The organism is Kitasatospora sp. NPDC050463 (genome assembly GCF_040655255.1).
Taxonomy (GTDB): Bacteria; Actinomycetota; Actinomycetes; order Streptomycetales; family Streptomycetaceae; genus Kitasatospora.
The window spans coordinates 60068-115707 of record NZ_JBFAJO010000022.1 but is presented as its reverse complement, the minus strand read 5'-3'; the positions used below and the strand labels follow the sequence as shown (position 1 = coordinate 115707).

At 71.6% G+C, this 55640-nt stretch carries 51 protein-coding genes, 4 tRNA genes and 3 pseudogenes (1 of these 58 cut by a window edge); 22 read left to right on the top strand and 36 right to left on the bottom strand.

The annotated features are described in order from the left end of the window. On the top strand, positions 1-297 hold the 3' portion of the coding sequence (locus tag AB0J08_RS16755; protein WP_360633649.1) for a hypothetical protein. The gene continues 966 nt to the left of window position 1, outside the view; 297 of the gene's 1263 nt are visible here — the last part of the coding sequence; its start codon lies off the left edge, out of view; its stop codon occupies positions 295-297. Here AB0J08_RS16755 and AB0J08_RS16750 read toward each other — a convergent pair. From AB0J08_RS16750 to AB0J08_RS16730, 5 genes and pseudogenes are all read right to left on the bottom strand, one after another. Continuing rightward, positions 227-1072: a PE-PGRS family protein gene (locus AB0J08_RS16750; RefSeq protein ID WP_360633646.1), complete on the bottom strand. Its 846-nt coding sequence runs from the start codon at positions 1070-1072 to the stop codon at positions 227-229. The genes AB0J08_RS16755 and AB0J08_RS16750 overlap by 71 nt on opposite strands. 122 nt (positions 1073-1194) lie before the next feature. Next, positions 1195-1722 carry a hypothetical protein gene (locus tag AB0J08_RS16745; protein ID WP_360633644.1) on the bottom strand — a complete coding sequence of 176 codons (528 nt, stop codon included), beginning with the start codon at positions 1720-1722 and terminating at the stop codon, positions 1195-1197. Between the two features lie 343 nt (positions 1723-2065). Continuing rightward, entirely contained in the window at positions 2066-3022 is a 957-nt protein-coding gene (locus AB0J08_RS16740; RefSeq protein WP_360633641.1) for a pirin family protein, read from the bottom strand. 111 nt (positions 3023-3133) lie between these two features. Next, positions 3134-3343: pseudogene (locus tag AB0J08_RS16735) on the bottom strand (pirin family protein); the annotation flags it as partial. Positions 3344-3495: 152 nt separating this feature from the next. Next, positions 3496-3924, bottom strand: a complete 429-nt coding sequence (locus AB0J08_RS16730; RefSeq protein ID WP_360183278.1) for an SseB family protein — start codon at positions 3922-3924, stop codon at positions 3496-3498. Positions 3925-4217: 293 nt separating this feature from the next. On the opposite strand from AB0J08_RS16730, the gene AB0J08_RS16725 reads away from it, so the two are divergent. Next, on the top strand, positions 4218-6047 hold the full coding sequence (locus AB0J08_RS16725) for an acyl-CoA dehydrogenase (protein ID WP_360633638.1): 1830 nt from the start codon (positions 4218-4220) through the stop codon (positions 6045-6047). Positions 6048-6378: 331 nt separating this feature from the next. After that, positions 6379-7674 carry a M18 family aminopeptidase gene (locus AB0J08_RS16720; protein ID WP_360633635.1) on the top strand — a complete coding sequence of 432 codons (1296 nt, stop codon included), beginning with the start codon at positions 6379-6381 and terminating at the stop codon, positions 7672-7674. Positions 7675-7737: 63 nt separating this feature from the next. On the opposite strand, the gene AB0J08_RS16715 is transcribed toward AB0J08_RS16720, so the two are convergent. The 4 genes from AB0J08_RS16715 to AB0J08_RS16700 form a co-directional block, all read right to left on the bottom strand. Next, complete coding sequence (locus AB0J08_RS16715) at positions 7738-9552, bottom strand: NHL domain-containing thioredoxin family protein (RefSeq protein ID WP_360633632.1); 1815 nt, start codon at positions 9550-9552, stop codon at positions 7738-7740. A 66-nt stretch (positions 9553-9618) separates the two neighbouring features. Next, a complete protein-coding gene (locus AB0J08_RS16710; protein ID WP_360633629.1) occupies positions 9619-10650 on the bottom strand; it encodes a Fic family protein in 1032 nt (343 codons plus the stop codon). A 154-nt stretch (positions 10651-10804) separates the two neighbouring features. Beyond that, a complete protein-coding gene (locus tag AB0J08_RS16705; protein ID WP_360633626.1) occupies positions 10805-11953 on the bottom strand; it encodes an acyltransferase in 1149 nt (382 codons plus the stop codon). Positions 11954-12097: 144 nt separating this feature from the next. Then, positions 12098-12622, bottom strand: a complete 525-nt coding sequence (locus AB0J08_RS16700; RefSeq protein ID WP_360633623.1) for a GNAT family N-acetyltransferase — start codon at positions 12620-12622, stop codon at positions 12098-12100. Positions 12623-12711: 89 nt separating this feature from the next. On the opposite strand from AB0J08_RS16700, the gene AB0J08_RS16695 reads away from it, so the two are divergent. Next, positions 12712-13197: an LURP-one-related family protein gene (locus tag AB0J08_RS16695; protein ID WP_360633620.1), complete on the top strand. Its 486-nt coding sequence runs from the start codon at positions 12712-12714 to the stop codon at positions 13195-13197. A gap of 55 nt (positions 13198-13252) precedes the next feature. Here the strand turns inward: AB0J08_RS16695 and AB0J08_RS16690 are convergent, their stop codons facing one another. Both AB0J08_RS16690 and AB0J08_RS16685 read right to left on the bottom strand, forming a co-directional pair. After that, positions 13253-14482: a glutathionylspermidine synthase family protein gene (locus AB0J08_RS16690; RefSeq protein ID WP_360633617.1), complete on the bottom strand. Its 1230-nt coding sequence runs from the start codon at positions 14480-14482 to the stop codon at positions 13253-13255. Between the two features lie 5 nt (positions 14483-14487). Next, the gene (locus AB0J08_RS16685; protein ID WP_360633613.1) at positions 14488-14841 is read right to left on the bottom strand and encodes a hypothetical protein; all 354 of its coding nucleotides are present in this window, start codon (positions 14839-14841) and stop codon (positions 14488-14490) included. A gap of 161 nt (positions 14842-15002) precedes the next feature. Between AB0J08_RS16685 and AB0J08_RS16680 the strand changes: the two genes are divergently transcribed. Further along, entirely contained in the window at positions 15003-15425 is a 423-nt protein-coding gene (locus AB0J08_RS16680) for a DUF350 domain-containing protein (protein WP_360633610.1), read from the top strand. Between the two features lie 79 nt (positions 15426-15504). Here the strand turns inward: AB0J08_RS16680 and AB0J08_RS16675 are convergent, their stop codons facing one another. Further along, entirely contained in the window at positions 15505-15864 is a 360-nt protein-coding gene (locus AB0J08_RS16675) for a helix-turn-helix domain-containing protein (RefSeq protein ID WP_360633607.1), read from the bottom strand. Between the two features lie 98 nt (positions 15865-15962). Between AB0J08_RS16675 and AB0J08_RS16670 the strand changes: the two genes are divergently transcribed. After that, the gene (locus AB0J08_RS16670; protein ID WP_360633604.1) at positions 15963-16862 is read left to right on the top strand and encodes an NAD(P)-binding domain-containing protein; all 900 of its coding nucleotides are present in this window, start codon (positions 15963-15965) and stop codon (positions 16860-16862) included. A gap of 129 nt (positions 16863-16991) precedes the next feature. On the opposite strand, the gene AB0J08_RS16665 is transcribed toward AB0J08_RS16670, so the two are convergent. Continuing rightward, positions 16992-18047: an aldo/keto reductase gene (locus AB0J08_RS16665; protein WP_360633601.1), complete on the bottom strand. Its 1056-nt coding sequence runs from the start codon at positions 18045-18047 to the stop codon at positions 16992-16994. Positions 18048-18212: 165 nt separating this feature from the next. Between AB0J08_RS16665 and AB0J08_RS16660 the strand changes: the two genes are divergently transcribed. Together AB0J08_RS16660 and AB0J08_RS16655 are read left to right on the top strand one after the other, a co-directional pair. Beyond that, positions 18213-19271, top strand: a complete 1059-nt coding sequence (locus AB0J08_RS16660) for a hypothetical protein (protein WP_360633598.1) — start codon at positions 18213-18215, stop codon at positions 19269-19271. A gap of 286 nt (positions 19272-19557) precedes the next feature. Further along, positions 19558-20613, top strand: a complete 1056-nt coding sequence (locus AB0J08_RS16655) for a class I SAM-dependent methyltransferase (protein WP_360633595.1) — start codon at positions 19558-19560, stop codon at positions 20611-20613. A 165-nt stretch (positions 20614-20778) separates the two neighbouring features. Here AB0J08_RS16655 and AB0J08_RS16650 read toward each other — a convergent pair. The 3 genes and pseudogenes from AB0J08_RS16650 to AB0J08_RS16640 all read right to left on the bottom strand — a co-directional run. After that, a pseudogene (locus AB0J08_RS16650) lies at positions 20779-21207 on the bottom strand (DUF6087 family protein); the annotation flags it as partial. 33 nt (positions 21208-21240) lie between these two features. Further along, positions 21241-21561 (bottom strand): multidrug efflux SMR transporter, encoded by a 321-nt coding sequence (locus AB0J08_RS16645; protein WP_360633592.1) that lies wholly within the window; start codon positions 21559-21561, stop codon positions 21241-21243. 84 nt (positions 21562-21645) lie between these two features. Then, positions 21646-21990, bottom strand: coding sequence for a multidrug efflux SMR transporter (locus AB0J08_RS16640; RefSeq protein WP_360633589.1), 345 nt, complete (start codon positions 21988-21990; stop codon positions 21646-21648). 118 nt (positions 21991-22108) lie between these two features. Between AB0J08_RS16640 and AB0J08_RS16635 the strand changes: the two genes are divergently transcribed. Both AB0J08_RS16635 and cutA read left to right on the top strand, forming a co-directional pair. After that, the gene (locus tag AB0J08_RS16635) at positions 22109-22561 is read left to right on the top strand and encodes a MarR family transcriptional regulator (protein WP_360633586.1); all 453 of its coding nucleotides are present in this window, start codon (positions 22109-22111) and stop codon (positions 22559-22561) included. A gap of 126 nt (positions 22562-22687) precedes the next feature. Next, entirely contained in the window at positions 22688-23035 is a 348-nt protein-coding gene (gene cutA, locus AB0J08_RS16630) for a divalent-cation tolerance protein CutA (RefSeq protein WP_360633583.1), read from the top strand. A 157-nt stretch (positions 23036-23192) separates the two neighbouring features. On the opposite strand, the gene metG is transcribed toward cutA, so the two are convergent. From metG to AB0J08_RS16580, 10 genes and pseudogenes are all read right to left on the bottom strand, one after another. After that, complete coding sequence (metG, locus tag AB0J08_RS16625; protein WP_360633580.1) at positions 23193-24923, bottom strand: methionine--tRNA ligase; 1731 nt, start codon at positions 24921-24923, stop codon at positions 23193-23195. 219 nt (positions 24924-25142) lie between these two features. Further along, complete coding sequence (locus AB0J08_RS16620) at positions 25143-26315, bottom strand: damage-control phosphatase ARMT1 family protein (protein ID WP_360633577.1); 1173 nt, start codon at positions 26313-26315, stop codon at positions 25143-25145. A 24-nt stretch (positions 26316-26339) separates the two neighbouring features. Further along, complete coding sequence (locus AB0J08_RS16615; RefSeq protein WP_360633574.1) at positions 26340-26699, bottom strand: hypothetical protein; 360 nt, start codon at positions 26697-26699, stop codon at positions 26340-26342. Between the two features lie 397 nt (positions 26700-27096). Next, positions 27097-27915: pseudogene (locus AB0J08_RS16610) on the bottom strand (helix-turn-helix transcriptional regulator). Beyond that, a complete protein-coding gene (locus AB0J08_RS16605; RefSeq protein ID WP_360633571.1) occupies positions 27912-28439 on the bottom strand; it encodes a DUF6879 family protein in 528 nt (175 codons plus the stop codon). Before AB0J08_RS16605 ends, AB0J08_RS16610 begins: the two are co-directional and overlap by 4 nt. Further along, entirely contained in the window at positions 28423-28614 is a 192-nt protein-coding gene (locus AB0J08_RS16600; RefSeq protein ID WP_360633568.1) for a hypothetical protein, read from the bottom strand. The genes AB0J08_RS16605 and AB0J08_RS16600 overlap by 17 nt, the downstream gene beginning before the upstream one ends. 189 nt (positions 28615-28803) lie before the next feature. Continuing rightward, a complete protein-coding gene (locus tag AB0J08_RS16595; RefSeq protein ID WP_360633565.1) occupies positions 28804-28992 on the bottom strand; it encodes a DUF397 domain-containing protein in 189 nt (62 codons plus the stop codon). 75 nt (positions 28993-29067) lie between these two features. Beyond that, entirely contained in the window at positions 29068-29295 is a 228-nt protein-coding gene (locus tag AB0J08_RS16590; protein WP_360633562.1) for a DUF397 domain-containing protein, read from the bottom strand. Positions 29296-30038: 743 nt separating this feature from the next. Beyond that, a complete protein-coding gene (locus tag AB0J08_RS16585; RefSeq protein WP_360633559.1) occupies positions 30039-30641 on the bottom strand; it encodes a GNAT family protein in 603 nt (200 codons plus the stop codon). Positions 30642-30771: 130 nt separating this feature from the next. Next, the gene (locus AB0J08_RS16580; RefSeq protein WP_360633556.1) at positions 30772-32055 is read right to left on the bottom strand and encodes an adenylosuccinate synthase; all 1284 of its coding nucleotides are present in this window, start codon (positions 32053-32055) and stop codon (positions 30772-30774) included. Between the two features lie 126 nt (positions 32056-32181). On the opposite strand from AB0J08_RS16580, the gene AB0J08_RS16575 reads away from it, so the two are divergent. The 3 genes from AB0J08_RS16575 to purM all read left to right on the top strand — a co-directional run bounded on the left by AB0J08_RS16575 (position 32182) and on the right by purM (position 36107). Then, entirely contained in the window at positions 32182-33033 is an 852-nt protein-coding gene (locus AB0J08_RS16575; RefSeq protein WP_360633553.1) for a diacylglycerol kinase, read from the top strand. Between the two features lie 326 nt (positions 33034-33359). Continuing rightward, on the top strand, positions 33360-34943 hold the full coding sequence (gene purF, locus AB0J08_RS16570) for an amidophosphoribosyltransferase (protein ID WP_360633550.1): 1584 nt from the start codon (positions 33360-33362) through the stop codon (positions 34941-34943). 78 nt (positions 34944-35021) lie between these two features. After that, positions 35022-36107, top strand: a complete 1086-nt coding sequence (purM, locus tag AB0J08_RS16565; protein WP_360633547.1) for a phosphoribosylformylglycinamidine cyclo-ligase — start codon at positions 35022-35024, stop codon at positions 36105-36107. Between the two features lie 211 nt (positions 36108-36318). Here purM and AB0J08_RS16560 read toward each other — a convergent pair whose 3' ends face one another. Further along, positions 36319-36576 carry a DUF3073 domain-containing protein gene (locus AB0J08_RS16560; RefSeq protein ID WP_329489015.1) on the bottom strand — a complete coding sequence of 86 codons (258 nt, stop codon included), beginning with the start codon at positions 36574-36576 and terminating at the stop codon, positions 36319-36321. 474 nt (positions 36577-37050) lie between these two features. Beyond that, positions 37051-38169 carry a Glu/Leu/Phe/Val dehydrogenase dimerization domain-containing protein gene (locus AB0J08_RS16555; RefSeq protein ID WP_360633664.1) on the bottom strand — a complete coding sequence of 373 codons (1119 nt, stop codon included), beginning with the start codon at positions 38167-38169 and terminating at the stop codon, positions 37051-37053. Positions 38170-38421: 252 nt separating this feature from the next. Between AB0J08_RS16555 and AB0J08_RS16550 the strand changes: the two genes are divergently transcribed. After that, positions 38422-39378, top strand: coding sequence for a hypothetical protein (locus tag AB0J08_RS16550; protein WP_360633544.1), 957 nt, complete (start codon positions 38422-38424; stop codon positions 39376-39378). Between the two features lie 575 nt (positions 39379-39953). Continuing rightward, entirely contained in the window at positions 39954-40160 is a 207-nt protein-coding gene (gene bldC / locus AB0J08_RS16545; protein ID WP_014137253.1) for a developmental transcriptional regulator BldC, read from the top strand. 368 nt (positions 40161-40528) lie between these two features. Here bldC and AB0J08_RS16540 read toward each other — a convergent pair. The 3 genes from AB0J08_RS16540 to AB0J08_RS16530 all read right to left on the bottom strand — a co-directional run bounded on the left by AB0J08_RS16540 (position 40529) and on the right by AB0J08_RS16530 (position 45911). Continuing rightward, positions 40529-40602: transfer RNA gene (locus AB0J08_RS16540), tRNA-Asp, on the bottom strand. A 105-nt stretch (positions 40603-40707) separates the two neighbouring features. Then, the gene (gene hrpA, locus AB0J08_RS16535; protein WP_360633661.1) at positions 40708-44643 is read right to left on the bottom strand and encodes an ATP-dependent RNA helicase HrpA; all 3936 of its coding nucleotides are present in this window, start codon (positions 44641-44643) and stop codon (positions 40708-40710) included. 296 nt (positions 44644-44939) lie between these two features. Next, on the bottom strand, positions 44940-45911 hold the full coding sequence (locus tag AB0J08_RS16530; protein WP_360633541.1) for a LysR family transcriptional regulator: 972 nt from the start codon (positions 45909-45911) through the stop codon (positions 44940-44942). 316 nt (positions 45912-46227) lie between these two features. Between AB0J08_RS16530 and AB0J08_RS16525 the strand changes: the two genes are divergently transcribed. From AB0J08_RS16525 to AB0J08_RS16515, 3 genes are all read left to right on the top strand, one after another. Continuing rightward, positions 46228-47148 (top strand): zinc-binding dehydrogenase, encoded by a 921-nt coding sequence (locus AB0J08_RS16525; protein WP_360633538.1) that lies wholly within the window; start codon positions 46228-46230, stop codon positions 47146-47148. A gap of 117 nt (positions 47149-47265) precedes the next feature. Next, entirely contained in the window at positions 47266-48342 is a 1077-nt protein-coding gene (locus tag AB0J08_RS16520) for an alpha/beta fold hydrolase (protein ID WP_360633535.1), read from the top strand. 538 nt (positions 48343-48880) lie between these two features. Then, on the top strand, positions 48881-50179 hold the full coding sequence (locus AB0J08_RS16515) for a hypothetical protein (protein WP_360633532.1): 1299 nt from the start codon (positions 48881-48883) through the stop codon (positions 50177-50179). A gap of 217 nt (positions 50180-50396) precedes the next feature. Here AB0J08_RS16515 and AB0J08_RS16510 read toward each other — a convergent pair. The 4 genes from AB0J08_RS16510 to AB0J08_RS16495 form a co-directional block, all read right to left on the bottom strand. Beyond that, a tRNA-Phe gene (locus AB0J08_RS16510) sits at positions 50397-50470 on the bottom strand. Positions 50471-50497: 27 nt separating this feature from the next. Further along, positions 50498-50571, bottom strand: a tRNA-Asp gene (locus AB0J08_RS16505). A 65-nt stretch (positions 50572-50636) separates the two neighbouring features. Continuing rightward, positions 50637-50709: transfer RNA gene (locus AB0J08_RS16500), tRNA-Glu, on the bottom strand. A 113-nt stretch (positions 50710-50822) separates the two neighbouring features. Then, entirely contained in the window at positions 50823-51164 is a 342-nt protein-coding gene (locus AB0J08_RS16495) for a metallopeptidase family protein (protein WP_360633529.1), read from the bottom strand. Between the two features lie 70 nt (positions 51165-51234). On the opposite strand from AB0J08_RS16495, the gene crcB (AB0J08_RS16490) reads away from it, so the two are divergent. Genes crcB (AB0J08_RS16490) through crcB (AB0J08_RS16480) form a run of 3 tightly spaced genes read left to right on the top strand, consistent with a single transcriptional unit; the run spans position 51235 to position 52507 of the window. Next, on the top strand, positions 51235-51750 hold the full coding sequence (gene crcB / locus AB0J08_RS16490) for a fluoride efflux transporter CrcB (protein ID WP_360633526.1): 516 nt from the start codon (positions 51235-51237) through the stop codon (positions 51748-51750). Further along, positions 51747-52136 carry a DUF190 domain-containing protein gene (locus AB0J08_RS16485; protein WP_360633523.1) on the top strand — a complete coding sequence of 130 codons (390 nt, stop codon included), beginning with the start codon at positions 51747-51749 and terminating at the stop codon, positions 52134-52136. Before crcB (AB0J08_RS16490) ends, AB0J08_RS16485 begins: the two co-directional genes overlap by 4 nt. After that, the gene (crcB, locus tag AB0J08_RS16480; protein WP_360633520.1) at positions 52133-52507 is read left to right on the top strand and encodes a fluoride efflux transporter CrcB; all 375 of its coding nucleotides are present in this window, start codon (positions 52133-52135) and stop codon (positions 52505-52507) included. Before AB0J08_RS16485 ends, crcB (AB0J08_RS16480) begins: the two co-directional genes overlap by 4 nt. Positions 52508-52767: 260 nt before the next feature. Here the strand turns inward: crcB (AB0J08_RS16480) and AB0J08_RS16475 are convergent, their stop codons facing one another. Beyond that, on the bottom strand, positions 52768-53094 hold the full coding sequence (locus AB0J08_RS16475; protein ID WP_360633517.1) for a hypothetical protein: 327 nt from the start codon (positions 53092-53094) through the stop codon (positions 52768-52770). Positions 53095-53740: 646 nt separating this feature from the next. Between AB0J08_RS16475 and AB0J08_RS16470 the strand changes: the two genes are divergently transcribed. Continuing rightward, positions 53741-55640 (top strand): DEAD/DEAH box helicase (locus AB0J08_RS16470; protein WP_360633514.1); only part of this gene is annotated, 1900 nt, incomplete at its 3' end.

Here is a 55640-nt window from a genome sequence, read left to right as displayed (position 1 = left end):
GAGGCTGAGCGCCTGCGTCAGTGGGCCAAGTGGGGCGAGGAAGAGGCCGACAGGATCGACCCGACGTCGCCCGGCCGCGGGCTCGGCGTCGAGGACTTCGAGGCCGAACCCACTGACGAGGCTCTGCGCCCCTTCCTCAAGGGCTGGAGCCCGCACCGGCCCGTCAAGGAAACACCGCCGACCGAGCATGCCCAGCCACCCCGCCAGCCAGACCCCTGGCGCGACCTCAGCGCCTCACCTCGGGACCAAGGCTGGAAATACGGACCCCAAGGTCGCGCTCAATGGTGGAGGCGATGACGCCGTGCCCTCGCTCGCGCAACGCCTTCACGGCCCGCTCGATCAGGGTGTTCAGCCGCTCCACCTCTTCGCGGAGAGCGAGCAACTCGTCATAACGGTCCACCCGCTCCTGGCCACACCACTCGCGGATGGTCCGGAGGGCGTCGTCTTCGGCCTTCAGCTTCCCGTCGTCCCGGCGGCGCTCCCAGGAGTGCCATGACGGAACGGCCCGCTCGCGGTCCACGGACTCCTGCCGGCGGTCGACCTCCGGCAGGATCTCCTCAGCCAGCATTTCCGCCACGCGCCGGGCGATCCGCTCGACGACCGGCCAGCCCGCCAGGCACAGCCCGGAGTGGTTCTCGTAGACCATCGGATCGGCGCGTAGCTCGGCCGGATCGAGGCCCAGGCGCTGTGCTGTGGCATCCAGGTCTGCCAGCTCCAACACGCCAGCGTCAGCCACGCCTTTGCGCAGCCGGACCTGGCTCTTTGGGCGGACGAACCCCAGGATCGTCCGGACCGCCTCGAACTCGGGGCTCTTACGCACCTGCCGGGACGCCTCGGTCAGCCTCAGCTCCGCAGCATCGTCAGCACGGAAGACCTCAACGTCGGCCCACCGGGCGACCAGTGATGCCTGCGCCACCCACTCCTGCAGTCCGGCCTCCTCACCTTCAAGGAACCGGACGTGCACCTGGGTCGACCGACGCGGGTCTCCCACTCGGACGATCTCCACACGGCGGACAGCGCCACCGAGCAGCTTGGGCTGGGCACGATAGGCCCAGTTCTCGTTGATCTCCACGCACCCATTGAGCCAAAGCGGCGCCCTGCCGCGCTACCGCTTCCCAGGACCGTTACCGGCCGGAAACGGAACGGGGACCGCCGTGAGGTGGCGCAGCAGACCATGGTTCCATGCAGCTAACCTCAGGAACCCTGCGCGGTCTTGAGTCGCGCATTCTCGCCCTCCAAGGCCGCGATACGCTGTTCAAGCTGCGTGCGAGTGAGGCGATTACTTTTGGGGGCTTGGGTGGAGGGATTTCTGGGATTCGCCAGCTCCGCTACAAGCCCGAGTGGCTCGTAGGCCACGATGGCCGAGGGGTCCTTGCCACAGTCCGGGCACCGCATTGACGATGATCCGTGCATCCTGGGATTGACCATGGTGCAGTGGCGCTTCGTCTCCACGATGTGGCCGCAGTAGAGACGCACGCGCCAACGCATGATCTGGTGATCCGGGTTCTTGAACGCTCCCAGCATCTCAAGCGCCTTTTTGCGGTGAGCGTAGCGCTGCTCCCTAAGCTCCGGATCCGCCTCCTCCTCGGCTTGCCACTTTTCCGCCTGCTTGTTGACGGCGTCACGGATCTGATCTGAGGATTTCTGTGAAGCATGATCTCGCCGAGTCAATTCATACGCTTCGAGCGGGACTCCATGCCTCTCATGAGCAACATCGGCCATGTGCGAACCGTATCGACGGCTGGATCGGACTGCCCGGACTGGTCGATTAGTCTCCGGCAATCGGTCATGTGCCGAAATATTTAGTGAGGTATCGGATCGCAAGTGATCAGTCGATGATTGGATAGTGGCGAGCTGTCCGATGCGCTCGGACGTCGGCCCGACGCCGGGTGACTTCGCCATCCCAGCCTGCCCGCTGCCCTGTCGCCGTTAGGCGTGGTTGGGGCTTTGGCCGTCCGGGCAGGAGACCTCGGCTTGGGGGCTGGGCTCAAGGTTCTCGGTGCATGCATGGCGAGACCCCGGCCGCGGGGTGCGGTCGGGGCCTCGTCCGGCGTGGCGGTACGGGTCAGTTGGCGTCGGCTGGGATGGTGCCGAGGCGGCCGGCCTGGAAGTCCTCCATGGCCTGCTGGAGTTCGCGGTGGCTGTTCATGACGAACGGGCCGTAGTGGGCGACCGGCTCCCGGATCGGCTGACCACCGAGGAGGACGACCTCGAAGTTGGCGCTTCGGGAGTCCTGGGTGTCGTCCGCCCGGATGGTGAGGGAGTCGCCCTCGCCGAAGACCACGGACTGGCCCATGTGGAACGGCCGACGCTCGGCGCCTGCCGAGCCGCTGCCGGCGAGGCCGTACGCCAGGCCGTTGAAGTCGGCGCGCCAGGGCAGCGTGACCTCGGCGCCGGGGTTCACGGACACGTGGATCATCGTGATGGGCGTGTGCGTGGCACCAGGGCCTTGGTGGCCCGCGATGTCACCGGCGATGAGCCGGACGAGCGCGCCGCCGTCCGCCGAGGCGAGCAGCTTCACGTTCGTGCCGCGGATGTCCTGGTACTTGGGCGCAATCATCTTGTCCGAGGCGGGCAGGTTCACCCACAGCTGCAGACCGTGGAAGAGGCCGCCGGACATGACCAGCGACTCCGGCGGGGTCTCGATGTGCAGCAGGCCGGAGCCGGCCGTCATCCACTGGGTGTCGCCGTCGGTGATGGTGCCGCCGCCGCCGTGCGAGTCCTGGTGAATGAAGGTGCCGTCGATGATGTAGGTGACCGTCTCGAAGCCGCGGTGCGGATGCCAAGGGGTCCCCTTCGGCTCCCCAGCGGCATAGTCGACCTCGCCCATCTGGTCCATCATGATGAAGGGGTCCAGGTACTTCTGGTTGATCTTGGCGAAGGCGCGGCGAACCGGGAAGCCCTCGCCCTCGAAGCCCTCGGGGGCGGTCGAGACGGCCAGGACGGGGCGGGCGACGGAGCCCTCGGCGGTGGCCGCGATGCGCGGCAGGATCAGCGGGTTCTCAACGGTCACGGCAGGCATGTCGGCCTCCTCAGTTGGGTTGGATAGCGATGTTCGTCCTGCGTCTTCGCAGGTCAGGGCCCTCTTGCGACTAGTCCCCCAACTGGACTAGCTTTTCGGCTCCCCGGCCGCGTAGTCCACCTCGCCCATCTGGTCCATCATGATGAACGGGTCCAGGTACTTCTGGTTGATCTTGGCGAAGGCGCGGCGGACGGGGAAGCCCTCGCCCTCGAAGCCGCTGGGAGCGGTCGACACGGCCAGCACGGGACGCGGTCGGGACCCCCCGGCGGGGGTGGTGACACGCGGCAGGATCAACGGGTTCTCGACGGTCACGGCGGGCATGGTCGGCCTCCTTCGGGGGGTTCCTCTGGCCTACGTCCACGAGATTAGTTCAATTCTCAACAAGAAGCAAGTTGAACTTTGAACTACATGCCGACGGTGGGGCTCGGGACCGTCTCCGGGGTCCGTCGACCCCCGCGCGACCGCGCGGGGCGTCAGCCGTACATGCGGCGCATGGTGAAGTCGACCATCTGCTCGACCGCCTTGGCGTCGAACACCATCCGGTGCTCACCCTCCATGTCCAGGGCGAAGCCGTACCCGGTCGGCAGCAGGTCGAGCACCTCGGCGCCGGTGACCGTGAAGTGCTTCGAGTCCTTGCCGGCGTAGCGGCGCAGCTCCTTCAGCGAGCTGAACATCGGGATCACCGGCGTCGGCGTGTTGTGCAGCGCCAGGAAGCCCGGGCGGTCGCCGCGCGGGCAGTGCACCTTGGAGGTGATGAAGATGGCCTGGAAGTCCTCCACCGCCATCGAGCCGGTGGTGAAGGCCCGGACGGCGTCCGCCAGCGACGGCGGGGAGGGCTCCGGGTACAGGGACTGCTGCTGCGACGCCTGCGGCTGCTCGCCGTACGGGCCGGGGCCGGGCATGCCGTTCATGCCCGGCTGCGGTCCCGCCTGCTGCTGGTAGGGATCGCCCGGGTATGCGTTCTGGTCATAGCCGTACACACGGACAGGCTATCGGGAGCGCAGCCGCCTGTGCGGGCGTCGATCCTGACAAGGAGTGGTCGTCCCGGCTTGTGGGACGTGACCACGTTCATAGCGGATTCACCGCCAGGGGCTTGAAACAAGTTACCGCTGGGTAGCATCATGATGCCTACTGGTGGGTACGGGGCGCCCGAACGCGGCGGTCTCCCGGAAGCGACGAACCGGAGAAAACGGCGATGGGTCACTACAAGTCCAACCTGCGGGACGTGGAGTTCAACCTCTTCGAGGTGTTCGGCCGCGAGCAGGTCTACGGCACCGGACCGTTCGCGGACATGGACGTCGAGACCGCGAAGAACATCCTGAGCGAGATCGCGCGCCTTGCCGAGAACGACCTCGCCGCGTCCTTCGTCGACGCCGACCGCAACCCGCCGGTCTTCGACCCGGAGACCAACACCGCTCCGGTCCCGGCCTCGTTCAAGAAGAGCTACCAGGCCTTCATGGACGCCGAGTGGTGGCGCCTGGGCATCCCGGAGTCCATCGGCGGCCAGGTCACCCCGTCCTCGCTGATCTGGGGCTTCGCCGAGCAGATCCTCGGCTCGAACCCGGCCATCTGGATGTACTCCTCCGGCCCGGCCTTCGCCGGTGTCATCGCCGACGAGGGCACCGAGGAGCAGCTGGAGATCGCCAAGCGGATGACCGACCGCCTCTGGGGCTCCACCATGGTGCTCACCGAGCCGGACGCCGGCTCGGACGTGGGTGCCGGTCGCACCAAGGCGATCAAGCAGGAGGACGGCTCCTGGCACATCGAGGGCGTGAAGCGCTTCATCACCTCGGGCGAGCACGACATGTCCGAGAACATCATCCACATGGTGCTGGCCCGCCCCGAGGGCGGTAAGCCGGGCACCAAGGGCCTCGGCCTCTACATCGTGCCGAAGTACGACTTCGACTGGGAGACCGGCGAGCTCGGCGAGCGCAACGGCGTCTACGCGACCAACGTCGAGCACAAGATGGGCCTCAAGGCCTCCAACACCTGCGAGATGACCTTCGGCGCCAAGCACCCGGCCAAGGGCTGGCTGCTGGGCGAGAAGGTCGACGGCATCCGCCAGATGTTCAAGATCATCGAGTTCGCCCGGATGATGGTCGGCACGAAGGCCATCGCCACCCTCTCCACCGGCTACCTGAACGCGCTGGAGTACGCCAAGGAGCGCGTGCAGGGCGCCGACATCTCGCAGTTCCTGGACAAGACCGCGCCGCGCGTGACCATCACCCACCACCCGGACGTGCGCCGCTCGCTGATGACCCAGAAGGCGTACGCCGAGGGCATGCGCGCGCTGGTCCTGCTCACCGCCTCGACCCAGGACGACGTGCTGGCCGCCCGCCTGCGCGGCGAGACCGACGAGGCCGCCGAGCGCCTGAACGACCTGCTGCTGCCGATCGTCAAGGGCTACGGCTCGGAGAAGTCCTACGAGCAGCTCGCCCAGTCCCTGCAGACCTTCGGTGGCTCCGGCTACCTGCAGGAGTACCCGATCGAGCAGTACATCCGGGACGCCAAGATCGACACCCTCTACGAGGGCACCACCGCGATCCAGGGCCAGGACTTCTTCTTCCGCAAGATCGTCAAGGACGGCGGCCAGGCGCTCACCGCGCTGTCCGAGCAGATCCAGAAGTTCCTCGGCTCCGCCGCGGGCGGCGACGCCCTGGCCGCCGAGCGCGAGCTGCTCGCCAAGGCCGCCGGTGACCTGGAGGCCATCGTCGGCAAGCTGCTGGCCGACCTCTCCTCGGTCGAGCAGGACGTCAAGAACATGTACAAGGTGGGCCTCAACACCACCCGCCTGCTGATGGTCTCCGGCGACGTCGTGGTCGGCTGGCTGCTGCTGCGCCAGGCCGCGGTGGCCCTGGCCAAGCTGGAGGCCGGCGCCTCGGAGAAGGACGTCGCCTTCTACCAGGGCAAGGTCGCGGCGGCCCGCTTCTTCGCCAAGAACATCCTGCCGACCGTCGGCTCGCAGCGCCTGATCGCCGAGGGCATCGACAACGAGATCATGGAGCTGGCGGAGGAGGCGTTCTGACGCCCACCCGCCCACTGACCGCCTGACCCAACCCTCACACCGAAGGGCCCGGTTCCTCGACCGGGCCTTTCGGCGTTCCTCCGTCCCGTCCCGTCCGGCTCGCGGCTCCCCGGCTGCCCTTCGCGGCAGCCGGGACCGGGCCGGGCCATGACCGTCCGCGACCGGCCGCAACCACTGGGTGCGCGGGATCCGGCGCGGCGTCAGTTCACCTTCGGGTCCGCGTTCTGCATCCGTTGGGAGGTTCCGAGTGTCCTGTCCGTGTACGGGCATATGCTCAAGGTGCGAAGCCGACCCCCATCCGGTTTCAGCCCTCCCTCGACTCAGGAGCAGCATGTCGACCGCCGCCCGTCAGGCCTTCTTCGACCGGACGCACACCGATGATCTGATTGCCTTCCTCGGTACCTCACCGTCGCCCTACCACGCGGTCGCCAGCGCCGCCGAGCGGCTGGAGAAGGCGGGTTTCCGGCAGGTCGCCGAGACGGACGCCTGGGACGCCGTGGCCGGGGGCCACTACGTGATCCGGGGCGGCGCGCTGATCGCCTGGTACGTGCCGCAGGGCGCCGGTCCGCAGACGCCGTTCCGCGTCGTGGGCACCCACACCGACTCGCCGAACCTGCGGGTCAAGCCGGTGCCTGACACCGGCTCGGCGGGCTGGCGGCAGGTCGCGGTGGAGATCTACGGCGGCGTGCCGCTGAACACCTGGCTCGACCGCGACCTCGGCCTCTCCGGCCGCCTCGCGCTGCGGGACGGCAGCTCCCGGCTGGTGCAGCTGGACGAGCCGCTGCTGCGCGTGCCGCAGCTGGCGATCCACCTGGACCGTCAGGTCAACGAGGGGATGAAGCTCGACAAGCAGCGCCACCTGACCCCGATCTGGGGCCTCGGCCCGGTCGACGAGGGCTCGCTGATCGAGTACGTCGCGGAGCGCGCCGGGGTGGCCGCCGCGGACGTGGCCGGCTGGGACCTCATGACGCACGACGTGCAGCCCGCCAGCTACCTGGGCCGGGACCGCGAGCTGCTGGCCGGGCCGCGCCTGGACAACCTGCTCTCGGTGCACGCCGCCACCGCCGCGCTGGCCGCCGTGGCCGGCGCGGACCTGCCGTACATCCCGGTGCTGGCCGCCTTCGACCACGAGGAGACCGGCAGCGAGTCGGACACGGGCGCGCAGAGCCCGCTGCTCGGCAACGTGCTGGAGCGCAGCGTCTACGCGCGCGGCGGCAGCCCCGAGGACCGCGCCCGGGCGCTGGCCGGCACCGTCTGCCTCTCCTCCGACATGGGTCACGCCGTCCACCCGAACTACAGCGAGCGGCACGAGCCGGGGCACCACCCGATGCCGAACGGCGGGCCGATCCTGAAGGTCAACGTCAACAACCGGTACGCGACCGACGGCATCGGCCGGGCCGTCTTCGCGGCGGCCTGCGAGAAGGCCGGCGTGCCGTGGCAGACCTTCGTCTCCAACAACGCCATGCCCTGCGGGACGACGATCGGCCCGATCACCGCGGCGCGGCTCGGGATCAGCACGGTGGACTGCGGCATCGCGGCGCTCTCGATGCACTCGGCGCGCGAGCTGTGCGGCGCCGACGACCCGTACCTGCTGGCGAGCGCGGTCAAGGCCTTCCTGGAGGGCTGAGCCCGCACGGCACGAAGGGCCCGGCAGTCGCCGGGCCCTTCGTGCCGCCGGTGCCGGTCGCGGCTACTCCATTCCGGCGAGCACCAGCGGCAGCCGGCGCGCGCCGTCCGCGGCCAGCTTCACCGGCACGCCCCAGTCCTGCTGGTGGACGTGACAGGACGGGAACTCGATCTCCGGGTCGTCGTCGCAGGAGGCGGCCATCGCCGAGACGTGCAGCACGCCCTCCGCCACCTGGTCGGAGAGCACCAGCTCGCGGGAGAGCGCGGTGTCCGCCCCCGCCCCGGAGAGCAGCAGTTCGGGCGGGGTGGAGCTGACCAGCAGCCGGGTGGACGGACCGTAGCGCTCGTCCAGCTTCTGGCCGGTGGGCGCCGAGAAGACCACGTCCACCCGGAACGTGCCGGGGGCGACCTCGGTGGCGGCCCGCTGGGTGCGGTGCGCGACCGACTCGACCCGGACGGCCTCCTCGGGCAGCCGCAGCCTGGTGAGTCGGTGCCGGGCGGACTCGACCACCACGATGTCGCCGTCGACCAGCACCGCGCCGGAGGGCTCGCGCAGGTCGGTGGCGAGCGTGGTGACCTCGCCGCTCGCCGGGTCGAAGCGGCGCAGCGCGTGGTTGTAGGTGTCACTGACGGCCACCGAGCCGTCGGGCAGCACGGTGACGCCCAGCGGGTGCTGGAGCAGCGCCTGCTCGGCCGCGCCGTCGCGGTGGCCGAAGTCGAACAGGCCGGTGCCGACGGCGGTTCGGACCGTCTTCGTTTCACGTGAAACCGAGCGCAGCGACGAGGTCTCCGAGTCGGCCACCCAGAGCAGTTCGCCGTCGGCCGAGACGGCCAGGCCGGACGGCTGGGCGAACCAGGCCTCGGCGACGGGGCCGTCGACCAGGCCCTCGTTGGTGGTGCCGGCCGCGACACCGACGGTGCCGTCGGCCGGATCGTACGCCCAGAGCTGGTGGACGCCGGCCATGGCGATCCAGACCCTGCCGTCGAACCAGGCGACGTCCCACGGCGAGGAGAGGTCCACCTCGCGGGCCGGGCCCTCGGTCGCGGAGCCCTGCCACCACTGGCGACCGGTACCGGCCAGGGTCTCGACGCTGCCGTCGGCCAGCCGGACACCGCGCAGCGCGTGGTTGACGGTGTCGGCCACGATCACGTCGTACGCCGAGCCCTCCGGGAGCAGGGCGAGGCCCTGCGGCTCGCTGAACCGGGGGCTGGTGCCGTCGACCAGCCCGCGCACGCCGTCCCCGATCCGGCGGACGACGCTCTCGCCGTCCTCGGCCAGCTCGACCAGCGAGTGGTGGCCGGAGTCGGCGACCAGGAAGTGCCCGTTCGGCAGCCGGACGGCTTTGCCGGGGAACTTGAGGTCTCCCGCGGTGGGCTCGGGCGCCACGTAGGGGCCGTCGCCGCGGCGCAGGGTGCCCTTGGCCGCGTGCTCCGCCTCCAGCTCCTCGACCAGCCGGGCGATGGCGTGCGCGTGCCCCTCGCCGGCGTGCTGGGCGACCACGTAGCCCTCGGGGTCGATCACCACCAGCGTCGGCCAGGCCCGCACCGCGTACTGCTTCCAGGTGGCGAGCGCCGGGTCGTCCAGCACCGGGTGGTGCACCTCGTACCGGGCGACGGCGTCCACCACGGCCTGGTGGTCGGCCTCGTGGACGAACTTGGGGGAGTGCACGCCGACGATCACCACGGTGTCGCGGTGCTTCTCCTCCAGCTCACGGAGTTCGTCCAGGACGTGCAGACAGTTGATGCAGCAGAAGGTCCAGAAGTCCAGGACGGTGATCTTGCCCCGGAAGTCGGCGAGTGTGAGCTCCTTGCCGCCGGTGTTCAGCCAACCGCCTGCCCCGACCAGCTCGGGGGCGCGTACACGTGCACGAGATGCCATACCCCCATCAAACCGCACGAGGGGCGCTCCTCATTCCGGCGGGAAGCCGGTCCAGAATGGGGAGCCTCAAGCCGTGGAGCGTGGCCTGCGCTGGTGCTTGGCCGCCTTGTAGGCGTCGACGGACTTTCGTGAGGAGTGCCAGACTCCGTCCGAGCCCTGTACCGCGCTCAGACGCCCCCGCTGTGCCGCCTGCCGGAGCGCGGCCAGCGAGAGCTCCTCGTCGACGAGCGCAGCAAGCGGGACCATTCCGGCGGGGCCTGCCACGTTGGGGACGACGAAGCGATTGAGGTTGTCCTCCATCGCCCGGGCGATGAGCTCGCCGAGGGCGCCGAAGTCTCCTGCGTCCGCCCTGCGTAGTGCAGCCAGGTATGCGTCCCGCTGCCGCTTGAAGATGATGACCGGGGGATATCCGAGCCGTACCAGGACGAGGTTGATGACAAGTCGGCCGGTTCGGCCGTTGCCATCGAGGAACGGGTGGATTCGCTCGAACCGGTTGTGGACCTGGGCAAGCTCTTCCGGAAGCGGGCGTGCGAGATCTTCGTTCTTCTCGATCCGCTGGCCGAGGGCACATACGTCGCCGACCCACTGCTCGACCTGTGCCGGGACGAGCGGCCAAGGCGGCGGTGTCATCCCCTCGGCGAAGGAAGCGATGTCGTGTTCGCGGAAGTTGCCGGGCCCCTCGCGATCGCCGCTGTCGGGGTGGGGAGCGATGTTCCAGACCGGTGTCATCGCCACGTGGTGGATGTGACGGATCTCGGTGAGCGTGACGAGGCGACCGTCGTGCCATGCGTCGGGTTCCAGCGCCTGGCCGGAGGCCGAGCTGGCCGCATCCGCGTAGCCCTGGACCTCGTTGTACTCGCTCAGCGGCTTCGCACCGACCGCCCGCCCCTGGTCGAGCAGCGCCTGCACCTCGCGGAGTACCAGGGTGTTGCCTTCCAGGGCCGTCGAGTGGTGCGCTTCCTGGTGCCGGATGTCGTCCCAGATTTCCCGGGCCTCCCGGGGGTTGGGCAGTCCACCGAAGCGCTCGTTCAGCTCGGTCAGCGCTCCACCGAGGCGGCTGTAGACGGTGCTACGGCTGGGCCTGCCTCGTCCGGCCATCGTTGGCTCCCCCAGAGTTGATACATGCCAGGTGCAGCGAATTGAACTTATCAACTCTGCCGGCCCGGGGAGGCCGGGGGCGGGCACGTTCACTCGGTCGTGGAGAGATTCCCCTACGGAAGAGCCCGGAAGTCCGGGCGGTGGCGCTGCCCGGTCACTGCGGCCGGGACTGGCCGGCCAGGGCCGGGGTGGGTGGGGGCGTGGTCGGCGGTTCGGGGGTGGGGGTGGGTGCGGTGGGGCGGGGGCGGCGGGAGACGGTGTCGCACCAGGTGATCAGGCGGCGGCCGACCTCGATCATCGGCGTCTCCAGGCGGCGGTGCAGCAGGTCGGCGGCGGCCAGGGCGACCAGGCAGACGGCGGCCGCGAACAGCGGGGTGCCGCCGGGCAGCCACGGGGCCAGGGCGGCGGTGACGCTCACGGCCGAGGCCTGGAGCAGGTAGAGGCCGTAGGAGCGTTCGCCGACGAAGACCAGCGGGCGCAGTGAGAGGACCAGGCGGCCCGGGCCGGGGCCGAGCAGGGTGGGCAGCAGGAGCGCGACGCCGAGGCCGAAGAGGAAGATCGTGACCTGCTCGCCGCCGAAGTGGGCGGTCAGGTTCGGCAGGTTCGCGTGCAGGACGAGGAAGCCGGCACCGGCCACCGCGCCGACGACCGGGTGGGTCAGCGGGCTGAGCAGGGCGAAGCCGCGGCGGCTGTGCAGGACGACGGCGAGCAGGGCGCCGATCAGCAGCACCGAGTAGTGCAGGCCCATGCCCTTCCAGGTCTCGTTGTACGGCACCAGGACGAGGGCGATCGCGGCCACCGCCAGCGGGATGCGGAGCTTGTCGGAGATCAGGCCGACCAGGACCAGCGCGAGCGGCCAGACCAGGTAGAACTTCTGCTCGATGCCGATGGTCCAGGTGTGCAGGTACGGGGTGTCGCCGGCGAGGTGGTACTCGTTCATGAAGCCGAGGTAGTTCGGCAGATGGTCCATCAGCACCGCCCAGCCGTGGCCGGAACGGTAGACGGCGACCATGGTGATCGCCAGCCCCAGGTAGTACAGCGGCACGATCCGGAAGACCCGCCGGAGGTAGAAGTTCCGCAGTGATATGCGCCCGGTGCGGTCCCGTTCCCGGAGCATCAGGGTGGTGATGAGGAAGCCGGAGAGGACGAAGAAGGCGTGGACCCCGATCCAGCCGGAGAGGAACCGGGACTCCGGGCCGCCGTAGTGGAAGAAGACGACGATCACGGCGGCGAGCGCGCGCAGCCCGTCCAGTGCGTCGAACCGCCGCATCGCGAGGAATTCGGCGTGGGTGAGTCGGCGCATGGGGAGTCTCCGGGCGGACGGGGTGTCGTTGCCGGGGCGCCCGCGGGCACCCTCGATCAGGGCAGCGACATCATGGCCGACCGTGGCCGTTCTTGACCATCCGGTGGCGGACTGTGGCGGTTCCGTGCAGCCCGTGCGAACGGCTCAGCCCAGCTCCGCCGGGACCGAGGACCAGCGGACCTCGCCGTCCTGCTGCTCCTCGGTGGGGGTCAGACCGGCGGCGCGGGCGACGGCGGCGGAGGCGTGGTGGTCGGGGTGGATGTGGGCGAACACCTCGGTGACGCCGGCCGCCCGGAGGTGGGCGACCAGGGCGCCGGCGGCCTCGCAGGCGAGGCCGCGGCCCTGCCAGGGGGTGCCGAGGACCCAGGCGATCTCGGCGGCGTCCGCGCCGACGGTGGCCTGCACGTAGCCGGTCAGCCGGCCGTCGGCGCGCAGTCGCAGGGCCCAGTTGCCCCAGGCCACGGCGGGGTCGGGGGAGCCGGCGGCGAGCCGGGCGTAGCGGGCCCGCAGGGCGTCGGCGGTCGCCGGTTCGCCGCCGGTGAAGGTGTGCAGGGCCGGGTCGGCGAGGGCGGCGGCCAGCTCCTCGGCGTGCTCGGGCCCGATCGGGAGGAGGTCGAGGCGCTCGGTGTGCAGGGTGACGGCGGTGGCGGAGGCGTCGGCGGGGTTCACGGGGCCATTCAACTCCGGTGTGTGGCGGTGCTTCGCGCCGGGAGGCCGATCGGGTCGAATGGACGGTACGTCCATGCGGAGGAGGCGGTATGCGGTACCTGGTCAGGGAGAAGCTGTTCGCGATCGGTGACGACTACTGGATCGAGGACGACCGGGGGCATCGGGCGTTCCTGGTGGACGGCAAGGTGCTGCGGCTGCGCGACACCTTCGAGCTGAAGGACGCCGGCGGCCGGGTGGTGGCGGTGGTGAAGGAGAAGGCGTTCACCGTCCGGGACGCGATGAAGATCGAGAACGCCGACGGCGACGTGGTCGCGACCGTCCGGGAGAAGCTGTTCACGCCGTTCCGCGACAAGTACCTCGTGGAGCTCGCCGGTGGCGGCGAGCTGAAGATCCACGGGAACCTGATCGACAAGGAGTACCGGATCGAGAACGATCGCGGCGACGACCTCGCCCGGATCTCCCGCACGTGGTTCCGGGTCCGTGACACCTACGGCGTGGAGGTGGCCGACGGCGCCGACGCGGGGCTGCTGCTGGCCGTCGCGGCCTGTGTGGACCATCTGACCGAGGAGGACTGACTGACCGGAGGAGGACTGACCCCGGGCCGGGCCGGGCAGGTCAGGTCAGGTCAGGTCAGACGATGATGTGCGGCAGGAAGCGGGCACCCTGGTGGGTGATCGGGCTGTCGTCCGTCTCGCGGATGCCGAGGCCCGCCGCCTCGCCGTCGATCACCCAGGTGCCGAGCACCGGGCGGTTGCCGTCGAAGTCGGGCAGCGGGTGGTACTGCTGGTAGCAGTGGCCCTCGGCGCCGTAGCGGTCCGGGTCGCCGGCCCAGGCGGCGAGCCGGGTCACGCCGCCGTCCGGCCCGACGATCCGGACGCCGGCGCCCTCCCGGCCCAGCAGCGGCTTGGCCGCGTACCCGGGGCCGTCCGGGTCGGCGAGTTCGCGCGGGCCGTCCAGGTAGGCGGGCAGCAGGTTGGGGTGGCCCGGGTAGAGCTCCCAGAGCACCGCCAGCAATGCCTTGTTGGAGAGCAGCATCTTCCAGGCCGGCTCGATCCAGAGCGTGGAGCCGGTGCCGCCGCCGTGGTCGATGACGTCCAGCAGCTGCTCGCCGAACTCCTCCTCGGCCAGCCACTCCCACGGGTAGAGCTTGAACGCCGAGCGGATGAAGCGGTGTTCGAGGTCGACGAAGCGGCCGGAGAGGCCGTCCCAGCCGATGTCCTCCATGGCGATGCCGACCGTTTCGATGCCGGCCTGCTCGGCGCACTCCTGGAGGTAGAGGGTGGTCATCCAGTCCTCGCCCTCGGTGTCGCCGCGCGAGTGGGCGAAGTGCACCGGGCCGGGCGGCAGCAGGTGCTTCTGGCGGGCCCAGGAGGCGACCAGCCGCTCGTGCAGCGAGTTCCACTGGTCGGCGGCGGGGAAGCGCTCCTCCATCCAGAACCACTGCGGGCCGGCCGCCTCGATCAGCGAGGTCGGGGTGTCGGCGTTGTACTCGAACAGCTTGGCCGGGCCGGTGCCGTCGTACGCGAGGTCGAACCGCCCGTAGACGGCCGGCTGTTCGTCGCGCCGCCGCCAGGACTCGGCGACGGTCGCGGCGAGCCGGGGGTCGGTGATCCCGTAGTCGGCGAACCGGCCGGTCCGGACCACGTGGTCGGCGGCGGTCAGGCACATCCCGTGCAGTTCCTCGACCACCTCCTCCAGCGCCTCCACCTCGGGCACCGAGAACTCGTAGTACCCGCTCTCGTCCCAGTAGGCGTGCGGGCCGCCCTGGTTGCAGGGATCGGAACACATCGCGTAGATCAGGCCCTGGCCCTCGACGGTGGCCAGCCAGTCGGGACGCGGGGCAATGGTGCGGCGGCGCATCGCGGTCAGCCCCCGCCCGAGCCGCTGGAGCCGGACGGGCAGCCGAAGCCGCCGCGCTTGGTGGCGGCCTTGTCGAAGGTGCCGCCGAGCGCGGTGGTGCCGCCCGAGCCGCAGTAGTACCAGCGACCGGCGGCGGCGTTGGTGGTGGCGCCCGTGCACGCGTGGCTGTCGAGCACCTTGAGCGTCGACGGGTCGACGCAGCGGCTCGGCGGGTTGCCACCGCTGCCGGAGGAGCAGCCGGAGAGCGCCAGGGCGAGGGTGCCGACCATGCCGAGGGTGACGAAGCCCGAGCGGCGCCGGGCGTCCGGTCCCGTGCCGCCGGTCCGGATGGCTGTGGGGGGTGACTGGGACGGCGTCATGGCGCCCGATGGTACGCGTGGGCCGCGATGGTACGGGAGGGGCCCCGCATTCCTGTCCTGCCACGGGGTCGATGGGATATGTTTTGCCGATCCTTGACCGTCGGACCGGGCGGAGCCGGACCCGGCGGGATTCAGTGAGCGGACACGGGGGACGGACACCCATGAACGACATCCTGCACGGCCTCGGTGCGGCGGCCGCCTTCGGCGCCGTCGGCGTGGTGCTGCTGCTGCTCGGCGTCGGCCTGGTCGACGTGCTCACGCCGGGCAGGCTCGGTCACCAGATCTGGGTCGAGCGCAACCGCAACGCCGCCGTGGTGCTCAGCTCCGCGCTGCTGGGCATCGGCGGCATCGTCTTCACCGCGATCATGTACACCTACGAGGACTTCGGCAAGGGCCTGGTCTCCACGGCCTGCTTCGGCCTGCTCGGCCTGGTGCTGATGGCCGTCGCCTTCTGGGCGGTGGACATCCTGACGCCCGGCAAGCTCGGCGCCATCCTGGTCGACCCCGAGCCGCACCCGGCGGTCTGGGTCACCGCCAGCTGCAACGTCGCGGTGGCGGCGATCGTCGCGGCCGCGATCGCCTGACCCACCGGCGCCTGACCCGCGGGCGCCTGACCCGCCGCCGCCGGACCTGGCCCCGCGTGACGCCCGGTGCCCGGTCGGGTCACGCGGCTCCCTGGTCGGGGTGCGCGGCCCCGCCGAGGACGTGCTCGCGGCCCCAGGCCCCCAGCGGTGCCAGCGCCGCGTTGAGCCGCGCCCCGACCGCCGTCAGCGAGTACTCGACGCGCGGCGGCACCTCCTGGTACGACTCGCGGTGCACGATGCCGTCGGCCTCCAGCTCGCGCAGATGGGCGGCGAGCACCTTCTCGGTGATCCCCGGCACCTGGCGGCGCAGCTCGCCGAAGCGGCAGTACGGCCGCTCGTCCAGCGCCCAGAGGATCAGCACCTTCCACTTGCCGCCGATCACGTCCATCGCCGCGTCGATCCCGCAGACGTACCCACCCGGCCTCGGCACCGTCGCCATGCCCCACCCCTTCCGACCTCATCGCTCACCTCAGGGTAACCACCCACACCGAAGTGCGTACTTGTCCGCCGACTCCCCTGGCGACGAGCCTGATCGGCATGGCACAGAAGAACGTTGACCCCCTGTCGAAGACCGCCCCGACCTCCCTCACCCTGCTCGGACTCGGCGCGATGGGCGCCGCGCTGGCGCGGACCTGGCTCGCCGCCGGGCATTCGCTGACCGTCTGGAACCGCACCGCCGCCCGGGCCGAACCGCTCGCCGCCCAGGGCGCCACCGTCGCCGCCACCGCCGCCGAGGCGGTCGCGGCCAACCGGCTGGTGGTCGTCTGCCTCCTCGACGACGCCTCCGTCGAGGAGGCGCTGGACGGCGTCGACCTGGCCGGCCGGGACCTCGTCAACCTGGTCACCAGCACCCCCGGCCTGGCCCGCGCCCGCGCCGCCTGGGCCCGCGAGCGCGATGCCCGCTACCTGGACGGCGGGATCATGGCCGTCCCGCCGATGATCGGCGTCCCGGCGGCCGGTCCGTACGTCTTCTACAGCGGCTCGCAGGAGCTCTTCGAGGAGCACCGCGACACCCTGGCCGTCCCGGCCGCCACCCGGTTCGTCGGCGAGGACGCCGGCTTCGCCGCCCTGTACGACGTGGCGCTGCTGAGCGCCATGTACGGCATGTTCGCCGGGGTGGCGCACGCCTTCGCGCTGATCGGCAAGGAGTCCGTGGCCCCGAGCGACCTCGCCCCGCTGCTGACCTCCTGGCTCCAGGCGATGGCCGGCTCGGCGGCGCAGACCGCCGCACAGCTGGAGTCCGGCGACTACACCCTGGGGGTGGTCTCCAACCTCGCCATGCAGGTCGCCGGCACCCCCACCTTCCTGCGCACCGCCGAGGAGCAGGGCGTCAGCCCCGAGCTGCTCGCCCCGTACTTCGAGCTGATGGCACGTCGGCTCGCGGAGGGGTCCGGAGCGGAGGACCTGACCGGCGTGATCGACCTGCTGCGGCGCTAGGCGGGGCGAGGGGGCGTCCGGAACGCGTGCCGCCGCTGCGCCCGTCCGGGCCGGCGCTCCGGGTGGCGCCGTCAGTTGCCGGCCCCGGGGGTGATCCTCCCGGGGCCGGCAACTGACGGCGGGCAGGTGCTAGCCCGCCGCGCGGTCGGTGGCGGGGCGGCGACGCAGAGTCGGGTCGGTGAGGGCGGGCGGCTGCCAGACGCCGTCCGGGTGGTAGACGTTCGTACCGGGCGGGACGATGGCGTCGATCCGGTCGAGGGCGGCGTCGTCCAGGGTGAGGTCGGCGCCCTTGAGGGCCGCCGCCAACTGCTCCCCGGTGCGCGGGCCGATGATCACCGAGGTGACGGCCGGGTGCGCCAGCGGGAAGGCGACGGCCAGTTCGGGCAGGGTGCGGCCGAGGTCGTCGGCGAGCGCGGTCAGCTCCTCGACGGCGTCCAGCTTGGCCGCGTTGACCGGCAGCGCCGGGTCGAAGCGGGCCGGGGTGAGGGCGGCCCGGCCGGTGCCGAGGTCGATCGGGCGGCCCTTGCGGTAGCGGCCGGTGAGGAAGCCGGAGGCGAGCGGGCTCCAGGTCAGTGCGCCCATGCCGAGCCGTCGGACGGTCGGCAGCACCTCCCGCTCGACGCCCCGGGCGAGCAGCGAGTACGGCGGCTGCTCGGTGCGGAAGCGGGGCAGGCCGCGGCGCTCGGCGACGTGGTACGCCTCGACGATCTCCTCGGCGGGGAAGGTCGAGCAGCCGAAGGCGCGGATCTTGCCGGCCGTGACGAGGTCGCCGAGCGCGGAGAGGGTCTCCTCGATGTCGGTGGTGTGGTCGGGTCGGTGGACCTGGTAGAGGTCGATCCAGTCGGTGCGCAGCCGGCGCAGGCTCTCCTCCACCTCGCGGACGATCCAGCGCCGCGAGTTGCCGCTCCGGTTGCGGCCCTCACCCATCGGGAAGTGCACCTTGGTCGCGACGACGACGTCGTCGCGGCTGCCGCGGCTCTGCAGTGCCTTGCCGACGATCTCCTCGGACTCGCCCGCCGAGTACATGTCCGCGGTGTCGACGAAGTTGATGCCCTGGTCGAGGGCGGTGTGGATGATGCGGGCGCAGTCGTCGTGGTCGGGGTTGCCGACCGCGCCGAACATCATGGTGCCGAGGCAGTAGGCGCTCACCTCGATGCCGGTGCCGCCGAGGACGCGGTAGCGCATGGTTCAGTCTCCCTGGTCAGGATCCGTGCCGAGGTGTCAGACAGTAGGCCCTGGAGTGCACTCCAGGGCAAGGGCGGCCGGGGCCGACGGGCCCACCCGCGCGGGGGAGCGGGTTCCCCCGCGCGGGGGAGGTCCGGCCCGGGCGGCCGGTGTGACCGTGGGGTCATGACGACATCGGCGGGCGGGGCGGCGGTACGGGCGGCGGACGACGGGGGCCGGGCGGGGCGGGACGCGGTGGAGCGTGGTCCGGCGGAGCGTGGTCCGGCGGGGTGGGGCGCGGACGGTCGGGGGGTGGCCGCCTGGGGCGTCGCCTACGCGGGCTTCGGGCTCGGCTGCGCGCTGACCGGGGAGGCACTGTTCGGTGCGGTCCGGCCGGGTTGGGCGGTCGCCGCGGTGGGCGCCGTCGCGGCGGTGACCGGGGCGGCCGCGGCGCGGGGAGGACGGCGCCGCCCGGCGCGGCCGCGGGTCTTGCGACCGGTGCTGTGGACGCTCTGCGCCCTGACCGGAGCGGCGGCGTTCGGCCTGCTGATGGACGTCATCACGCTGGTCTTCAACCAGGACGTGGACAGTTGGCCGGGCGCGGTCCAGCACGCGCTCGCCGCGCTCGGCGCCGTCCTGCTGGCGGTCTCCGCCCGCACCGGCGGTCCGACCGTCCGGGCGGCCGGCACGGGCTCGCCCCCGGCTTCGTCGGCGGCCTCGGGCACGGTCCAACTGGCCGCTCTCGCGGGGACACTGGCGTTCGCGCCGTACGTCGTGATGAAGCTGACCTGGGCCCTCGGCGGTACGTTCGCCGGCCTGAGCGGGGCGCAGATGCGGGCCGTCGCCGTCCGCAACGGCGCCTCCGGGCTCTGGCTCACCCTGGAGTCCTGGGGCGTGGACGCGACGGCGCTGCTGGCGGTGCTCGGGGTGTTCCTGCTCTGGGGCCTGGTCCGCCCGTGGGGCCAGGTGTTTCCCCGGTGGACCTGGCTGCTGCGCGGTCGTCGCGTCCCCCGCTGGCTGCCGCTCGCCCCCGCCCTGCTCGGCGCCGCGACGCTCGCGCCGTACGGCGTCTTCGGCATCGGCTACCTGGCCCTCGCCACCACCGGCGTGGTGACCGTGTCGCCCGGGGACTTCCCCACCGAGGCGGACGTGCTTCTGGTCGCCTGGATCGGCCTCGGGGCCTTCGCCGTCTTCGGCACCGCCCTGGCCGTCGCCGCCCGCTCGTACTGGCACCGCACGCGGTGATGCGCTCGGCGCGCCCGTCCCTTTTGCGGAACCGGCAACATGGCTTGCCGGTGGAACGGGCCCTGTCGCAGCCTGGCGGCGGAGGTGATCGCCATGGTCGACGGCAGGCAGGCAGGCAGGCAGGCAGGCAGGACGGCAGGACGGCAACGGGGACGGCACGTCGGCGGCGTTCGCCGTCAATCGAGCACGACCTGGTGGGTGAGGAGACCGAACAGGCCCTCACGGCCGCGCAGGTCCGGAACCGGAACGCTGTGAACCCCCCCCGTCCGCTGGAACGGAGAACGTCATGAACCGATCGCACCGCCCCGCACCCGGCCCCGATCACGTCCACGCCCACGGTCAGGACCGCGGGCACACGCACCACGGGCACGGCCACGAGGCCACCGGTGACGTCGACTGGGACGCCCTCGCCACCCTCCTGGAGCGCGAGGCCGAGCTGCGCGCCCCGGCCATCACCGAGGCGGCCCACTGGTTGCGGGAGTTGCTGGACGGCAGCGATGCGAGCAACGGCAGCTCATCGAGCGACGGCAGCTCATCGAGCAACGGCAGTGGTACGCGCAACGGCAGCCCATCGAGCAGTGGCCGCAGGGCGAGCGAGGACAGCCGCGCGAGCAGCGGCGTCCGGCGCGTCCTGGACGTCGGCAGCGGGCCGGGTGTGATCGCGGGGCTGCTGGCCGAGGTCTTCCCGGACGCCGAGGTGGTCGCCGTGGACCAGTCCCCGGCCCTGCTGGAGCGGGCGCGGGTCCGTTCGGCCGACCGCCTCACCACTCAGCAGGCCGATCTGCCGGGCGACTTCTCGCTGCTCGGCGCCGCCGACCTGATCTGGTCCGCCAACGCGATCCACCACCTCGGCGACCAGCAGGCGGCGCTGACCGCGCTGGCCGGCTCGCTGCGCCCGGGCGGTCTGCTGGCAGTCGCCGAGCGCGGGCTCCCGCTGCGCTTCCTCCCCCGGGACATCGGCCTCGGCCGCCCCGGCCTCCAGGCCCGTCTGGATGCCGCCCTGGAGGACACCTTCGCCGAGATGCGCGCCGAAGTCCCGGACGCCGTCGACACGGTGGAGGACTGGCCCGCGCTGCTGGCCGCAGCCGGCCTCGTTCCCAGCGGCACGCGGACCTTCCTCACCGACCTGCCGGCGCCGCTCGACCGCACGGCCCGCGAGTACCTGCACACGTACCTGGCCCGCCAGCGCGGGCGACTCGGCGAGGGCCTCGACGCCACCGACCGCGCGACCCTGGACGCCCTGCTCGACCCCGAGGCCCCCGCCGGCATCCTCGCCCGGCCGGACGCCTTCTACCTCACCGCCACGACCGTCCACACGGCCCGGGCGGCCGGCCCGGAGTGAGGAGTTGACCGGTTCCCGGCCGGCCGCGGGCGCACCGGCCGCGGGCGCACCGGCCGTCGCCCCCGCCTCGCCGCCCTTGCCGCCCCCGCGTGCGGCGTCGGGCCGGGCCGGTCGGGAGCGTCCGGCGCTCACCGGTCCGGCTTCCGGTGCCGCCCGGTGCCGCCCGGTGCCCTTCCGGAGCAGCGCCACCGGGGCGTCCGCCCGCGGGAACGTCGCCCCCGGGGGCCCGGCCGTCCCGGCGGCCTCGGCCGTCGCCACCGCGTCGCCTGCCGCCGGTGCGGGCGCCCCGTCGGTCGGCCCGGAGCGGACGATCAGCGGGTACGCCTCCGCGTAGCTCTCCGCCACGGCGACCGGCTGCCACTCGAAGCCGTCCCACTCGACGACCAGGCGCGGCCCGTCCCGGAACACGTGCGCCCCGCGGCGCGGCCCGGGGGCCAGGGTGATCGCGTCACGCGTCCCGGGTGTCCGTCGGCGCCCTTCCCGCCTGGCGTACCACGCCTTCAGCGGCTCGTGCTCGGCGTCCGTCGCCGCCTCCCTCCGGTCGGGTCGGGAAGCGCCGGTCTTGCCGATGGCGCGAGGGCGGGGCGATTCCACGAACGGGTGAAACCCGGTGGTGGCGGCGCCGGTTCAGATCCCGGCGGCGAGCTTCAGGGTGATCGCCCCGGCGATGATCGAGGCGAACGAGAGCAGCTTGGGGAGAGTGATCCGCTCCTTGTAGATCAGGGCGCCGAAGACCACGGTGCCGATCGAGCCGAGCCCGGTCCAGATCGTGTACCCGACGCTGACGTCGAGGGTCTTGAGCGCCTGGCTCAGGGTGAAGACGCCGGCCGCGGCGGCGACCAGGGTGAAGACGGACGGCCAGAGCCTGGTGAAGCCCCGGGTGGCGTTGGTGCCGAGGGCGAAGGCGATTTCGAAGACGACGGCGATCGCGAGGAAGACCCAGGCCATGACGGACTGCTCCTGTGGGTGAGGGGGATCGGTTGGGGACTGCGGTGCGGTGCGGTGTCGGGAGCGGGGAGGAGCCGGTCCGGCTCAGGCCGAGGCCGGCGGCTGCGCGCCGAGCCGGTCGGCGAGCTTGAGGCCGAGTACTCCGCCGATGATCAGCACGAAGGCGACCGCCTTTCCGGCGTTCATCGACTCGTGGAAGATCACCGACCCGAGGAGGACGGTGCCGACCGAGCCGATCCCGGTCCACACGGTGTAGCCGACGCCGACGTCGAGGGTCTTCAGGGCCAGACTGAGGAAGAAGATCCCGCCGGCGGCGGCCGCGGCGCTGAGCAGCGACGGCCCCAGCACGGTGAAGCCGTGGGTCGCGTTGGTGGCGAGGGCGAAGACGACCTCGAAGACCGAGGCGACGAGCAGGTAGATCCAGGCCATGGGAGCCCCCCGGGTTCATGGTGGTTGCATGTATGTGCAAATTTATGTCGACTGGGCAAGAGCATGCATGTACAAGTAATCTGTGTCAACCCACCCCGCTCGGCCAGGGAGCAGCCCCGTGACCTCTCCACCCAGCCCCACCGGCGGCGATGCGGACGCCCGGATGTGGAGTCGGCTGACCGCTCTGCACACGCACGTCGAGAGCCGCCTGGCCGCCGCCCTCCAGCGTCGGCACGGCCTCGGGCTCTCCGAGTACCGGGCCCTCGGCCTTCTCGCCGAAGCGCCCAAGGGGGAGCTGCGGATGCAGGACCTCGCCGCCGGGCTCGGCCTCAACCAGAGCTCCGTCACCCGGCTGGTCGCCCGCCTGCACGCCGCCGACTTCACCTACCGGGACTCCTGCCCGGACGACAGGCGCGGCGTCTACACCGTCATCACCGCCACCGGCCGGGCCCGCCACGAGGAGGCCCGGACCACCTACCGGGAGACGCTCGCCGCGAGCCTCGACGAGGCCGCCGCCGACACCGCCGACATCGCCGCCGTTCTCACCGCGGCCCGCGACGCCCTCGCCTGAGCGCGACGCCCTCGCCTGAGCGCCGCGACCGCGACAGCGGCTCGGCTCGCCGTCACCCGTGCACGGGAAGTCGGCCGGTCCGACGTCCCGCTCCGCGCGTCGGTGCGTCGGCGGTACGGTCGCGCCATGGCAGCTTCCACCCCTGACGTCGTCGTGGTGACCACGACCCACGACGCCGAGGACAAGGCGCGCGCCCTGGCCGCCGCCGCCGTGCGCGAACGGCTGGCCGCGTGCGCGCAGATCCACCCCGTCCGGTCGCTCTACTGGTGGGACGGCGAGGTGCGGGAGAGCCCCGAGTGGCGCGTCGACCTCAAGACCCGCGCCGACCTCGTCACCCGCCTCGGTGCCTACCTCGCCGAGCACCACGACTACGAGACACCCGAGATCATCGCCGTCCCGGTGGTCGCCGGGAGCGCCGACTACCTGGCCTGGGTCGCCGCCGAGACCACCGGGACGGCGCCGGGCTCACCCTGACCGGGCAGCCCTGAGCGAGTAACCCTGAACGGGCGACCCTGACCGGCCCCCGCTGCCGGCCGGTGGCAACGGGGGCTGCGCCGAGCCGTAGCAGGGCGCGCCCGGTCCGGTGCGCCCTGCCGCGACTCGGCGCTGGACCTGCTGGACCTCGCCCGGCCTACTCGCCGCCGCCGAAGCGGGCGGTCCAGGAGGCCATGTCCTCCTCGGTGATCTTGGCGAAGAGCACCGGCGGGACGGTGAACGCGGTGCCGGCCGGCACGAAGTCCAGCGCGCGCGCCTCCTCCGGGCTCACCCAGGCGCGGGTACGGGCCGGGGCGTCGTCGGCGAGCGCGAACGCCTCGCGCATGGCCAGCGCCGCGGCCGGGATGAACGGCTCGGAGACCACCGCGTAGAGGTGGATCAGGTTCATCGCCGTCCGCAGGGTCAGCGCGGCTGCCTCGGGGTCGGTCTTCACCTGGAGCCAGGGCGCCTTCTCGTCCAGGTAGGCGTTTCCGGCACTCCACAGCGTGCGCAGGCTCTGCGCGGCCTTGCGGAAGTTCAGCGCCTCCAGCTGGGCCTCGTACTCGGCCAGCAGCTCGGCGATCTGCGCGCCCAGCCGCTCCTCCGCCTCGCCCGCCGCGTGCCCGGCGGGGACGTCGTCGCCGAACCGCTTGCGGCTGAAGGAGAGCACGCGGTTCACGAAGTTGCCGAGGGTGTCGGCGAGGTCCTTGTTGACGACGGAGGAGAAGAGGTCCCAGGAGAAGCTGGAGTCGTCCGACTCGGGCGCGTGCGCCATCAGGAAGTAGCGCCAGTAGTCGGCCGGCAGCAGCTCCAGCGCGACGTCGGTGAAGATGCCCCGCTTCTGACTGGTGGAGAACTTGCCGCCGTAGTACGTCAGCCAGTTGAAGGCCTTGACGTAGTCGACCTTCTTCCAGGGCTTGCGCGAGCCGAGGAGGGTGGCCGGGAACATCACCGTGTGGAACGGGACGTTGTCCTTGGCCATGAACTCCGTGTACCGGACGGTCTCGTCGGCCTCGTACCACCAGGACTTCCAGTCCCGGACCTCGCCGTCCGCCGCCGAGTCCGCCCACTCCTTGGTGGCGCCGATGTACTCGATCGGGGCGTCGAACCAGACGTAGAAGACCTTGCCCGCGGCCGCCAGCTCCGGCCACACATCGGCCGGCACCGGGACGCCCCATTCCAGGTCACGGGTGATGGCGCGGTCCTGCAGGCCCTCGGTCAGCCACTTGCGGGCGATCGAGGAGGCGAGGACGGGCCACTGGTCGCCGTGCGCGTCGACCCACTCCTCGACCTGCTCGGTCAGCTTCGACTGGAGCAGGAAGAGGTGCTTCGTCTCCCGCACCTCCAGGTCGGAGCTGCCGCTGATCGCCGAGCGCGGCTCCAGCAGGTCCGTCGGGTCGAGCACCCGGGTGCAGTTCTCGCACTGGTCGCCGCGCGCCTTGTCGTAGCCGCAGTGCGGGCAGGTGCCGACGATGTACCGGTCCGGCAGGAACCGCCCGTCGGTGACCGAGTACACCTGGCGGATCGCCCGCTCCTCGATGAACCCGTTGGCGTGCAGCTCGCGGGCGATCTCCTGGGTGATCTCCCGGTTCTGCGGCGAGGAGCTGCGCCCGAAGTGGTCGAACGACAGCCGGAACCCGTCATAGACGGCCTTCTGCTGGTCGTGCGCCTGCGCGCAGAACTCCGCGACCGGCAACCCGGCCTCCTGCGCGGCCAGCTCGGCCGGCGTCCCGTGCTCGTCGGTGGCGCAGATGTACAGCACCTCGTGGCCGCGCTGGCGCAGGTACCGGGAGTAGACGTCCGCCGGGAGCATGGACCCGACCATGTTGCCCAGGTGCTTGATCCCGTTGATGTACGGAAGGGCGCTGGTGATCAGGTGCCGAGCCATCCTCGGATGCTCCGATTTCTCCCGCACGCACCCCAGCCCGGAGTGCCGTGACAGGCGCAGGGTCTGGGGGCCGCAACGGAGTTCCGGCACGGACGCCGGACTCCGGGCTGCCACAGAGTGGCGTTCCACTGTGGGCGTCCGCAGTCTATCGAAGCCGGGGTGGCCACTCCTCGCCCTTTTCACGGGTCGGACCGGCCCACCTGGCCGCGCGGCCCGGACTCACCGCCCGGGTGGCCGCCGGTGGACCTGGACGACCGCGTGCCGACCACTGGTGCGCCACCGGGCCCCGGTGGCGTCGAGGCGGGCGAGGACGGCGGGTGCGAGGCCGACCACCACGTCCGACTTGAGCGTCCGCAGCGCCGCGACGGACGACGGGAAGTACGCGACCACGTCCGCGAACGGGGTGGTCGGCGGCCAGAGCCGATCGCCCACCAGGCGCCGGTAGTTGAGATCCCCCTTGAAGACCGTCAGCGCCGCACCGGCGAACTCCGCCCGGAGGTCGGCGGGCAGCTCGTGGAAGGTCAGCGGCGCACAGAAGAACGCATGCGTGCGGACGGCGAGTTCGCCCGTACCGAGCGCTCGCCACAGCCGCCGGCCGACCGCCGCCGCCCGGGGCGAGCGGGCCGCCCGCAGGCGCTCGACCGTGGCGAGCAGATCGGCCGTGGTCGCGTCCGACACGAAGTACGGCCGGGGCTTCACGTACAGCACCACCTCGGCCGCCAGGCCCTCGCCGAGCAGGTGGTCGATCAGCACCAGGTCGGGCAGCAGCTCCCGGCCGGCGTTGTCCGCGACGACGCAGACCCGCCCGCCCGGGGCCCGCTCCAGCTCGGTCCAGAACAGCGCACTGTCGTCGACGACCGGATCGGAGGCGGTGGTGTCGCCCGTCGCCGTCATCCCGAAGCTGAGATCCGCGCGGTTGCCCCACAGCGCGGACGCCAACAGGGCCGCCTCGCGCTGCCGTCGGGGAAGTTCACCCAGTGGCTCCAGCGCCGCCAGCTCGTCGTCCACCGCCGGGCCCGCCAACTCGGCCGCCTTGAACGGACCGAAGGGGTCGATGCCCCGCCACGCCCCGGGCCGGAACCAGCCGGTGGCGTCGATCAGGCGGTGGTAGAACCAGTTCTCCGCCCACAGGAACGGCGCCTCGCCCCAGGGCCGGCCCCAGAGGCCCTCGCCCCACGCCAGCCACTGCTCGCGGTCCTGGACGCTCCCGTCCGGCGGTTCCAGGACACCCGTGGTGCTCTCCACCAGCAGCCGCTCCACCGCCGCCCGCTGGGCGGGCCCGTACGGCAGCGCGTCGAGGACCTGCCGGACGAGCTCCGGGTGGCGCTCGTGGAACACGCTCCAGGGGAAGGAACCGGGGGCGTCACTGCGGATCACGGGCGCGGTCGCCACGTTCGGCTCGTCTCTGTCGGTCGGTCAGCGCCACCCGGTCCGGTGGGCGATCCAGCCCCGTCCGACCGCAGCCATCCGGGCCTGGTAGTCGCGCAGGTACGGCACGCCGGGCGGAGCCGGGAGGCGGGAGTTGCGCTCCCAGTATCCGGCCTGGGCCACCGCGAACGAGGTGATCGCCGCCGGCGGTGCGTCGCTCCACGAGGCGGCCCTCCCGATCAGGGCCTCCGCCAGGGCGGGGGTGTGGCCGGCCCGGATGCCGGGCAGGATGCCCCCGGCGCCGGTGACCGGCGTGAGGAAGCGGAACGCGAACGGGCTCGTCGGCCCGTGCTGCCCGTCCAGGGCGGGCAATCGCCGCTCGGTCAGGTCGAGAACTTCAGCGGACATGGGTTCTCCCTTTCACACAAACCCTGGGAATGACGGTGAGTTCGACCGCGCCCGCCTTGTCCGCGCGGCCTGCCAGGCGGAGAAGCCGCCCGGTCGGGCGGGATCAGATCGGCGACCCGGACGACCCGCTCCCGCCAACCGCCCAACGGCCTCACGTAGAGACAGAATCGCCGGACCTCCATCACCTGCACCGCAGCACCGGTCCCGCGCATGTACACCCGCTGCCCGGCCTTGGGCACCCACACCTCAGAGGCTTCGGCCATGTCGTGACTCCCCGCGGCTGTCGTTCTTCCGGACGAGCACCACGGTAGGCCGGAAACCACTAGGGTTTCTCCAGATTTCCAGTTTCAGAAATAATCTGTTCCGTGGCTCCTGGCCAGGGCTGCGGAGCCGCCCGCTACTCCTGCAAGTACTCGTCTCGAATTCGTTCAACCGCAATCCGCATCGAGTCGCCGGACACGGCAGACCCGGCGAATCTGCCGAACTGTTCAGATAGGAGGAGACATCCCGGGAGTCGGTCACGACGATCTCCGCGTGGGCTGTTTCCACCGTCACCACCCGGTCGTCTCTGATGGCGAACGAGTGTCCTGGGTGCATCCACCTGCTGTGCCGCGAGAGGTGCGAGTCGAATATCGACGTTCGGCAAGCGCGAAACGGAGATGATCCTGTCGAGCTGTCCGGCCATCATCGCGGGTGGAAGTAAGCGCCAGCGAAGAACCGGCTCGGTGATGACGAAGATCATGGTCTTGGAGGAGTCGTAGACCACTCCTTGCCGTTCGAGCCGAGCGCTGACTGTACGGCTGATGGATTCGGCACCCAGGTTCTTGCCGTCCAGGATGGATCGCACATATTCCGGTGTCTGCAAAAGGCCTGGCACCAATGACGGCTGGAACAGTTTCAGCGTAGTCATGGACTGGTCGAGTGCCATGATCTGCCGTTGCTTCCGGTGGTAGCCGAGGCGGCGGTACTCGCGCCACGCCACGCTCTCCGTGGCCGCTGCCCGGGCCGCCGCCAGATACTCGGTCTTGACCTCGTCCGAAACTCCTATGGCGGTGAGGATGCGGTCGACGTCCATGACCGATGGGGCCACCCGCCCGTTCTCGATCTTGCTCAGCTTGCTCGCAGACATGACGGCGCTGCGGGCGATGGCTTTGGCCTCCTTGCCGGATGCCTGCCGCAGTGCCCGCAGCGCTGTTCCCAGGTCAGTTCTGTTCACTCGCTGTGTTTTGCCCACCATTCGGCGAACGGTTCGGCGTGCGCCAGCGCGCTGTCTCGGTAGGCGGAGAATTCGCGCAGGCGCTCGCCAGTCGGGAAGTCCGCACCGAGGTATTTTCCGTGGTCGTCGTAGTTCATGACACCGATGGTCTGGTTGTCGAACATCCAGAAGTCCGGCGCAGCCGGGATCGGATTTTCCTGATCCGTGGTGTCGAGGGTGAAGAACTCCTCGCCGGCTTCGATGTTCCGCAGATATCCCCGCCCGAGATCAAATCGGAGGTACGGGGTGAGTGGACGGGAGAGGATGTGAACCCTGTACATGCGCTTGCCCGATTCGGTGGCATTTCGCACGGTGTCCAGCCACGCCGCCGACTTGAAAGACTCGGGCTGGGGTTCGCCGGCGAGAAAGGCCTGGTACGCGTCGATTCCGCCGGACCGGCTGTAGTCGTCAAGGGTCTCCAGTCGGAACGCCTCTGTCTCGAACTCGCCGAACCACTGGGCAAGTGTCCTAGATGAGGTTGTCACGGATGGCCTTTCGGATGAGTTCGGCCGGGATCTCTACCACCGTCTCGTGCCCGGGAAGTTCCAGGCCGTGGTCTGCCGGAATTTCGCCCTGGACGAGCAATGCCCCTCGATCGGTGGCGTACAGCGTCGGACATTCCCCGTCTTCACACGAGCTGACGAGCTTGCGGACCAGCAAGGTTCCCCCCGGCAAGGTTCCGATGTCAGCGTCGATCCTTCCGGGACTCAAACGGGGGGCGCAAGGGGGCAGAGTTTCCACTACTGGAGACCGTGACGATGTTGACCGTACGGGTAGCCCGTGTTCGTACGGGGGTTCGCCTGCTCGGTGGCCCCTTGCGTGGCGCAAGGGGCCACCGGAGCGATTCGCTCAGGCGACGAAGTGGTCGAACTCGCCGGCCTTCACGCCGAGCAGGAAGGCCTCCCACTTGCGGGGGGTGGTGCGGACGATGATGTCACCGGTGCCGGGGTCGCGGATCTCGACCATGTCGTCGACGGTGCGGACTTCGAGCGAATCGCCTGCCTCGCCGCCGAGGATGGCCTTCTGCCAGTCGTTCATGGTTGCCGGTCCTTCGAGTCGGTGTACGTGGACCCGGTGGCCCGCGCACGTGCGGGCGTCACCGGAGCGATTCCGCTAGGCGCCCAAGTGGTCGAACTCGCCGTGCTTGACCCCTTCGAGCCAGAGCACGAACCTCTTGGGCGTCGTGACGATGACCGAGTCTGGCGCATCGGACTCGCGGATCTCGATCGGGGCTTCGCCGTTCTTGGAGACCTCCACGGAGTTCCCTCCGTCTTGGGAGCTGCTGCTCGACTTCTGCCGGCTACTGATACCGGCCTCTCCTGGGGGTGGTGGCGCGGGCATCTGCCAGATGTGCCCTGTGCAGGAAGTCGGCTGGGCCGACTTCCTGCGCTACCTGCGGTGTCAGAAGATCATCGATGAAGGTGGCCGAGTCGACCGGGCTGAGTGCCGACCTGTCCATGGCATCCGGCGTCTCTCGGTAGTTCCCGAGCCGGTCCGAGTCGGTCAATGAAGATCGACCCGGGGACGGAGCCGAGTTGGATGGTGTCCAGTCTTGGGACGGCGCCTCCGGCGTAGAGGATCGGGTGCCCCGCGCCGGCGAATCCGGGGGCATCGAAGGTGATGACCCGGATGGTGATCTCCGTTGGATCGAGCCCGGTGGTTGATGCAGCGTCAGCGCTGGTCCTGCGGGCGGAGTCGCGCATCTTCCACGGCTCCAGGCCAACGCGCACCTGACGGGCGCTTGGTGTACTCCCCGGCGGCATGCGGGCAGTCTCCCGCGTCCGGGCAGGGCGGTCCACTTGGCTCGGTGGGTCGAGGCAGCCATGGGGGGCACAAGTTCCCAAAGTCGAACCGGTCCGCCGCCCCGATCGTCAGTCCAGCCCCCGACAGCGATCGAACGGACGGGCGGGGGCTTGACCTCGTGGGCGCGCTTGCCGATGAGTGGGGTGTGGAACTCATCGGGGCGTACGGCAAAGCGGTGTGGGCCGTAGTGGCGGTCGGCGGCTGATGGGTGTCTTCCTGCTGGCCGGGCTGCTGGTGTCGGTGCTCTTCGTCGGCATCGTCGCGCAGCTCATCGCGAGCCGTCAGCCGCGTGAAAGGCGCTCCACCAGGCGGGACTTGGCTGCCGGCCACTCGTCCGCCAGCATCGAGAAGTAGGCGCTGTCCCGCCAGCTGCCGTTGGCCCGCAGCTTTTCCCGGCGGTGAATGCCCTCGTACTGGGCTCCCAGGCGCAGGATCGCGTTTCGGGAGCGGTCGTTGAGCGCGTCCGTCTTCCAGAACACCCGGCCCATGCCCAGGTCCTCGAAGGCGTGGACGAGCAGCAGCAGCTTGGCCTCCGTGTTGATCGCCGTCCGCCAGGCCGACCTCGCGTACCAGGTGCCGCCGATCTCGACCAGCTCGTCCTCCGCACGGAAGTCGTAGTACCCGGTGATGCCGACGGCCCGGTCGCTCGCGAGGTCGATCACGGCGAACTTCACGGCGTTCCCGGCCTCGACCTCGGCCAGGCGGATGTCGAGGATCGCGCCCAGCTCCTCCTCCGTCGTCGGGGCGCCGAACGGGATCCAGCGCCAGACGTCCGGGTCGGGGCCGACGGTGGCCCAGAGGTCGGAGAGGTGGTCCCGGCTCAACGGCTCCAGACGGACGTGGCGGCCGGTCAGGGTGACGGGGGCAGGCAGCTTCGCGGTCATGATCCCGAAAGTAGCCAAACTCTGCACTAGATGCAAGATGTCATTGCACTAGTGCAGAGGGGGAAGGGCAAGAGGAAGGCCCTGCGGGACGCAGCGTCCCGCAGGGCCTCTCGGCCGCGAAGAGTCAGGCTCAGACGAACGAGTTGATCTGGATCGTCTCGTACCGGCCCGGGCCGACGCCGATGGCGGAGATCGGCGCGCCCGACATCTCCTCCAGCGCCTTCACGTAGGCCTGCGCGTTCTTCGGCAGGTCGGCGAAGGTCTGGGCCTTGCTGAGGTCCTCGGTCCAGCCCGGCAGCGTCTCGTAGATCGGCTTGGCGTGGTGGAAGTCGGACTGGTTGTACGGGAGCTCCTCGACGCGCTTGCCGTCGATCTCGTACGCGACGCAGACCGGGATCTGCTCCCAGCCGGTGAGGACGTCGAGCTTGGTGAGGAAGAAGTCGGTCAGGCCGTTGACCCGGGTCGCGTAGCGCGCGATCACGGCGTCGAACCAGCCGCAGCGCCGGTCACGGCCGGTGGTGACGCCGCGCTCGCCGCCGATGCGGCGCAGCGCCTCGCCGTCGGCGTCCAGCAGCTCGGTCGGGAACGGGCCCGAACCGACGCGGGTGGTGTACGCCTTCAGGATGCCGATGACCCGGTCGATCTTGGTCGGGCCGATGCCGGCGCCGGTGCAGGCCCCACCGGCGGTCGGGTTCGACGAGGTGACGAAGGGGTACGTGCCGTGGTCGACGTCCAGCAGGGTGCCCTGGCCGCCCTCCAGGAGGACGACCTTGTTCGCCTTGAGCGCCTCGTCGAGCACCAGGGTGGTGTCGGCCAGGAACGGCTTGATCTTCTCCGCGTAGCCGAGGTACTCCTCCAGCACCAGCTCGGCGGGGATGGCGCGGCGGTTGTACAGCTTGACCAGCAGCTGGTTCTTGTCGTGCAGCGCCGCTTCGATCTTCTGCCGAAGGATCGACTCGTCGAAGAGGTCCTGGACCCGGATGCCGACGCGGTTGATCTTGTCCGCGTAGGTCGGGCCGATGCCACGGCCGGTGGTGCCGATCCGGCGCTTGCCGAGGAAGCGCTCGGTGACCTTGTCCAGGGTGCGGTGGTACGGCGTGATCAGGTGGGCGTTGCCCGAGATCAGCAGCTTGGAGGTGTCGATGCCGCGCTCGTTCAGCCCGCTGAGCTCGGAGAGCAGCACACCCGGGTCGATAACGACGCCGTTGCCGATCACCGGAGTCACATTCGGGCTGAGGATGCCGGAAGGCAGCAGGTGCAGGGCATACTTCTGGTCGCCGATGACCACCGTGTGACCGGCGTTGTTGCCGCCCTGGTAGCGAACGACGTAGTCGACGGAGCCGCCGAGGAGGTCGGTCGCCTTCCCCTTGCCCTCGTCCCCCCACTGAGCGCCAACGAGCACGAGTGCCGGCACAGGCGTACACCCCTTCCGGTTGGGGCATCCTGCGAAAGCCGCAGTCTGCCCCGAGATAGACGAAGCCCCTGGCGCAATAGCGCAAGGGGCTCTTGCACCGAGAGATTACCTGAGGAAGGACCGGTCGTGTCGTCCCTGTCCACGCCCGCGAGCGGCGGCCCCGAACCGCTCCTCCTGCTCCTCGACCCGGCGGCCCGGCAGACCGACGGCGAGTCGGTGCGGATCGCGCGGGACGTCCTGTGCGGAGGGGCGGACGCCAAGGTGGCCTATCCGGAGAGCCCTTCCGAACTCGACCGGGTGCTTTCGCACCGGGGTCGGCGCCGACCCGTGGTGATCGGCTCCGACCTCGCGATGCAGCGGGTGCTCCAGGCCCTCCACCGCCAGCGTGAGCTGGGTGCGGACCCGGTGGGCATGGTTCCGGTGGGGCGCTCGGACGAGCTGCTGGCGGCCCGTGCGCTCGGCGTGCCGGGCGAGCCGGTGCGGGCCGCGCGGGCGGTGCTCGCGGGGGTGCCGCGCAAGCTGGACCTGCTGGTGGACGACGGCGGTGGAGTGGCGCTCGGCGGAGTGCGGATCTCGGGCGGCGGGGCGCGTCGGATGGTGAGCCGTTCGAGCGGCTGGCGTTCGCTATGGGCGAAACTGGCTGCGGCCGAGCAGGGGACCTCACTCACGATCGAGCCCGGCAAGGGCGAGCACAGCGCCCGCCTCCGGATCGAGGCGGACGGCCGACTGCTCGCGGACGTCCACCGGCCGGTCAAGGTGGTCGAGGTGAGCCTGCCGGGCGGGGAGGCGCTCGGCGCCGGGGTCATGGAGATCGTGGTCCGCACACCCGGCGCACTCGTGCGCGCCCGGGCGGCGACCGTCTCGGTGGCGGGGCGCGGGTTCGGCTACGAGGCGGACGGTCACCCGGTGGGCCCGGTCCGGGTCCGGACCTGGACGGTGCATCCGGGCGCCTGGGGGCTCCTGCTCCCGGCCGGCTGAGACCGGGCGCACCCGCCGGAGCGCGGACGGGCACGTCCTGAACCCCCACGAAGCCCCCGCCAGCCCCCTGTCACGCCTTGGTCCCGCCCCGTCGGCCCCTCGGGTGAGCAGGCTCACGTTGCCCGCCGTTCACCTGCGGGTCGTCCGCACACGGAATGCGTCAACGGGCGCGAACCGCAAGGCCAAGCGCCCCTCCGTCGAATTCCATCACCCCGAAATCCGCACCTGGTAAGGGGTTTTGTCTACGCGCGTCGCCGACCGATCGCCCAACAATCCCCGCCTCCCCGGTTCCGGAAGCCTGTGCCAACTGCCCTAGACTCGAAGGCGTGCCACGTGGTGACGGAAGACTCAACCACGATCTTCTTCCCGGTGAGAAAGGCCCCCAGGACGCTTGCGGCGTCTTCGGTGTCTGGGCTCCCGGCGAGGAGGTCGCCAAGCTCACGTTCTTCGGCCTTTACGCCCTGCAGCACCGCGGTCAGGAATCCGCGGGCATCGCAGTGAGCAACGGCTCCCAGATTCTCGTCTTCAAGGACATGGGACTCGTCTCCCAGGTCTTCGACGAGGCCTCCCTGGGGTCGTTGCACGGGCATATCGCCGTCGGACACGCCCGCTACTCGACCACCGGTTCCTCGGTCTGGGAGAACGCCCAGCCGACCTTCCGCGCGACCGTTCACGGTTCGCTGGCCCTCGGGCACAACGGAAACCTGGTGAACACCGCCGAACTGGCGGCCATGGTCGCCGAACTGCCCGGAGAGGAGCACGTCTCCCGCTCGGGCCGCTCGGCCGCGACCAACGACACCGATCTGGTGACGGCCCTGCTCGCCGGGCACCCGGACCTCTCCATCGAGGAGACGGCCAAGCTCGTCCTGCCCAAGGTCAAGGGCGCGTTCTCGCTGGTCTTCATGGACGAGCACACGCTCTACGCCGCCCGCGACCCGCAGGGCATCCGCCCGCTGGTGCTCGGCCGGCTGGAGCGCGGCTGGGTGGTCGCCTCCGAGACGGCGGCGCTCGACATCTGCGGCGCCTCCTTCATCCGCGAGGTCGAGCCCGGTGAGCTCATCGCCATCGACGAGAACGGCATGCGGACCTCCCGCTTCGCCGAGGCCAAGCCCAAGGGCTGCGTCTTCGAGTACGTCTACCTGGCCCGCCCCGACACCTCCATCGCCGGTCGCAACGTGCACCTCTCCCGTGTGGAGATGGGCCGCAAGCTGGCCGCCGAGGCGCCCGTCGACGCGGACCTGGTGATAGCGACCCCGGAGTCCGGCACCCCCGCCGCCATCGGCTACGCCGAGGCCAGCGGCATCCCGTACGGCTCGGGCCTGGTGAAGAACGCCTACGTGGGCCGCACCTTCATCCAGCCCAGCCAGACCATCCGCCAGCTCGGCATCCGGTTGAAGCTCAACCCGCTGCGCGAGGTCATCCAGGGCAAGCGCCTGGTGGTCGTGGACGACTCGATCGTCCGCGGCAACACCCAGCGCGCCCTGGTGAAGATGCTCCGCGAAGCCGGCGCGGCCGAGGTCCACATCCGGATCTCCTCGCCGCCGGTCAAGTGGCCGTGCTTCTTCGGCATCGACTTCGCCACCCGCGCGGAGCTGATCGCCAACGGCATGACCATCGAGGAGATCGGCCGCACCCTCGGTGCCGACTCGCTCTCCTACATCTCGATCGACGGCATGATCGAGGCCACCAAGCAGCCGAAGGACCGGCTCTGCCGGGCCTGCTTCGACGGTGAGTACCCGATGGAGCTGCCGGACCCGGCGCTGCTCGGCAAGCTCCTGCTGGAGGCCGAGATCAAGGGCGGCCAGCAGCCGCCCGCGGTCCGCGGCAAGCCGACCAGCGGCAGTGACCTGGACGGCGTCCAGTCCCTGCTCGGCGGAGCGGGCGCGGCCGACGCGCTGCGACGCCCGTAACGACCTGACGGTGGGGTCCCGGAACCCGGGGCCCCACCGCTGTTCCAACCCCCACTGACCCGAAAGGGCCGCACCGCAGTGACCACGAACCAGAACGGCGCCACCTACGCCGCCGCCGGCGTCGACATCGAGGCGGGCGACCGCGCCGTCGAGCTCATGAAGCAGTGGGTGAAGAAGGCCAGCCGCCCCGAGGTGGTCGGCGGCATCGGCGGCTTCGCCGGGCTCTTCGACGCGTCCGCCTTCAAGCGCTACGAGCGGCCGCTGCTGGCCTCGGCCACCGACGGCGTGGGGACGAAGGTCGCCATCGCCGCCGCCATGGACAAGCACGACACCATCGGCCACGACCTGGTCGGCATGGTCGTGGACGACCTGGTGGTCTGCGGCGCCGAGCCGCTGTTCATGACCGACTACATCTGCGTCGGCAAGGTCGTCCCGGAGCGGGTCGCCGCGATCGTCAAGGGCATCGCGGAGGGCTGCGCGCTGGCCGGCTGCGCCCTGGTCGGCGGCGAGACCGCCGAGCACCCGGGCCTGCTCGGCCCGGACGAGTACGACGTCGCGGGCGCCGGCACCGGCGTGGTCGAGGCGGACGCCCTGCTGGGCGCCGAGCGCGTCCGCGCGGGCGACGTGGTGATCGCGATGGCCGCCTCGGGCCTGCACTCCAACGGCTACTCGCTGGTCCGCCACGTGCTGCTGAACGAGGCCGGCTGGAAGCTGGACCGCAAGGTCGAGGAGTTCGGCCGCACGCTCGGCGAGGAGCTGCTGGAGCCGACCCGGATCTACTCGCTGGACTGCCTGGCGCTCACCCGGGCCACCGAGGTCCACGCCTTCTCGCACGTCACGGGCGGCGGCCTGGCGGCCAACCTGGCGCGGGTGATCCCGGAGGGCCTGCACGCCCGCCTGGACCGCGGCACCTGGACCCCGCTGCCGGTCTTCCAGACCGTCGCCGAGGTCGGCAAGGTGTCCACCCTGGAGATCGAGAAGACCCTGAACATGGGTGTCGGCATGGTCGCGGTCGTCCCGCCGCACTCGGTGGACGTCGTGCTGTCGATCCTGGAGGACCGCGGCGTCGAGGCCTGGCTGCTCGGCGACATCGTCGACCGCTCCGGCGAGCACGAGGGCGGCGCGGCGCTGTACAACGCGTACGAGGGTTTCACCGCCGGCTGAGCACGGCTGCACGGGCACGGCCGGCTGCACGGACAGCTGGCTGCAAAGGGGCCCCTCCGGCGATCGCCGGAGGGGCCCTTCCGCGTACCCGTCGAAGCGTGCCGGGGCAGCCGGAAGCGAACGGACGGTCGAGGACGGGGGCCCGGCCTCCGGGAACGCCGAAAACCGGCCCGGCGCGCTGGGCGCTCGGGCCGGTCAGGCCAGACTGTGACTACGCGCGGCGGCGGGCCTGCGAGGGCCCGGTACCCGACGTGCTGTCATCGTCCTCGTCGTCGTCGGCGTACCGAGCCGCGTATTCCGCGTAGGGGTCGTCGTCCTCTTCTTCCTCGATCGGCTCAGGCTCGATCGAGGCGGTAGAGGGCGATACGCCCAGCTCGTTGGACAGACGATTGGCGTCGAACCCGCCGCTGTTGTACTTCAGCTCGCGGGCGACCTTCGTCTGCTTGGCCTTGGCCCGGCCGCGCCCCATGGGTCGACCCCCTCAACGATGGGGCTCACGGCCCCGAGTCTGACACGTGTTCATGATCAAGAGCGGCCTGCCCGAATGGGGAGAACCGTCCCTTGGAGCATTAACGGTACCTGTTTCTGCCGCTGGACGGTACGTCGTCGGTGTGACGTGGCGCGCACCGGCCGCACCCAAGACCAGGTCTTCCCAGGTCACGGGAGGTTTTGCGGCAGTTTGCGCGCTGTCCGGAGGTAGCTGAGGCCCGTTGTTCCGGGATCGATTATCCCCCCAAGGGGGATGTTGGATCACCCGATCGGGCGCAGAAGTGAGAATCCGGTTCCACATTGTGATGCGCGGGGGACGAGCCGGGCCCCGCCCCCACCGGCGGGCCGGGAGGTGTGCCCCGGTCCGCCGGCGGACCGCAAAGGAGAGGGCCGCGCCGCCGGTGCCTCACGGATCCCGTGACGCACCGGCGGCGCGGCCCCGGCCACGCGGGGCTCAGCCCCGGCGGGCGCCCGGCAGCAGCACCGAGCGGAGCGCGCTGATCTCGCGCATCCGCTTCTCGGCGAGCCGGTCGGCGGCGACGGCCGGCGGGACGCCGTCGGCCGTCGCCCGGGTGAAGATCTCCAGGGTGGTGTCGAAGATCCGGGTGGCCTTGTTCTTGGCCCGCTCGAAGTTGAAGCCCTCGATCTCGTCGGCGACCTGGATCACGCCGCCGGAGTTCACCAGGTAGTCCGGTGCGTAGAGGATGCCGCGGTCGGCGAGGTCCTTCTCGACGCCGGGGTGGGCGAGCTGGTTGTTGGCCGCACCGCAGACGACGGAGGTGCCGAACTCGCCGAGCGTGCCCACGGTGGCGTCGGTGAGGGCGCCGCCGAGGGCACAGGGGGCGTAGACGTCCAGCTTGCTCTGCAGCAGGGCGGCGCTGTCGGCCACCACCTCGACCTCCGGGTGGGCGGCGCGCACGCGGTTCACGGCGGCCTCGGAGACGTCGGTGATGACGACGGTGGCGCCGTCCGCGACCAGGTGGCCGACCAGGTAGTGGCCGACCTTGCCGACGCCGGCCACGCCGACCCGCTTGCCGCGCAGGGTCGGCTGGCCCCAGCGGGCCTGGGCGCTGGCGCGCATGCCCTGGAAGACGCCGAAGGCGGTCAGGATGGAGGAGTCGCCGGCGCCGCCGTTCTCGGGCGAGCGGCCGGTCACGAACTCGGTCTCGCGGGCGATGACGTCCATGTCCTGGACGTAGGTGCCGACGTCGCAGGCGGTGATGTAGCGCCCGCGCAGGGACTCGACGAAGCGGCCGTACGCCCGCAGCATCGCCTCGTTCTTGTCCTTGTTCGGGTCGCCGATGATGACGGCCTTGCCGCCGCCGAGGTCGAGCCCGGCCAGCGCGTTCTTGTACGACATGCCGCGCGAGAGGTTCAGCGCGTCCTCCAGGGCCGCCTCCTCGGAGGCGTACGGGAAGAAGCGGGTGCCGCCCAGGGCCGGGCCCAGTGCGGTGGAGTGGATGGCGATGATCGCCTTGAGGCCCGAGCTGCGGTCGTGGCAGAGGACGACCTGCTCGTGGCCGTCGCCGGGGGCGGCGCCGTCCTGTTCGGTACGGAAGATCCTGCTGAGCACTCCGGGTGCGGGGTACGCGGCGGATGCGGTCTGTACGTCGGTCACTGTGGTGACTCCAGTATCCGAGGCCCGCTGCTGTGGTGCGGGCGCCTATGGCGAAGCGTAGTCGCGCGGGCGTCCTCGATCTGCCCTCTTGTACGAGCTTGCGCAGCTTGTCCGCCTGGTGAGACGGGGGTGGGCGCGGTGCGTTCCCGAACGGCTCCTGACCGAAGCCCTCCCGGGCGGGGGCCGGTGCGTGCGACGATGCAGAACGTGACCGTCGTGCGCACCTCCGTACTGCCGCCCTACGCCGCCCACCTGCGGGTCTACGAGCCGCTGGCCGCCTTCCCGGAGCCCGAGCGGGCGCGCTGGCAGGCCTATGCCGCGACGCACGGTCCGGACGCCGCGGAGGCCGGCCGGCCGGTGGCCGCGGCGGCGCTGGAGGAGCAGCGGGCGGCGCTGGCGGAGCTGGTCGGCCGCACGCCCCGGGCGCTGCCGGAGCGGGAGAGCGAGCGGGCCTTCGTCCGGTCGGTGGACGGGGTGCTGTACATCTGCCCGTGGGCGACCAGGCTGCGCACCTGGCAGGCGCTGGACGAACTGCGGGCGGCGGCGCCGGTGGCGCTGCTGGACACCGCGCTGCCGCCGGCCACCCGGGCGGCCGCGGAGGCGGACCGGGAGCGCTGGCGGGCGGAGCACCCGGACGCCCGGCCGTGGATCGTGACCAGCCGGTGGGAGGTGCCGGTGCGCTGGTTCCTGCCGTTCGGGGAGGAGGACCGCTGCTTCGTGCCGGCGGGGGAGACCGGCGACGCGGCGGGTGCGGGTGCGGCCGATGCCGTCGGTGTCGCGGCCGAGGGGTTCGGCAAGGAGGAGGAGGGGGAGGGGGAGCAGGCGGCGCTGTTCTACCTGACACCGATGGCGCAGGCGCGCCGCCGGGTGGCCCGGGCCTACCGGGCGCTGCGCGAGGCCGTGCCGGAGGGGGACCTGGTGCGCGGGGCGGAACTGGTGGGGCGGTGGCTGGAGGAGTTCCACCCGCGTTCGCTGGTGGAGTTGGACTACGGGGGGCTGGTGCACCTGCTGGGGCCGGCGGAGCTGCTGGCGGACCGTTCGGCGGGGGAGCTGGAGGACGGCCTGCGCGCGCTGCGGGCCGGCGAGGCGGCGGAGGCGCTGCGGGCGTACGAGGAGCTGACGGTGCGCTGGCGGCGGGTGCTGGCGCTGCGGTACGCGAACTGAGCCTCCGGGAGGAGCCGGGGCGTCGGCGGGGAGCCGTCCGGAGGGGCTGTCGCGGACCGGCCGATGGGGCGTCAGCCCTGGCCGGGCGGGGTGTCGGTAGTACTTGTAAGACTGTAAGAGTCCTACGGCCCGAGCCGTATGACCAAGGTCCTGGTTCGGGTCAATAGCTGTCGAACGTGACACTACTCACCGTTGACGCGAACTAACCCCTATGTGCAAAAATGGGACAACCAGCCCAACTTCACGTGAGCGTGCCCACTTTTGGGTGGTTCTGGAGTCGATGCGTGCTTTGCGGGAAAGCGGGGGGTCTGGTCCCTCCGTAACCGGATGTCACTATAAGGTGACTGCCCGTTATGGGGTAGTCCATCGCCATCCGTCAGCCTTGAACCCGTGAGGGGTCAATTTTGGCGGTTTGGTCGATAGGGCTGGACGGATGGTGTAGTTGTAGACACCAGGACAAGCCGTTCGTCCTATAACCGACTCGGCCCGTGTATGCCATTTCGGGCATCGCGGGCCAAGGTGCAGAATTTGAAGGATAGAACCGCCCTGGTTCGGTTCTCCCGAGGAGGCCGCTCATGACCGCTCGTACCCCTGATGCTGAACCCCTGCTGACGCCGGCAGAGGTCGCCACCATGTTCCGCGTGGACCCGAAGACGGTTACCCGCTGGGCCAAGGCAGGCAAGCTGACGTCCATTCGCACGCTTGGCGGGCACCGTCGTTACCGCGAGGCGGAGGTGCGCGCTCTGCTGGCCGGTATTCCCGCCCAGCGAACCGAGGCCTGATAGGCCGAAGGCTCTTTCAAAGGGGCCGCTTACCGGACTCCGCCGGGTCCGGTAAGCGGCCCCTTTGCATGCCCGCACGCACGCCCGCGCGCACTTCCGGAGATCATGCCGGGCGTCCGGAATGTTGAACTCCGGATAACGATTTGAGGCCCCTGGGGCGGGGGGGATATACAGTTCATAGCTGTGCAATTTTACATATTAAATTAGCGCCCCTCGGGAGGGGTCGCCCCCTGCCCGATCTCAGGAAAAGATAAGTGACGACGATCACACGGGTCGTGGCTTGTGGTCTAGACCTAGTCCGGGGTAGCGGACGCCCGGACAAAAGCGAGAGGCCCGGAACCAGACGGTTCCGGGCCTCTCGGCTACGGCGATCCTGACGGGACTTGAACCCGCGACCTCCACCTTGACAGGGTGGCGAGCTAACCAACTGCTCCACAGGACCAGAGTTTTCCGATCTCGTTCACCCGCTTGCCGCGCTGCGAACAAGACAGACTCTAACCCATGGTGGGCCCCCAGGTCGAACTGGCTCCTGAGGGCCCCGCCCAGCTCAGAGTGCGGCCCTGGCGGCTTCCATCGCCTTCATGATCCGCTTCTCGGAGACCGGGGTCGGCGTACCCAGTGACTGGGCGAAGAAGCTGACCCGCAACTCCTCGATCATCCAGCGGATCGCCAGCACCTCCGGGGCGGGCTGCTGCCCGGCCGGCACGGCCGCCAGCAGCTCCCCGTACTCCTGCTGCACCTGCTGCACCTTCAGCAACTGCTGGGCGTCCCGCTGCGGGTGGTTGGGCAGCGCCTCCAGCCGGCGGTCCACCGCCAGCAGGTAGCGCTTGAGGTCCGGCAGCCGCTGCCAGCCGGTCTCGGTCACGAAGCCCGGGTGCACCAGCGACGCCAGGTGCAGCCGGATGTCGTTCACCGCGGTCAGCAGCACCGGGCTGCTCACCGCCTTCAGCCGGGTCGACGCCTTGTGGAAGGCGATCAGCGCGGTGGCCGTCTTCAGCGTGGTGTCCGCCGAGAGGTCGTAGAGGTCGGCCCGGACCTTCTCGTGCAGCTTGCCGAAGGCCGCCTCGTCCCAGGCCGGCCCGCCGGCCGAGGCCATCAGCCGGTCGGTGGCGCAGGCCACCACGTCCTCGAACAGGGCCGGCACCGAGCCGTGCGGGTTGTACGAGAGCGCGAGCTTCGCCTGGTTGCCCAGCCGGCCCTGGATCGACTTGGCGGGCGAGGTGGTGGTCAGCATCAGCAGCCGCCGGGTGCCCTCCCACATCGCCTGGGTCTGCGCCTGCGGGGTGTCGAAGAGCTTGATCCCGACCGCCTCCCGCTCGTCCACCAGCGCCGGGTAGGCGCGCAGCGAGTGGCCGCGCGAGCGCTGCTCGAAGGTGCGCTGGAGCACCGGCAGCGAGGCCGGCCAGGCGGTCAGCCCGGACTGCTCGATGCCCTGGCCCGAGGCCGCGGAGGAGAGCGTCTCCTTGAGCTTGGGCTTCAGCTGCAGCCGCAGGTCCTCCAGGTCCTTGGACTCGGCGAGCTTCTTGCGGCCGTCGACCACCCGGAAGGTCACCCGGAGGTGGTCAGGCACCCGCTCGTCGTCCCAGGCCTCCGGCGGGACGGTGATCGCCGTCATCCGCTTGAGGATGTGCTCCAGGGTGGGCAGAAGGGGCTCCTGGCGGTCCTTCACCTGGCGCAGGGCGGCCTTGGCGAAGTCCGGGGCCGGGACGAAGTTGCGGCGGATCGCCTTGGGCAGCGCCCGGATGTAGGCGGTGACCAGCTCCTCGCGCAGGCCGGGGATCTGCCAGTCGAAGCCCTCGGCGGTGACCTGGTTGAGCACCGGGAGCGGGATGTGGACGGTCACGCCGTCCGCGTCGCTGCCCGGCTCGAACTGGTAGGTCAGCTTGAACCGGAGTTTGCCCTGCTGCCAGTAGTCCGGGTAGTCCGCCTCGGTGACGCCGTCCGCCGAGTCGTTGATCAGCATCGACTTCTCGAAGTTGAGCAGGTCCGGCTGGTCGTGCCGGGTCTTCTTCCACCAGGAGTCGAAGTGCCGGGTGGAGACGATGTCGTCCGGCAGCCGGCTGTCGTAGAAGTCGAACAGGGTCTGGTCGTCGACCATGATGTCCCGGCGACGGGCCCGGTTCTCCAGCTCCTCGACCTCGCTGAGCAGCTTGCGGTTCTCGGCGAAGAAGCGGTGGTGGGTCTCCCAGTCGCCCTCGACCAGTGCGTTGCGGATGAACAGCTCGCGGCAGAGCTCCGCGTCGATCCGGCCGTAGTTGACCTTGCGCTGGGCGACGACCGGCATCCCGTAGAGGGTCACCTTCTCGTACGCCAGCACCGCGCCGGCCTTCTTCTCCCAGTGCGGCTCGCTGTAGCTGCGCTTGATCAGGTGGCCGGCCAGCGGCTCCACCCACTCGGGCTCGATCTTCGCGTTGATCCGCGCCCAGAGCCGGGACGTCTCGACCAGCTCGGCGGACATCACCCAGCGCGGCGGCTTCTTGAACAGGCCGGAACCGGGGAAGACCGCGAACCGGGCACCGCGGGCGCCGCCGTACTCGCGCTTCTCGACGTCGAAGAGGCCGATGTGCGAGAGCAGGCCGGCCAGCAGCGACTGGTGGATCCGGTCGGCGTCCGGCTCGGCGTCGGGGTGCGGCTCCTCGATGGTGACGCCGAGCTGCTTGGCGACCGTGCGGAGCTGGGTGTAGATGTCCTGCCACTCCCGTATCCGCAGGTAGTTGAGGAACTCGGCCTTGCACATCCGGCGGAAGGCCGAGGAGGAGAGCTCCTTCTGCTGCTCCCGTACGTAGCGCCACATGGCGAGGAAGGAGAGGAAGTCGGAGGTCTCGGACTGGAAGCGGCGGTGCCGGTCGTCGGCGGCCTGGCGCTTCTCGGTGGGGCGCTCGCGCGGGTCCTGGATGGAGAGCGCGGCGGCGATCACCATGACGTCGCGGACGCAGCCGTTCTTGTCGGCCTCCAGGACCATCCGGGCCATCCGCGGGTCCACCGGGAGCTGGGCCAGCTGGCGGCCGAGCGGGGTGAGGCGCTTGCGGACGTCCTTCTCCTCGGGGTCCAGCGCGCCGAGTTCGTGGAGGAGGTTGACGCCGTCCTTGATGTTGCGGGAGTCCGGCGGGTCCAGGAACGGGAAGGCGGCGATGTCGCCGAGGCCGGCGGCGGTCATCTGGAGGATGACCGAGGCCAGGTTGGTGCGCAGGATCTCGGCGTCGGTGAACTCGGGGCGGGAGAGGAAGTCCTCCTCCGAGTACAGCCGGATGCAGATGCCGTCCGAGGTGCGGCCGCAGCGGCCCTTGCGCTGGTTGGCGCTGGCCTGGCTGATCGCCTCGATCGGCAGCCGCTGCACCTTGGTGCGGTGGCTGTAGCGGGAGATGCGGGCGGTGCCCGGGTCGATCACGTACTTGATGCCCGGGACGGTGAGGCTGGTCTCGGCGACGTTGGTCGCCAGGACGATCCGGCGGGAGCCGGAGCGCTGGAAGACCTTGTGCTGCTCGGCCGAGCTCAGCCGGGCGTAGAGCGGGAGGACTTCGGTGAACTTCAGCTTCAGCTTGTCGAGGGCGTCGGCGGTGTCGCGGATCTCGCGCTCGCCGGAGAGGAAGACCAGGATGTCGCCGGGGCCCTCGGCCTGGAGCTCCTCGGCGGCCTCGCAGATCGCCTGGATCTGGTCGCGGTCCCGGTCGGCGTCGCTGGGGCCGTTGTCGCCGTCCGCGTCGTCGGCGTCGTCGACGATCGGCCGGTAGCGGACCTCGACCGGGTAGGTGCGGCCGGACACCTCGACGATCGGCGCGTCACCGAAGTGGTGGGCGAAGCGCTCCGGGTCGATGGTCGCCGAGGTGATGACGACCTTGAGGTCCGGGCGCCGGGGCAGCAGCTGCTTGATGTACCCGAGGATGAAGTCGATGTTGAGGCTGCGCTCGTGCGCCTCGTCGATGATCAGGGTGTCGTACTGGCGCAGCTCGCGGTCGGTCTGGATCTCGGCGAGCAGGATGCCGTCGGTCATCAGCTTGACCAGGGTGTCCGGGCCGACCTGGTCGGTGAACCGGACCTTCCAGCCGACCGCCTCGCCGAGCGGCGTGCGCAACTCCTCCGCGACGCGCTCGGCCACCGTACGGGCGGCGATCCGGCGGGGCTGGGTGTGCCCGACCAGGCCACGGACCCCGCGGCCCAGCTCCAGACAGATCTTCGGGATCTGGGTGGTCTTGCCGGAGCCGGTCTCGCCCGCCACGATCACCACCTGGTGGTCGCGGATGGCGGCGAGGATCTCGGACTTCTTCTGGCTGACCGGCAGCTCGGCGGGATAGGTGATCTCGGGGACGGCGGCCCGGCGCTGCGCGACCAGCAGTTCGGCGCGCTCGATGTCGCCGGCGATCTCGGCGGCGACCTTCTGCCGGGCCTCGGGCTTGCGGACCCGCCGGGCGCCCTCCAGCCGGCGCCCGATCCGCACCTGGTCGCGCAGGGTCAGTTCGGGCAGGCGGGCGGCCAGCTCGCCGATACCGGGGCCGCCGCCGTCGGGGGACGCGTCGGCGGACTGGACTGCGGGAGAACTCACTGCGGGCATCCCTCTAGGTTCGCAAGGAGATGCGGCGGCGCGCACCTCGGTTTTCGAGCTCCTCCAGTGTCACAGCCGCCGCCGGGGATGTGCGAACCCCGTCCGGGGCGGCGTGCGGGCAACCGCGGCGGCCGGCCACGGCGGTCGGGGCGGCGGTGGGGGCCAGCGGTGGGGGCCAGCGGTCAGGGCGCCGGGGCTCCGCGGGCGGGGAAGGGCTTCGAGGACGCCCGGGAGTGTCGTCAGCCGTCCAGGGCCGCCTCGTCCGGGCCGGGCAGCCAGTCCCGGGCCGGGTCGTACTCCAGCCAGCGGCTGCGCCGGGCCGCCTCGGTGAACGCTCCGAGCAGCGGATCCAGCCGGTGCGGCGGCTCGTCGGTGTCGCGCCAGAGCAGCGACCAGGCGTAGAGCGGGGTGGGGTCGACCAGCGGGACGGTCCGGATGCCGGGGCCGCCGGGGCCGGCCGGCAGATCGGGGAGCGGACAGTCGGCGGGGAGCAGCGAGAAGCAGGCCGGATCGGTGCGGATCCGCTCGGCGAAGCGCTCCAGGCCCAGATTGGTCGAGCCGGCCCGCTCCTCGATGCCGAAGCGGTCGGCGAAGCGGGTCAGGAAGTCCAGCCGGTCCACCGCGGCCGGGTAGCGCAGCACGCTGCCGCGCAGGTCGGCCGGGCGCAGGACGTCGCGGCCGGCCAGCGGATGGTCGGTGCTCAGCAGCGCGTCCACCGGCTCCAGCCGGACCAGCCGGTGCGCCAGCCCCGCGTCCAGGCCGTCCGGCAGCGGGTGCACCCGGCCGAAGCCGGCGTCCGACTCGCCGCGTCGCAGGGCCGCCGCCACCGAGGGGAGGTCCCGTCCGGGGACGGGCTCCACCTCCAGCCCGGGCACCCCCTCGACGGCCCGGGCGAGCGTCCGCATCGGCGCGTACAGGTGCCCCCAGACGTCGACGCGCAGCGGGCGCCGGGCGCGGGCCACCGCGGCCACGGCGAGGTCGCCCTGGGCGAGCAGCCGTCGGGCGGGCTCCAGGAACCGCTGCCCGGCCCCGGTGAGTCCGACCCCGCGCGGGTCGCGGTCCAGGAGGCGGGCACCGAGCGCCGCCTCCAACCGGGCGACCCGCTTGGACAGGGCCTGCTGGCTGATCGCCAGCCGCGCGGCCGCCCGTCCGAAGTGCAGCTCCTCGGCCGCCGTCGCGAAGGCGCGGACCTGGGCGAGATCGAGATCCATGGCCGCCCACCCTAGGGCCTGGGGCCGGCGGGCGGGGCGGCCGTGCCGTCCGTGGGGGCGTCCCCACCGGGCCGGGTCGGCGGGCGCCGGTCGGTGCTCCGGGCGGGTGCTGCCCGTCGAGGGCCGCCGTCCCCGTTCGGAGCCCCGGGCGCCGCTGCCGGGGTGCCGGCCGCCGAGGCGGTGGCCGAGGGGCCGACAACGGCTGGTTGTCGGGCCCGGTGAGGCGGTTGTTGGACCGGGTCCGCGCGGCCGGGGTCTGCTGGGGCCACCACCTCGGCCGGACCGGCCGGCGAGGCGAGAGGGAGGGCCGAGGACCATGAAGGCGCTGACACCGACCGGACGGGCGGACGCGACGGTGGCGTTCGCGGAGGTGGAGCAGCCGCGGCCGGGCCCGGGCGAGGCCCTGGTGAAGGTCGAGGCGTTCGCGGTGAACCGCGGCGAGACGTTCCAGCTGGAGGCCCCGAAGCCCGGCTGGCGGCCCGGCAAGGACATCGCCGGCCTGGTCGTGCAGGCCGCCGCCGACGGCTCCGGGCCGGCCGTCTGCCGCCGGGTCGTCGGCCACCCGCCGGCCGGCGGCTGGGCCGAGTACGTGTGCGTGCCCACCGGCTCGCTCGCCGAGATCCCCGACGGACTGGACGCCGTCCGGGCCGCCGCCCTCCCCCTGGCCGGGCTCACCGCGCTGCGGCTGCTGCGCACCGCCGGCGCGCTGGCGGGCCGCCGGGTGCTGCTCACCGGTGCGTCCGGGGGCGTCGGCCACTACGTCACCGAGCTGGCCTCGGCGGCGGGCGCGGAGCTGACCGCCGTCACCGCCTCGGCGGAGCGCGGGCGGCGGCTGGTGGAGCTGGGGGCGGCGGAGGTGGTCCACGAGGTCGGCGCGGCCCGCGGCCCGTACGACCTGGTGCTGGAGTCGACGGGCGGCGCCGACCTGCCGTCGGCGCTCGCCCGGCTGGCCCGGCGCGGCACGCTGATCTGGTTCGGCCAGGCCTCCCGCACGCCGGTGACGCTGGACTTCTTCGACTTCTTCGCCGGGCCGGAGTCCGCCACGCTGCGGCACTTCCACTACGCGGACTCCGACGTGGCCGACGGCGAGGACCTCGCCACCCTGGTCCGCCTGGTGGGGGAGGGGCGGCTGACCCCGGAGATCGGCCGGGTGGCGCCCTGGGCCGAGACCGCCGCCGTGCTCACCGACCTGAAGGAGCGGCGGATCCGCGGCAAGGCCGTGCTCACGCTGCCCTGACGTGAAGCGCCCTGACGTTCGGCGCTCTGCCGTCCAAGTGCTCTGCCGTCCAAGTGCTCTGCCGTTCGGCGCCCTGACGTAACTGCCACCTCCTGACGTGAGATGAGTGTGATCCCCGTGACCGACGTGCCCGACCTCTCCTTCCTCGACCACCCCGGCCTGCTGCCGGCCTTCGTCGAGGAGAACCGCCCGCGCGCCACCGGCGCCGGGCTGGACCCGCACGAGTACGCCCGGGTCACCGCGGCGCTGTGCTCCACGCGTGAGTGGCCCGAGACGTTCCGGGCCGCCGGCCGGCGCCACCGGGCCGCCGCCGACCGCGCCGCCGCCGAGGGCCGGTCGGTGTCGGCCGGCGAGGCCTACCGGACGGCCGCCCGCTGGTTCCACTTCGCCGGCCTGCTACCGCACCCCGACCGGGTGGCCGCCGCCCTCGCCGCCACCGGGGCGGACGAGGCGATGCACCGCGCGCTGGCCCATCTCGACCCGGCGGCCGAGCGGGTCGAGGGCAAATCCTTCGCGGGCTGGCTCCGCCGCCCGGTCGGGGCCGGTCGGCGCCCGCTGGTGATCGTCGTCCCGGGGATGGACTCCGGCAAGGAGGAGTTCCACGCGGTCGCCGAGGCGCTGCTGGCGCGCGGGGTGGCCGTCTTCGCGATGGACGGCCCCGGCCAGGGCGTCCTCGCCGCGACCAGCGCCCCCGAGCCGGACTACCACCGCGTGGTCGGCCGGGTGATCGACGCCCTCGCGGCCCGGGACGGCGTGGACGGCGACCGCGTCGGGGTGATCGGCCTCAGCCTCGGCGGCTACTACGCCGCGATCACCGCCGCCCACGAGCCGCGGATCCGGGCCACCGCCGTCGTCAGCGGCCCGTACCGCCTGGACTGGGACGCCCTGGTCCCGTTCGTCACCGCGACCCTGACCCAGCGCTGCGGGAGCGCGGACGCGGCCCGCGCCTTCGTCCGCCGGGTCGACCTGACCGACCTGGCCCCGGACCTCACCGGCCCGCTGCTGGTCGTCGAGGGCGGCGAGGACCGGATCCCCGGTGTCACCACCGCCGAGGCGCTGGTCCGCCGGGCTCCCCGGGCCGAGCTCCTGCTCGTCCCGCACGGCAACCACCTGCTCGGCAACGCCCTCGCGGACTGGCTCCCCGCCACCGCGGACTGGCTCACCGCGCGGCTGTCCGCCAGGTCGGCCGGCTGACTGCCCCGCACGACTGCGGACGGCGCCGGTCGGCCGGTCGGTACGGCAGCAGTTCGCTCGTGATCAGGCCGAAGTCGAACGGCTCGGGGATGTGCGGCGTCTCGCCGAACTCGACGTCCTCGCGGCGGTGGTACTTCGTACCGTCGGGACGGCTGAACAGGGTGACGGTCTCCTGCCCCGCGTCGACCGACAGGTACAGCGGGATGCCTGTCCGGGGGTGGTCGCGGACCTTTGAACCGGCGGCGGACCAGGAGCAGGTTCCGCTGGTGGATGCCGACGAAGGCCGCTGACCTGCGGTGGGGCCGGTCCGGGAGCGAGGTTCGAAAATTCTTTGGATCCACCTGCAACCTCGGCGGGTGCCACACGTCCAGTCAAGTGAGAGGCACGGAAGGGGGGCCACCTTCCGAGGCGGGGGATCTTCCGCTCGTGACCCGGTGATTCACGGGCCAGCTGAGCCACTCACTCACTCATTCGGTCACAGACGGCGCCGCCGACCCGCTGTTCGGCATGCCCGCAACCAATCGCTCCAGGGGGAACCATGTCCAGCACCACCCTTGTCCGCCGTTCGCGCCGTACCGTCGCCGCTGCGGCCGCGCTCGGAGTGGTCGCGCTCGGCGGCTCGCTCGCACTCCCGGCGCAGGCCGCCTTCGCCGAGGGCGTGAAGGGCGCGAAGCTGACCGTCCAGGCTCCGGCGTCGGTCGGCTTCGCCGGGCAGTCGGTCGCGTTCACCGAGACGATCACCAACACCGGCGCCGAAGCCACCAGGTTCTCGCTCTCCCTGGAGACCACCAGTGAGGTGGGCACGCCGCCGAACTCGATCACGATCGACTACAAGGACCCCGAGAACGGCGCATGGAAGTCGGTGCCGCTGGAGTTCCACCAGGGGCCCGAGGCGACCACCTACGACGGCTTGGTGCACGGCATCACCGTCCCGGCCGGCAAGACGGTCACCCTGAACATGCGCATCGGCGCCCCCATGGGCCTGCCGCACCAGGGGGCGAGCAACGGGGGCTTGCGCTCCATGACCCTGCGTTCCGCCGTGACCGTGCCCGGATCGTGGGTGAAGCTGGCCGAGCAGGTCAAGACGATCAAGGTCGAGTCCGTCCGGACCTCGCTCGCCGCCGTGCCCGCCACGGCGGTCGCCGGCGGCGCGCCGATCGAGTTCGACGCGGTGCTGGCCAACCCCACGCCGTCCGGTTACGTCAACCTCGGCAACGTGCTCTTCGGCGACGCCCACGCCACCGTGCAGGTCCGCAAGGCGGACGGGACGTGGACCACGCTGACGAAGGTGTCCGGTGGAGCCGACGAGCAGCCCGGTGTCTACCTGCAGGGCCGCAACTCCACCATCGGTGCCGGGAGGACCGTGGTGACCCGGGTGCGCGTGTCGTACGACAAGAACACGCCGTTGGGGGCGACCGCGCTCAACCCGTGCGTCTTCGTCAACGAGGGCTCCACGCCGTTCCGGGGGACCACCCTGTGCGGCAAGGGCAGCACCGTCAAGGTGGTCGCACCGGCCGAGGCGCCCGCCACGCCGGCCACCGGCGCCAAGCCGGCGGCCAAGCCGGCCACCGCCCCCTCCGCGCCCGCCACCGCCCGCTCCACCCCGGCCCCGGCCTCCGCCCCGGCCACCGCCCGCTCCACCCCGGCCCCGGCGTCCGCCCCGGCCGCCGCAGCGCCGCAGGCCTCCGCCCCGGCCACGCCGGCCACGCCGGTCGCGGGTGAACTCGCCGCCACCGGCGCCGAGTCCACCATGGTCCCGGCCGTCGCCGCCGCGGCCCTCTCCACCCTCGGCGCCGGCGCGGTTCTCCTCGCCCGCCGCCTGCGCCGCCGCTCCTGAGGCGTCGCCGCCCCTGTGCCTCCCCGGCCACCGGCCCGGGGAGGCACAGGCCCGTGCGGGGGCGACGTACCCGGCGCGGCCGGGAACCGCAGCGGAAGACTCTCGGATCACTCGGTGCGACCGGCCCACCCGAGCCGGTCGCGTACCGGTAGCGTGCTGGGCATGCAGAAGGCCCCGGAGAGTGATCTCTCCGGGGCCTTCCCGCTGTTCGCAGCTGTGGCCAGGGCCGGGGTCGAACCGGCGACCTTCCGCTTTTCAGGCGGACGCTCGTACCAACTGAGCTACCTGGCCGTACTGCACCGTCTCTTGCGAGACGAGCGATCCCGACGGGACTTGAACCCGCGACCTCCACCTTGACAGGGTGGCGAGCTAACCAACTGCTCCACGGGACCTTATGTGGATTGCTCCACTGAGGTCTTGCTAGGTCTTGCGCACTGCACTGTACTACGGTACTGCGTGCCCCCAACGGGATTCGAACCCGTGCTACCGCCTTGAAAGGGCGGCGTCCTGGGCCACTAGACGATGAGGGCTTGCGGCCTGTCCCGCTGTTTCCAGCGTTCGGGGACGTCGAGAAGCATATGGGATGTCGGGCGGATCGCCAAAACGGGTTTGGGCCGGGTGGGTGGGCGGCTCCGCGGGCCGGTCAGGACCAGCCGAGTTCGTCGAGCTCGTGGTCGTCGAAGCCGAAGTGGTGGGCGACCTCGTGGATGACCGTGGTGCGGACCTCCTCGACCACCTGCTCGCGGGTCTCGCAGTGCCGCAGGGCCGGGCCCCGGTAGATGATGATCCGATCGGGCAGGACGCCTGCGTACCACTCGCCGCGCTCGGTGAGCGGAGTGCCCTCGTAGAGGCCCAGGAGCTCCGGGTCGGCGGGGTCGGGCTCGTCCTCGACGAACACCGCCACGTTGTCCATCATGGCCGCGAGCTTCGGGGGAATCTGGTCGAGGGCGTCACTGACCAGCGTCTCGAACTCTTCCCGGGTCATCTCCACCGGATCATTGTCGGGTCTGGGGTGACGGTGTGCCAGGCGGTGGCGACCGGTGTTTCATGGGCCCATGGCGACATCGGAGGGCGCGGTGGACGACGCGGTGGACTCGGGCGGGGCCGGCGGCGCGCTGCGGACCGTGCCGGCGGCGGTGCCGCCGCGCCGGGCGCCGGCGCTGCGCGGGCAGGGGCCCGCCGTGGCGGTGGTCGCGCTGGGCGGGGCGATCGGGGCGTCGGCCCGGTACGGGGCCGGGCTGCTCTGGCCGACGGGGGCCGCGGACTTCCCGTGGACGACGCTGGCGGTGAACGGGACGGGCTGCGCGGTGATCGGGGTCTTCCTGGTGGTGATCACCGAGGGTCGGCCCGCGCATCCGCTGCTGCGGCCGTTCTTCGGCACCGGGGTGCTGGGCGGCTTCACGACCTTCTCCACGTACGCGGTGGACATCCGGCGGCTGGTGGCGCAGGGCCGGCCCGGTGGCGGGGTGGCGTACCTGGGGCTGACGCTGCTGGTGGCGCTGACCGCGGTCTGGGCGGCGGCCGGATTGACGCGCCGTCTGGTCCGGCGTGGGGCACGGCGGTCGGGATGACGCGGCTGACCGGGCCGGCGCTGCGGCTGACCGTGCTGGTGGGCGAGAACGACCGCTGGCGCCACCGCCCGCTGTACAGCGAGATCGTGCACCGGGCCCGGGCGGCCGGGCTGGCGGGGGCGAGTGTGTTCCGGGGGATCGAGGGGTTCGGGGCGTCGTCGCTGGTGCACACGGCCCGCCTGCTGTCGTTGAGCGAGGACCTGCCGGTGGCGGTGGTGATCGTGGACACCGAGGAGCGGGTCCGGGGCTTCCTGCCGCAGCTGGACGCACTGGTGGGGGAGGGGCTGGTGGTGCTCGACCCCTGCGAGGTGATCCGGTACGTCGGACGCGCCGACGACGGCGACGGTGACGGCGACAGCGGTGGTGGGGCGGTGGCGGGGCGGTGAACTGGCTGCTGGTGGTGGTCGGGGCGGTGGTCGGCGCGCCGCTGCGGTATCTGACCGACCGGGCGGTGCAGGCGCGGCACGACTCGGTGTTCCCGTGGGGCACCTTCACCGTGAACGTGGCCGGCTGCCTGGTGCTCGGGCTGGTGACCGGGGCGGTGGCGGCCGGCGCGGCGTCCTCGCACGTCCAACTCCTGCTCGGGACGGGGCTCTGCGGGGCGCTGACGACGTATTCGACCTTCTCGTACGAGACGCTGCGGCTGGCCGGCGGCGGGGCCGGACGGTACGCGTTGGCCAATGTGGTCGGCAGCGTGGCGGCGGGGCTGGCGGCGGTGTACGCGGGGGCGGAACTGGCCTCGGTGCTCTGGGGGTGAGCACGCGGTCGGCCCGCATCGCCTCGGCCCGGTCGGGCAGGGCCCGGTCCGGTGAGGTCCGGTCCGGAGGTTTGAACCGGTGGGGCTGCGCCGGCCGGATGGCGTCCGGGGGCTTCCTGCCGGGCCGCCCGTGTCCCGTTGCCCGGGGCGCGCGTTGGGCACCGAAAGTGCCGCGCGCGATGGCGGCGGCCCGGGCCCGGGTGGGGCAGTGGAAGAGGGAGCTCGGTGGCGGCGATGCGTTCGGTGTGCGAGGTGGGCGCTCAGGAGGAACGTTCGGCCGGTCGTCCGGCGGTCGACCGGCCGGTGGTGGTGCGGGCGGTGGCGGTGCGGCAGGCGGAGCCGAGGGCGGTGGCGGTGCGCAACGGTGTGGTGCGCGCGGCGGCGGTGCTGGCGGTGGCCGGGCTGGGCCTGACCGGGTGCATGTCGGTGGGGCCGGGCGCGGACGAGAAGCACGGCACGGTGCCGGTCGGGCAGGCCGGGACGGTGGGCAAGGCCGGCGGCGGTGCGTCGGCCACGCCGACCGGCGGCCGCTCGGGTGGTGCGTCCGGGCGGTCGGAGCGCCCCGGGGGCGTGCAGGTGGCGAACACGCCTGGGGTGGGTCCGACGCAGGCGCCGGGCGCGGTGTCGCCCGGAGCGAACGGCGCGGCTGCCGGCGCGGAGGCGGTGCCGGGCGCGGTGCCGCCCGAGGCCGAGCCGGGCGCGAACGGGGCCGCCGGGGGCGTGAGCGCCAGTAGCGCACCTCACCATCCCGCCGATTCCTCCACCGGCGGGATGACGGCCGGCACGGGTGGCACGGGTGGCACAGGCGGTACGGGCGGCGGTGGAACCGGTGGCAGCGGCGGATCCGGCGGTGGAACGGGCGACGGGCGGTCCGGTGGCGGCACTGCGACCGGCCCGGCGGCGAGCCCGAGCGGCCGGCCGTCCGCCTCCCCCGATCCCAGCCCCGTCACGCCCGCCCCGCCGACCACGCCGACCCCGGAACCCTCGCCCGGCAACTCCGGATCTTCGGCCCCGAGCCCCGGTTCGGGCGGGCACTAGGTCTCTGGCCAGTGCATTTGCCTCCGATCCCCAGGTTCCCCTATGGTGGTAGATCGTTCGTTTGATTCATTTGACTGGCGCCCTAATTCCCATCTGGCGCCCTTGGCGCGTACCGGCGATCCGTGGCTGACCGCATAGAGGCGGTTGTGAAACAGAACCCGGACTTTGGCGCGTGCCACTTCCGGAAGGTTTTGCATGTCTCTCGTTGACGACGCCCGCTTCGCCATGCCCGCGAGCGAGTCCGCCGCCGATGTCACCCCCATCGATGCCCCCGAGGTCGAGCTGATCGACGCCGACCAGGACGTCGACCTCACCGCCGACCTGGACGCCGCCGACGAGGCCGCGGCCGAGGAGAGCGCCGAGCCCACCCTCACCTTCGGTGACCTGGGCCTGCACGACGACGTCGTGCGCGCCCTCGCCAAGCGCGGCGTCACCACCCCCTTCCCGATCCAGGCCGCGACCATCCCGGACGCGCTGGCCGGCAAGGACGTGCTGGGCCGTGGCCGTACCGGCTCCGGCAAGACCCTCAGCTTCGGCCTGCCGCTGCTGACCCGCCTCGCCGACGGCGAGCGCACCAAGCCCAAGCACCCGCGCGGCCTGATCCTCGTCCCGACCCGCGAGCTGGCCATGCAGGTGGCCGACGCGCTGGAGCCGTTCGGCTCGGTGCTCGGCCTCAAGCTCAAGGTCGTCTGCGGCGGCACCTCGATGTCGAACCAGATCTACGCGCTGGAGCGCGGCGTCGACGTCCTGGTCGCCACCCCCGGCCGTCTGCGCGACCTGCTGAACCGCGGCAGCGCCAAGCTGGGCGACGTCCGGACCGTCGTGCTCGACGAGGCCGACCAGATGGCCGACATGGGCTTCCTGCCCGAGGTCACCGAGATCCTCGACCAGGTGCCGGCCGGCGGCCAGCGCCTGCTGTTCTCCGCCACCCTGGAGAACGAGATCGACACCCTGGTCAAGCGCTACCTGAAGAACCCGGTCACCCACGAGGTCGACCCGTCGGCCGGCGCGGTCACCACCATGACCCACCACATCCTCGTGGTGAAGCCCAAGGACAAGGCGCCGATCACCAACGCGATCGCCGCCCGCAAGGGCCGCACGATCATCTTCGTCCGCACCCAGATGGGCGCCGACCGCGTGGCCGAGCAGCTCATCGAGGCCGGTGTGAAGGCCGACGCGCTGCACGGCGGCATGACCCAGGGCGCCCGCACCCGCGTCCTCGGCGACTTCAAGGACGGCTACGTCAACGTCGTCGTCGCGACCGACGTCGCCGCCCGTGGCATCCACGTCGACGGCATCGACCTGGTCCTGAACGTGGACCCGGCCGGCGACCACAAGGACTACCTGCACCGCTCGGGCCGCACCGCGCGGGCCGGCCGCTCCGGCGCCGTCGTCACCCTGGTGCTGCCGCACCAGCGTCGCGGCGTGTTCCGCCTGATGGAGGACGCGGGCGTGGACGCCTCGCGCCACATCCTCGACCACGCCTTCGACGCCGAGGTCGCCAAGATCACCGGCGCCCGTTCGCTGATCGAGGTCCAGGCCGAGAGCGCCGCCGGCATCGCCGGTGCCGCCGAGCGCGAGCTCGCCGACATGACCCGCCAGCTGGAGCGCGCGCAGCGCCGCGCCACCGAGCTGCGCGAGGAGGCCGACCGCCTGGCCGCCCGTGCCGCGCGCGAGCGGGCCGACCTGGGCATCGAGGACGAGGCGCCCGCCGCCGAGGCCGAGGGTGCCGAGACCGCCGCGACCGCCGAGGTTCCCGCGGAGACGGCCGCCCCGGCCGCCGCCGTGACCGAGGAGCGGGCCCCGTCCTACCGCGAGGCGCGCACCGAGCGCCCGGCGTACGGCCGCGACCGTGACGACCGCGGCCGTGACGACCGCGGTGGCCGCTCCGGTGGCTTCAACCGTGACCGTGACGACCGCGGCGGCCGCTCCGGTGGCTTCAACCGTGACGACCGTGGTGGCCGTTCCTTCGGTGACCGTGACAACCGTGGCGGTGGCGGCTTCAACCGTGACCGTGACGACCGCGGCGGCCGCTCCGGTGGCTTCAACCGTGACGACCGTGGTGGCCGTTCCTTCGGTGACCGTGACAACCGTA

Excerpts from the sequence above, each read along its gene's own strand:
- AB0J08_RS16595 (WP_360633565.1), bottom strand. The coding sequence starts at position 28,992 with ATGAACGACTGGCAGAAGGCCATCCTCGGCGGCGAGGCAGGCGATTCG.
- AB0J08_RS16615 (WP_360633574.1), bottom strand. The coding sequence starts at position 26,699 with ATGTCCGCTGAAGTTCTCGACCTGACCGAGCGGCGATTGCCCGCCCTG.
- cutA (WP_360633583.1), top strand. The coding sequence starts at position 22,688 with ATGGCAGCTTCCACCCCTGACGTCGTCGTGGTGACCACGACCCACGAC.
- AB0J08_RS16705 (WP_360633626.1), bottom strand. The coding sequence starts at position 11,953 with ATGCGCCGACTCACCCACGCCGAATTCCTCGCGATGCGGCGGTTCGAC.
- AB0J08_RS16725 (WP_360633638.1), top strand. The coding sequence starts at position 4,218 with ATGGGTCACTACAAGTCCAACCTGCGGGACGTGGAGTTCAACCTCTTC.
- AB0J08_RS16740 (WP_360633641.1), bottom strand. The coding sequence starts at position 3,022 with ATGCCTGCCGTGACCGTTGAGAACCCGCTGATCCTGCCGCGCATCGCG.
- AB0J08_RS16560 (WP_329489015.1), bottom strand. The coding sequence starts at position 36,576 with ATGGGGCGCGGCCGGGCCAAGGCCAAGCAGACGAAGGTCGCCCGCGAG.
- AB0J08_RS16655 (WP_360633595.1), top strand. The coding sequence starts at position 19,558 with ATGAACCGATCGCACCGCCCCGCACCCGGCCCCGATCACGTCCACGCC.
- AB0J08_RS16525 (WP_360633538.1), top strand. The coding sequence starts at position 46,228 with ATGAAGGCGCTGACACCGACCGGACGGGCGGACGCGACGGTGGCGTTC.
- AB0J08_RS16515 (WP_360633532.1), top strand. The coding sequence starts at position 48,881 with ATGTCCAGCACCACCCTTGTCCGCCGTTCGCGCCGTACCGTCGCCGCT.
- AB0J08_RS16690 (WP_360633617.1), bottom strand. The coding sequence starts at position 14,482 with ATGCGCCGCCGCACCATTGCCCCGCGTCCCGACTGGCTGGCCACCGTC.
- AB0J08_RS16665 (WP_360633601.1), bottom strand. The coding sequence starts at position 18,047 with ATGCGCTACCGCGTCCTCGGCGGCACCGGCATCGAGGTGAGCGCCTAC.
- metG (WP_360633580.1), bottom strand. The coding sequence starts at position 24,923 with ATGGCTCGGCACCTGATCACCAGCGCCCTTCCGTACATCAACGGGATC.
- bldC (WP_014137253.1), top strand. The coding sequence starts at position 39,954 with ATGACCGCTCGTACCCCTGATGCTGAACCCCTGCTGACGCCGGCAGAG.
- AB0J08_RS16675 (WP_360633607.1), bottom strand. The coding sequence starts at position 15,864 with ATGGCGACGGTGCCGAGGCCGGGTGGGTACGTCTGCGGGATCGACGCG.
- AB0J08_RS16710 (WP_360633629.1), bottom strand. The coding sequence starts at position 10,650 with ATGGCCGGACGAGGCAGGCCCAGCCGTAGCACCGTCTACAGCCGCCTC.
- AB0J08_RS16585 (WP_360633559.1), bottom strand. The coding sequence starts at position 30,641 with ATGACCGCGAAGCTGCCTGCCCCCGTCACCCTGACCGGCCGCCACGTC.
- AB0J08_RS16495 (WP_360633529.1), bottom strand. The coding sequence starts at position 51,164 with ATGACCCGGGAAGAGTTCGAGACGCTGGTCAGTGACGCCCTCGACCAG.
- AB0J08_RS16640 (WP_360633589.1), bottom strand. The coding sequence starts at position 21,990 with ATGGCCTGGATCTACCTGCTCGTCGCCTCGGTCTTCGAGGTCGTCTTC.
- AB0J08_RS16590 (WP_360633562.1), bottom strand. The coding sequence starts at position 29,295 with ATGCCCGCGCCACCACCCCCAGGAGAGGCCGGTATCAGTAGCCGGCAG.
- AB0J08_RS16485 (WP_360633523.1), top strand. The coding sequence starts at position 51,747 with ATGACGCGGCTGACCGGGCCGGCGCTGCGGCTGACCGTGCTGGTGGGC.
- AB0J08_RS16685 (WP_360633613.1), bottom strand. The coding sequence starts at position 14,841 with ATGACGCCGTCCCAGTCACCCCCCACAGCCATCCGGACCGGCGGCACG.
- AB0J08_RS16720 (WP_360633635.1), top strand. The coding sequence starts at position 6,379 with ATGTCGACCGCCGCCCGTCAGGCCTTCTTCGACCGGACGCACACCGAT.
- AB0J08_RS16715 (WP_360633632.1), bottom strand. The coding sequence starts at position 9,552 with ATGGCATCTCGTGCACGTGTACGCGCCCCCGAGCTGGTCGGGGCAGGC.
- AB0J08_RS16530 (WP_360633541.1), bottom strand. The coding sequence starts at position 45,911 with ATGGATCTCGATCTCGCCCAGGTCCGCGCCTTCGCGACGGCGGCCGAG.
- AB0J08_RS16680 (WP_360633610.1), top strand. The coding sequence starts at position 15,003 with ATGAACGACATCCTGCACGGCCTCGGTGCGGCGGCCGCCTTCGGCGCC.
- crcB (WP_360633526.1), top strand. The coding sequence starts at position 51,235 with ATGGCGACATCGGAGGGCGCGGTGGACGACGCGGTGGACTCGGGCGGG.
- AB0J08_RS16645 (WP_360633592.1), bottom strand. The coding sequence starts at position 21,561 with ATGGCCTGGGTCTTCCTCGCGATCGCCGTCGTCTTCGAAATCGCCTTC.
- AB0J08_RS16660 (WP_360633598.1), top strand. The coding sequence starts at position 18,213 with ATGACGACATCGGCGGGCGGGGCGGCGGTACGGGCGGCGGACGACGGG.
- AB0J08_RS16745 (WP_360633644.1), bottom strand. The coding sequence starts at position 1,722 with ATGGCCGATGTTGCTCATGAGAGGCATGGAGTCCCGCTCGAAGCGTAT.
- AB0J08_RS16670 (WP_360633604.1), top strand. The coding sequence starts at position 15,963 with ATGGCACAGAAGAACGTTGACCCCCTGTCGAAGACCGCCCCGACCTCC.
- AB0J08_RS16730 (WP_360183278.1), bottom strand. The coding sequence starts at position 3,924 with ATGCCCGGCCCCGGCCCGTACGGCGAGCAGCCGCAGGCGTCGCAGCAG.
- AB0J08_RS16695 (WP_360633620.1), top strand. The coding sequence starts at position 12,712 with ATGCGGTACCTGGTCAGGGAGAAGCTGTTCGCGATCGGTGACGACTAC.